50 protein-coding genes and 1 tRNA gene (2 of these 51 only partly in view) are annotated in these 56,930 nt (G+C 70.6%); 24 read left to right on the top strand and 27 right to left on the bottom strand.

Annotation, left to right across the window (positions count from 1 at the left end):
* Together ACOKM3_RS24260 and ACOKM3_RS24255 are read left to right on the top strand one after the other, a co-directional pair.
* On the top strand, positions 1-2,530 hold the 3' portion of the coding sequence (locus ACOKM3_RS24260) for a S41 family peptidase (RefSeq protein ID WP_426903139.1). The gene continues 818 nt to the left of window position 1, outside the view; only the last 2,530 of its 3,348 coding nucleotides appear in the window; its start codon lies off the left edge, out of view; the stop codon is at positions 2,528-2,530.
* Between the two features lie 144 nt (positions 2,531-2,674).
* The gene (locus tag ACOKM3_RS24255; RefSeq protein WP_426903138.1) at positions 2,675-3,721 is read left to right on the top strand and encodes a DUF6528 family protein; all 1,047 of its coding nucleotides are present in this window, start codon (positions 2,675-2,677) and stop codon (positions 3,719-3,721) included.
* Between the two features lie 12 nt (positions 3,722-3,733).
* On the opposite strand, the gene ACOKM3_RS24250 is transcribed toward ACOKM3_RS24255, so the two are convergent.
* Positions 3,734-4,354, bottom strand: a complete 621-nt coding sequence (locus ACOKM3_RS24250; RefSeq protein ID WP_426906886.1) for a MerR family transcriptional regulator — start codon at positions 4,352-4,354, stop codon at positions 3,734-3,736.
* Between the two features lie 177 nt (positions 4,355-4,531).
* On the opposite strand from ACOKM3_RS24250, the gene ACOKM3_RS24245 reads away from it, so the two are divergent.
* The 5 genes from ACOKM3_RS24245 to ACOKM3_RS24225 all read left to right on the top strand — a co-directional run bounded on the left by ACOKM3_RS24245 (position 4,532) and on the right by ACOKM3_RS24225 (position 9,771).
* Positions 4,532-6,067 (top strand): flavin-containing monooxygenase, encoded by a 1,536-nt coding sequence (locus ACOKM3_RS24245; RefSeq protein WP_426903137.1) that lies wholly within the window; start codon positions 4,532-4,534, stop codon positions 6,065-6,067.
* Positions 6,064-7,038 (top strand): alpha/beta fold hydrolase, encoded by a 975-nt coding sequence (locus ACOKM3_RS24240; protein ID WP_426903136.1) that lies wholly within the window; start codon positions 6,064-6,066, stop codon positions 7,036-7,038. Before ACOKM3_RS24245 ends, ACOKM3_RS24240 begins: the two co-directional genes overlap by 4 nt.
* Positions 7,035-7,910 (top strand): SDR family oxidoreductase, encoded by an 876-nt coding sequence (locus ACOKM3_RS24235; RefSeq protein ID WP_426903135.1) that lies wholly within the window; start codon positions 7,035-7,037, stop codon positions 7,908-7,910. Before ACOKM3_RS24240 ends, ACOKM3_RS24235 begins: the two co-directional genes overlap by 4 nt.
* Positions 7,911-8,033: 123 nt before the next feature.
* Positions 8,034-8,216, top strand: coding sequence for a hypothetical protein (locus ACOKM3_RS24230; protein WP_426903134.1), 183 nt, complete (start codon positions 8,034-8,036; stop codon positions 8,214-8,216).
* A 226-nt stretch (positions 8,217-8,442) separates the two neighbouring features.
* On the top strand, positions 8,443-9,771 hold the full coding sequence (locus ACOKM3_RS24225; protein ID WP_426903133.1) for a recombinase family protein: 1,329 nt from the start codon (positions 8,443-8,445) through the stop codon (positions 9,769-9,771).
* 46 nt (positions 9,772-9,817) lie between these two features.
* On the opposite strand, the gene ACOKM3_RS24220 is transcribed toward ACOKM3_RS24225, so the two are convergent.
* On the bottom strand, positions 9,818-10,621 hold the full coding sequence (locus ACOKM3_RS24220) for an exodeoxyribonuclease III (RefSeq protein WP_426903132.1): 804 nt from the start codon (positions 10,619-10,621) through the stop codon (positions 9,818-9,820).
* 68 nt (positions 10,622-10,689) lie between these two features.
* On the opposite strand from ACOKM3_RS24220, the gene ACOKM3_RS24215 reads away from it, so the two are divergent.
* Entirely contained in the window at positions 10,690-11,196 is a 507-nt protein-coding gene (locus ACOKM3_RS24215; RefSeq protein WP_426903131.1) for a GNAT family N-acetyltransferase, read from the top strand.
* A 47-nt stretch (positions 11,197-11,243) separates the two neighbouring features.
* On the opposite strand, the gene ACOKM3_RS24210 is transcribed toward ACOKM3_RS24215, so the two are convergent.
* The 7 genes from ACOKM3_RS24210 to galU all read right to left on the bottom strand — a co-directional run bounded on the left by ACOKM3_RS24210 (position 11,244) and on the right by galU (position 17,043).
* Positions 11,244-11,317: transfer RNA gene (locus ACOKM3_RS24210), tRNA-Ala, on the bottom strand.
* 91 nt (positions 11,318-11,408) lie between these two features.
* Positions 11,409-12,695 carry a divisome protein SepX/GlpR gene (gene sepX / locus ACOKM3_RS24205; RefSeq protein ID WP_426903130.1) on the bottom strand — a complete coding sequence of 429 codons (1,287 nt, stop codon included), beginning with the start codon at positions 12,693-12,695 and terminating at the stop codon, positions 11,409-11,411.
* Positions 12,696-12,866: 171 nt separating this feature from the next.
* On the bottom strand, positions 12,867-13,511 hold the full coding sequence (locus ACOKM3_RS24200) for a GNAT family N-acetyltransferase (protein ID WP_426903129.1): 645 nt from the start codon (positions 13,509-13,511) through the stop codon (positions 12,867-12,869).
* 20 nt (positions 13,512-13,531) lie between these two features.
* Positions 13,532-14,059: a MogA/MoaB family molybdenum cofactor biosynthesis protein gene (locus ACOKM3_RS24195; protein WP_426903128.1), complete on the bottom strand. Its 528-nt coding sequence runs from the start codon at positions 14,057-14,059 to the stop codon at positions 13,532-13,534.
* On the bottom strand, positions 14,056-14,574 hold the full coding sequence (gene moaC / locus ACOKM3_RS24190) for a cyclic pyranopterin monophosphate synthase MoaC (protein WP_426903127.1): 519 nt from the start codon (positions 14,572-14,574) through the stop codon (positions 14,056-14,058). The genes ACOKM3_RS24195 and moaC overlap by 4 nt, the downstream gene beginning before the upstream one ends.
* A gap of 96 nt (positions 14,575-14,670) precedes the next feature.
* Positions 14,671-16,017, bottom strand: coding sequence for a molybdotransferase-like divisome protein Glp (glp, locus tag ACOKM3_RS24185; RefSeq protein ID WP_426903126.1), 1,347 nt, complete (start codon positions 16,015-16,017; stop codon positions 14,671-14,673).
* A 123-nt stretch (positions 16,018-16,140) separates the two neighbouring features.
* Positions 16,141-17,043, bottom strand: a complete 903-nt coding sequence (gene galU, locus ACOKM3_RS24180; RefSeq protein WP_426903125.1) for a UTP--glucose-1-phosphate uridylyltransferase GalU — start codon at positions 17,041-17,043, stop codon at positions 16,141-16,143.
* A gap of 94 nt (positions 17,044-17,137) precedes the next feature.
* On the opposite strand from galU, the gene ACOKM3_RS24175 reads away from it, so the two are divergent.
* Positions 17,138-17,770, top strand: a complete 633-nt coding sequence (locus ACOKM3_RS24175; protein WP_426903124.1) for a 5-formyltetrahydrofolate cyclo-ligase — start codon at positions 17,138-17,140, stop codon at positions 17,768-17,770.
* An 80-nt stretch (positions 17,771-17,850) separates the two neighbouring features.
* Here the strand turns inward: ACOKM3_RS24175 and ACOKM3_RS24170 are convergent, their stop codons facing one another.
* The gene (locus ACOKM3_RS24170; protein ID WP_426903123.1) at positions 17,851-20,604 is read right to left on the bottom strand and encodes a penicillin acylase family protein; all 2,754 of its coding nucleotides are present in this window, start codon (positions 20,602-20,604) and stop codon (positions 17,851-17,853) included.
* A gap of 197 nt (positions 20,605-20,801) precedes the next feature.
* Between ACOKM3_RS24170 and ACOKM3_RS24165 the strand changes: the two genes are divergently transcribed.
* The 6 genes from ACOKM3_RS24165 to mscL all read left to right on the top strand — a co-directional run bounded on the left by ACOKM3_RS24165 (position 20,802) and on the right by mscL (position 26,475).
* A complete protein-coding gene (locus ACOKM3_RS24165; protein WP_426906885.1) occupies positions 20,802-22,304 on the top strand; it encodes a potassium/proton antiporter in 1,503 nt (500 codons plus the stop codon).
* A gap of 233 nt (positions 22,305-22,537) precedes the next feature.
* Complete coding sequence (locus ACOKM3_RS24160; protein WP_426903122.1) at positions 22,538-23,830, top strand: MFS transporter; 1,293 nt, start codon at positions 22,538-22,540, stop codon at positions 23,828-23,830.
* Positions 23,831-23,899: 69 nt separating this feature from the next.
* Positions 23,900-24,223, top strand: coding sequence for an FmdB family zinc ribbon protein (locus ACOKM3_RS24155; RefSeq protein ID WP_426903121.1), 324 nt, complete (start codon positions 23,900-23,902; stop codon positions 24,221-24,223).
* An 80-nt stretch (positions 24,224-24,303) separates the two neighbouring features.
* Positions 24,304-25,167, top strand: a complete 864-nt coding sequence (locus ACOKM3_RS24150; RefSeq protein WP_426903120.1) for an S-methyl-5'-thioadenosine phosphorylase — start codon at positions 24,304-24,306, stop codon at positions 25,165-25,167.
* 171 nt (positions 25,168-25,338) lie between these two features.
* A complete protein-coding gene (locus tag ACOKM3_RS24145; RefSeq protein WP_426903119.1) occupies positions 25,339-25,893 on the top strand; it encodes a hypothetical protein in 555 nt (184 codons plus the stop codon).
* A 117-nt stretch (positions 25,894-26,010) separates the two neighbouring features.
* On the top strand, positions 26,011-26,475 hold the full coding sequence (mscL, locus tag ACOKM3_RS24140; protein WP_426903118.1) for a large conductance mechanosensitive channel protein MscL: 465 nt from the start codon (positions 26,011-26,013) through the stop codon (positions 26,473-26,475).
* A 19-nt stretch (positions 26,476-26,494) separates the two neighbouring features.
* Here mscL and ACOKM3_RS24135 read toward each other — a convergent pair whose 3' ends face one another.
* The 3 genes from ACOKM3_RS24135 to pflB are packed head-to-tail and all read right to left on the bottom strand — an operon-like array spanning position 26,495 to position 29,834.
* Complete coding sequence (locus tag ACOKM3_RS24135) at positions 26,495-26,680, bottom strand: hypothetical protein (RefSeq protein ID WP_426903117.1); 186 nt, start codon at positions 26,678-26,680, stop codon at positions 26,495-26,497.
* Between the two features lie 22 nt (positions 26,681-26,702).
* A complete protein-coding gene (pflA, locus tag ACOKM3_RS24130) occupies positions 26,703-27,515 on the bottom strand; it encodes a pyruvate formate-lyase-activating protein (protein ID WP_426903116.1) in 813 nt (270 codons plus the stop codon).
* 48 nt (positions 27,516-27,563) lie between these two features.
* On the bottom strand, positions 27,564-29,834 hold the full coding sequence (pflB, locus tag ACOKM3_RS24125) for a formate C-acetyltransferase (protein WP_426903115.1): 2,271 nt from the start codon (positions 29,832-29,834) through the stop codon (positions 27,564-27,566).
* Positions 29,835-30,135: 301 nt separating this feature from the next.
* Here pflB and ACOKM3_RS24120 point away from each other — a divergent pair, with 301 nt between their 5' ends.
* The 4 genes from ACOKM3_RS24120 (at position 30,136) to ACOKM3_RS24105 (ending at position 34,872) form a co-directional block, all read left to right on the top strand.
* The gene (locus ACOKM3_RS24120; RefSeq protein ID WP_426903114.1) at positions 30,136-31,320 is read left to right on the top strand and encodes a low temperature requirement protein A; all 1,185 of its coding nucleotides are present in this window, start codon (positions 30,136-30,138) and stop codon (positions 31,318-31,320) included.
* A 51-nt stretch (positions 31,321-31,371) separates the two neighbouring features.
* Positions 31,372-32,520, top strand: a complete 1,149-nt coding sequence (locus tag ACOKM3_RS24115) for a P1 family peptidase (protein ID WP_426903113.1) — start codon at positions 31,372-31,374, stop codon at positions 32,518-32,520.
* Between the two features lie 204 nt (positions 32,521-32,724).
* On the top strand, positions 32,725-33,897 hold the full coding sequence (locus tag ACOKM3_RS24110; RefSeq protein ID WP_426903112.1) for a L,D-transpeptidase: 1,173 nt from the start codon (positions 32,725-32,727) through the stop codon (positions 33,895-33,897).
* Between the two features lie 195 nt (positions 33,898-34,092).
* Positions 34,093-34,872, top strand: a complete 780-nt coding sequence (locus tag ACOKM3_RS24105) for a DUF6227 family protein (RefSeq protein WP_426903111.1) — start codon at positions 34,093-34,095, stop codon at positions 34,870-34,872.
* A gap of 36 nt (positions 34,873-34,908) precedes the next feature.
* Here ACOKM3_RS24105 and ACOKM3_RS24100 read toward each other — a convergent pair whose 3' ends face one another.
* The 6 genes from ACOKM3_RS24100 to ACOKM3_RS24075 form a co-directional block, all read right to left on the bottom strand.
* A complete protein-coding gene (locus ACOKM3_RS24100; protein ID WP_426903110.1) occupies positions 34,909-35,157 on the bottom strand; it encodes a hypothetical protein in 249 nt (82 codons plus the stop codon).
* Between the two features lie 118 nt (positions 35,158-35,275).
* Positions 35,276-37,318, bottom strand: coding sequence for a PTS fructose transporter subunit IIABC (locus tag ACOKM3_RS24095; protein WP_426903109.1), 2,043 nt, complete (start codon positions 37,316-37,318; stop codon positions 35,276-35,278).
* 100 nt (positions 37,319-37,418) lie between these two features.
* Positions 37,419-38,366 (bottom strand): 1-phosphofructokinase, encoded by a 948-nt coding sequence (pfkB, locus tag ACOKM3_RS24090; protein ID WP_426903108.1) that lies wholly within the window; start codon positions 38,364-38,366, stop codon positions 37,419-37,421.
* 91 nt (positions 38,367-38,457) lie between these two features.
* On the bottom strand, positions 38,458-39,219 hold the full coding sequence (locus ACOKM3_RS24085) for a DeoR/GlpR family DNA-binding transcription regulator (protein WP_426903107.1): 762 nt from the start codon (positions 39,217-39,219) through the stop codon (positions 38,458-38,460).
* Between the two features lie 193 nt (positions 39,220-39,412).
* A complete protein-coding gene (locus ACOKM3_RS24080; protein WP_426903106.1) occupies positions 39,413-40,177 on the bottom strand; it encodes a glucose 1-dehydrogenase in 765 nt (254 codons plus the stop codon).
* Positions 40,178-40,245: 68 nt separating this feature from the next.
* Entirely contained in the window at positions 40,246-40,953 is a 708-nt protein-coding gene (locus ACOKM3_RS24075; protein WP_426906884.1) for a TetR family transcriptional regulator, read from the bottom strand.
* Positions 40,954-41,013: 60 nt separating this feature from the next.
* Between ACOKM3_RS24075 and ACOKM3_RS24070 the strand changes: the two genes are divergently transcribed.
* Entirely contained in the window at positions 41,014-42,339 is a 1,326-nt protein-coding gene (locus ACOKM3_RS24070) for an extracellular solute-binding protein (RefSeq protein ID WP_426903105.1), read from the top strand.
* A 31-nt stretch (positions 42,340-42,370) separates the two neighbouring features.
* On the opposite strand, the gene ACOKM3_RS24065 is transcribed toward ACOKM3_RS24070, so the two are convergent.
* Positions 42,371-43,894 carry an MFS transporter gene (locus tag ACOKM3_RS24065; protein WP_426903104.1) on the bottom strand — a complete coding sequence of 508 codons (1,524 nt, stop codon included), beginning with the start codon at positions 43,892-43,894 and terminating at the stop codon, positions 42,371-42,373.
* A gap of 70 nt (positions 43,895-43,964) precedes the next feature.
* Here ACOKM3_RS24065 and ACOKM3_RS24060 point away from each other — a divergent pair, with 70 nt between their 5' ends.
* Positions 43,965-44,951, top strand: coding sequence for a helix-turn-helix transcriptional regulator (locus tag ACOKM3_RS24060; RefSeq protein WP_426906883.1), 987 nt, complete (start codon positions 43,965-43,967; stop codon positions 44,949-44,951).
* A gap of 62 nt (positions 44,952-45,013) precedes the next feature.
* On the opposite strand, the gene ACOKM3_RS24055 is transcribed toward ACOKM3_RS24060, so the two are convergent.
* Positions 45,014-46,021, bottom strand: coding sequence for a sigma-70 family RNA polymerase sigma factor (locus ACOKM3_RS24055; protein WP_426903103.1), 1,008 nt, complete (start codon positions 46,019-46,021; stop codon positions 45,014-45,016).
* 172 nt (positions 46,022-46,193) lie between these two features.
* Here ACOKM3_RS24055 and ACOKM3_RS24050 point away from each other — a divergent pair, with 172 nt between their 5' ends.
* Positions 46,194-46,712 (top strand): GNAT family N-acetyltransferase, encoded by a 519-nt coding sequence (locus ACOKM3_RS24050; RefSeq protein ID WP_426903102.1) that lies wholly within the window; start codon positions 46,194-46,196, stop codon positions 46,710-46,712.
* Here ACOKM3_RS24050 and ACOKM3_RS24045 read toward each other — a convergent pair.
* Positions 46,709-47,479: a dioxygenase family protein gene (locus ACOKM3_RS24045; RefSeq protein WP_426906882.1), complete on the bottom strand. Its 771-nt coding sequence runs from the start codon at positions 47,477-47,479 to the stop codon at positions 46,709-46,711. The genes ACOKM3_RS24050 and ACOKM3_RS24045 overlap by 4 nt on opposite strands.
* A gap of 90 nt (positions 47,480-47,569) precedes the next feature.
* On the opposite strand from ACOKM3_RS24045, the gene ACOKM3_RS24040 reads away from it, so the two are divergent.
* On the top strand, positions 47,570-48,103 hold the full coding sequence (locus ACOKM3_RS24040; RefSeq protein WP_426903101.1) for a MarR family winged helix-turn-helix transcriptional regulator: 534 nt from the start codon (positions 47,570-47,572) through the stop codon (positions 48,101-48,103).
* Positions 48,104-48,128: 25 nt separating this feature from the next.
* Here the strand turns inward: ACOKM3_RS24040 and ACOKM3_RS24035 are convergent, their stop codons facing one another.
* Both ACOKM3_RS24035 and ACOKM3_RS24030 read right to left on the bottom strand, forming a co-directional pair.
* Positions 48,129-49,649, bottom strand: a complete 1,521-nt coding sequence (locus tag ACOKM3_RS24035) for an MFS transporter (protein ID WP_426903100.1) — start codon at positions 49,647-49,649, stop codon at positions 48,129-48,131.
* 142 nt (positions 49,650-49,791) lie between these two features.
* Entirely contained in the window at positions 49,792-50,451 is a 660-nt protein-coding gene (locus tag ACOKM3_RS24030) for a TetR/AcrR family transcriptional regulator (protein WP_426903099.1), read from the bottom strand.
* Positions 50,452-50,703: 252 nt separating this feature from the next.
* Between ACOKM3_RS24030 and ACOKM3_RS24025 the strand changes: the two genes are divergently transcribed.
* Positions 50,704-51,984: a M6 family metalloprotease domain-containing protein gene (locus tag ACOKM3_RS24025; RefSeq protein ID WP_426903098.1), complete on the top strand. Its 1,281-nt coding sequence runs from the start codon at positions 50,704-50,706 to the stop codon at positions 51,982-51,984.
* Between the two features lie 65 nt (positions 51,985-52,049).
* Here the strand turns inward: ACOKM3_RS24025 and ACOKM3_RS24020 are convergent, their stop codons facing one another.
* From ACOKM3_RS24020 to ACOKM3_RS24010, 3 genes are all read right to left on the bottom strand, one after another.
* Positions 52,050-53,750, bottom strand: coding sequence for a class I adenylate-forming enzyme family protein (locus ACOKM3_RS24020; RefSeq protein ID WP_426903097.1), 1,701 nt, complete (start codon positions 53,748-53,750; stop codon positions 52,050-52,052).
* Positions 53,751-53,878: 128 nt separating this feature from the next.
* Positions 53,879-55,372, bottom strand: a complete 1,494-nt coding sequence (locus ACOKM3_RS24015) for an amino acid permease (RefSeq protein ID WP_426903096.1) — start codon at positions 55,370-55,372, stop codon at positions 53,879-53,881.
* Between the two features lie 217 nt (positions 55,373-55,589).
* Positions 55,590-56,930, bottom strand: the 3' portion of a protein-coding gene (locus ACOKM3_RS24010; protein ID WP_426903095.1) for a type III PLP-dependent enzyme domain-containing protein. It continues 18 nt past the right edge of the window; the window shows 1,341 of its 1,359 coding nt (coding positions 19-1,359); its start codon lies off the right edge, out of view; the stop codon is at positions 55,590-55,592.

The following is a 56,930-nucleotide window of genomic DNA, read 5'->3' as shown; positions in this document are numbered from 1 at the left end:
CCCCGACTCGGTGCCGCGCAAGCTGAAGGTCCGGCTCGGCGGCCCCCGCGCCGGGCGCCGCAGCTACCAGGTCCCCGCCGCCCAGCACGTCGACTCGCTCTCCGTCGACGAGACGGGCCGGGCCAGCGCCGTCGTCGTCCGCGGCAGCCTGTACTGGCTCACGCACCGCGACGGCCCCGCCCGCACCATCGCCGACACCCCGGGCGTGCGCGTACGCCTGCCCGAGATGCTGGGCTCGGGCGGCCAGGTCGCCTACATCACCGACGCCGACGGCGAGGACGCCGTCGAGATCGCCTACCTGCCGCGGGCCAGCGGCGACCGGGCGCCGCGCCGGATCGCCTCCGGCCGGCTGGGCCGCGTACAGGAGCTGGTCTCGGACCCGGACGGGGAGCGGCTCGCGATCGCCTCGAACGACGGGCGGCTGCTCCTCGTCGACGTGGGCGAGGACGAGGGCGGCGAGGCACCGCTGGAGGAACCGACCGTCACCGAGCTGATCCGCTCCACGAACGGCCCCGTCCGCGACCTCGCCTTCTCCCCCGACGGCGCCTGGCTGACCTGGTCGCACCCGGGCATCGGCCGCTCGCTGCGGCAGATCAAGATGGCCCGGATCAACCGGGGCGGCGGCTCCACCGCGATCGGCGCGGTCCCGCCGGGAAAGGGCGAGTCGGCGACGATCGTCGACGTCACCAACGGCCGCTTCGAGGACGAGAACCCGGTGTTCACGCGGGACGGCCGCTATCTCGCCTTCCTCTCCTGGCGCGGCTTCGACCCCGTCTACGACGTGCACACCGGCGACCTGTCGTTCCCGCTGGGCTGCCGCCCCTACCTCGTACCGCTGTCGTCCGCGACGCCGTCCCCGTTCGCCCTCTCCCCCGACGGGCGGACGGCGGCGGGCGGCCTCGACCCGGTCGAGGACGCGGGCGGCGACGGCACGCCGACCGTGGAGATCGAGGGCCTCGCCAACCGTGTCGTGCCGTTCCCCGTCTCGGCGTCCAAGTACTCGTCGCTGCACGCGGTCGCAGGCGGCGGCCTGGTGTGGCTGCGCTGGCCGATCTCGGGCGCGCTCGGCGAGACCTTCGCCAACCCGGCCGACCCCTCGGCCCAGCCCACCCTCGAACACTTCGACCTGGTCAAGGGGAAGAAGTCCCAACTCGTCGCCCACATGGACTGGTTCGCGGTCAGCGGCGACGGCTCCCGGCTCGTCGTCGTCGACGAGGGCGAACTGGAGGCCGTGCCCGCCACGGAGGCGGGCGACAACGACACCACCGTCTGGATCGACCTGCGCCGCATCCTGCACGAGGTCGACCCGGCTGCCGAGTGGCGGCAGGCCTACGACGAGGCGGGCCGCATCATCCGCGCCTACTTCTGGGAGCCGCACATGTGCGGCATCGACTGGGACGCGGTGCTCGACCAGTACCGTCCGCTGGTCGAACGGGTCGCGTCCCCCGACGAGTTCGCGGATCTCCTGCGAGAGGTCCTCGGCGAACTCGGCACGTCCCACGCCTACGTGGCCGCCGCCCGCCGCAACGAGGGCCCGCCGCACTACCAGCGCGCACAGGGCCTCCTCGGCGCCAACTTCGTCTGCCGCGAAGGCAATTGGACACTCCAGCGGATCCTGCCCGGCGACTCCTCCGACTCCAAGGCCCGCTCCCCGCTCGCCGGCACCGGCATCCGCGACGGCGCCGTCCTCACCCACGTCGACGGCCGCCCGGTCGACCCGGTCACGGGCCCGTACCCGCTGCTCGCGGGCGCCGGCGGCACGACCGTCGAGCTGACCTTCACACCCGCGGAGGGCGGCGGCCGACCCCGCCGCGTCGCCATCGTCCCGCTCGTCGACGAACGACCGCTGCGCTACCAGGACTGGGTGGCCAAACGCCGCGCCGTCGTACGGGAGTTGAGCGGCGGCAAGTGCGGCTATCTGCACATCCCCGACATGGGCGGATCCGGCTGGGCCCAGTTCAACCGCGACCTGCGCATGGAGGTCTCCCGGCCCGCGCTCATCGTCGACGTACGCGGCAACGCGGGCGGCCACATCAGCGAACTGGTCGTCGAGAAACTCACCCGGAAGATCATCGGCTGGGACCTGACGCGCAACGCGCAGGCCGTCTCGTACGCCTCGAACGCGCCGCGCGGCCCCGTCGTCGCGCTCGCCGACGAGGCGACCTCGTCGGACGGCGACATGATCGCCGCCGCGTTCAAGCTGCTCGCGCTCGGCCCGGTCGTGGGCCAGCGCACCTGGGGCGGCGTCGTCGGCATGACGGGACGCCACAAGCTCGGCGACGGCACGGTGATCACGGTGCCGATGAACGCGGCCTGGTTCCCCCAGTACGGCTGGTCCATCGAGAACCGGGGCGTGGAACCGGACATCGAGGCCCTGCGCACCCCCCTCGACTGGGCGGAGGGCCGGCACGCCCAGCTCGACGACGCGGTGGAGCTGGCGCTCGACCTGTTGAAGGAACAGGGCGCGACGACGCCGCCGGACTACTCGGACGTCCCCGACCGGAGGCGGCCGAGACTGCCGCCGCGCTGACCGGCGCCTCCGCAGGACCAACACCGGACCAGTGCCGGACCAATGTCCTGCGGAGGGCCTACCCCTTCCCCCCCCTGGCATGACAGATTCTGGGCGCGTACCTGGCGATGACGCGGTCAACTACCTGCCACCCAGGGGGATTTCATGTCGCACGGTTCATCGCACAGCTCGTCGCGCGGTTCGTCGTACGGTTCGCGAAGAGAGGTACTGCTCGGCGCCGTGGGGATCGGGGCGGGGCTGGCAATCGGCGGTACGGGAAGAGCCGAGGCCGCGACTCCCGGACTGCCACCCGTTCTCATCACCGAGCAGGCGAGCAAACGGCTGCTGGTGATGGATTCGCGGGTGGGCGTGTGGGATCCGGCGGTGGATCCCGCTGTCGTGCGCTGGGCGTTCTCACCCCTGGGCGACCCCCGGTACCGCGACGTCGAGCCCGACATCAGCTGGGTGTACCCGAGCGAGGCGAAGGTACGCAGGCATCGCGGGCGTACGTTCGTGCTGACCACGGCCTCGTTCGGGTTCGCGGGAGTGGTGGAGTGGCCGAGCGGGCGCCGCTACTGGGCCGGGGCGCTCGGCCCCGGGGACGATCTGGTCAACCCGCACACCGCCGAGATCCTGCCGGACGGGAACGTCGCCGTCGCGTGCAGCACGGGCGCGCGGGTGCGCCTGTACGCGGCATCCCTCGGTCCGCACTCCACGCGGTACACCGAGGCCGAGCTGAAGGGGGCGCACGGGCTGCACTGGGATCGGGCGCGCGAGGTGCTGTGGGCCATGGGCGACGACGAGTTGGTGGCCTACGGGGTGGAGGGGTCGCGCGTACGACCCTCGCTGGTGCGGCGGTTCGGCGTGCCCCTGCCGGTCGCGACTCCCGGGAAGTCCGCCGGCGGGCACGACCTGTTCCCCGTGGCCGGGGTGCCGGGGCGGATGTGGGTGACGACGTCCGCGTCGGTGTTCCAGTACGACATCGCGAGCCGGAGCTTCGTACAGGACTTCGCGGGGGCGTCGGAGATCGTCCGGAAGTCCGTGAAGTGCGTGGGGGACGATCCGCGCACCGGGCGAGTGGTCACCACCGTGCCGGAACGCGGGCTCGGGGAGACCTGGTGGACGACGACCGTGAGCCTGCACCGGCCCGCCGGGTCCTTCAGGTACGTCAACGGCGGTATCTACAAGGCCCGTTGGTGGCTACCCAGGTGACCCGTCGGACGACTACCCGTCGGACGCGTCCAGCCTGCGGTCGATCGCGAGGGACAGCTCCGCCTCCACGACCCCCTTCGCCAGCGGGCGCAGGCGGTCGATGTCCTTGTCGGAGGCGTGCTCGGCGACGAGGTCGGTGAAGAGGGAGGCCAGGGCGTCGGCGTGTTCGCGCACGCGCCTGGCCGCCGCCAGGACGTCGGCCAGCGGGATGCCCTCGCGGACCAGGGCCGCCGAGATGTCGAGCAGCCGGCGGCTGATGTGCACGATCTCCTCGCCGTCGATGCCCAAGTATCCGAGATCCAGGGCCGCTTGGAGGTTCTCGGGCGTCACATCGTCGGCGAAGTAGTCGGCGAGTTCCGTGGCCGAGAGGCGGACGGGGACCTCCTCCGTGGGCTGCATGCCGAGGAGTTCGCCGACGTCGCGGCCCCGGTCGAAGGCCTCGGAGAGCTCGCTGATCCCGTTGAGGGTGTGGCCGCGGTCCAGGAGCGAGGCGATGGTGCGCAGCCGGTCCAGGTGCGTCTCGTCGTACCAGGCGATGCGGCCCTCGCGGCGGGGCGGCTTGATGAGCCCGCGTTCACGGTAGAAGCGCACGGTGCGGACCGTGATGCCGGCCGCCTTCGCCAGCTCCTCCATGCGGTACTCGCGCTTGGTTCCGGGTCCCGTCTCATCTTGTGCCACGCCGGAGACCTTATGCCGTACCGGCAGTAACTTTCCTTGGCCCGACCCCTACCCATGAGTACGCGGAGCCTCTACTCTCCGAATTACGCCAGTGTTCACTGGCAGAGTCGCTGCGGCAAAGGAGGCGCCGGCATGGCCGAGCAGGAGCACGAGCACGTACGAGTGGCGGTGATCGGATCCGGCTTCGGCGGCCTCGGCGCGGCGGTCAGGCTGCGGCGCGAGGGGATCACCGACTTCGTGGTCCTGGAGCGGGCCGACGCGGTCGGCGGGACCTGGCGCGACAACAGCTACCCGGGATGCGCCTGCGACGTCCCGTCCCACCTGTACTCCTTCTCGTTCGCGCCCAACCCCGACTGGCCGCGGACGTTCTCCGGGCAGGAGCACATCCGGGAGTACCTGGAACACGTCGCCGACACCTTCCGGCTTCGACCGCACATTCGCCTCAACTCCGAGGTGAACCAGCTGCGTTGGGACAACGACAAGCTGTGGTGGGAGATCGACACGGCGAAGGGGACACTCACCGCCGACGTCGTCGTGTCCGCCACCGGACCGCTGTCCGACCCGAAGACGCCGGACATCGCCGGGCTCGACACCTTCCCCGGCAAGGTCTTCCACTCCGCGCGGTGGGACCACGACTACGACCTGCGGGGCAAGCGCGTCGCCATGATCGGCACGGGCGCCTCCGCCATCCAGATCGTTCCGGCCATCCAGAAGGAGGTCGGGCACCTCACCCTCTTCCAGCGCACGCCGCCGTGGGTGATGCCGCGCGCCGACCGGGCCATCTCGCCCGCCGAACGCTGGCTGCACCGGCAGCTGCCCTTCACCACCCAGGCGCGCCGCGGACTCCTGTGGGGCATCCGGGAGTTGCAGGTCCAGGCGTTCACCAAGCACCCGAACGAACTGGGCATGGTCGAGCAGCTCGCCAAGCGCAACATGCACCGGGCGATCAAGGACCCGGGGCTGCGCGCCAAGCTCACCCCGGACTACCGCATCGGCTGCAAGCGGATCCTGCTCTCCAACACGTACTACCCGGCGCTCGCCCAGCCCAACGTCGACGTCGTCGCCTCCGGACTGAGCGAGATCCGCGGGAACACCCTCGTCGCCTCCGACGGCAGCGAGGCCGAGGTCGACGCGATCGTCTTCGGCACCGGCTTCCACGTCACCGACATGCCGATCGCGGACCGGGTGATCGGCGCCGACGGCGACACGCTCATGCAGTCGTGGAAGAACGGCATGAAGGCACTGCGCGGCGCCACGGCCGCCGGATTCCCGAACTTCATGACCGTCATCGGCCCGAACACCGGCCTCGGGAACTCCTCGATGATCCTCATGATCGAGGCCCAGCTGAACTACCTGGCCGACTACATGCGGCAGCTGCACGTCCTCGGCGGCCGGGTCGCCCTCAACCCGCGCGAGACCGCCGTCAACGGCTGGAACAACCGCGTGCAGGACCGCATGAAGCGCACCGTGTGGAACACCGGCGGCTGCAACAGCTGGTACCTCGACGAGAACGGGGTCAACACGACGGTGTGGCCGGGCACGACCACCGAATTCCGGCACGCCACCCGGCATGTCGACGTAGGCGAGTACGAGGTGGTGCGCGCTCCCGCGGAGCCGGCCGCGCCCACGACGCGTACCAAGAAGAAGGCCGAGGTGAACGCCGCATGAGCCGTCTGATGCGCCATGTGACGACGGGACCGTACGCACCGCCCGTCGCCGCCCGCGAGCTGACCGTCACCTCCGCGGACGGGGCACGGCTCCACGTCGAGGTGCACGGACCCGACGGTGCCCCCGCCGTGCTGCTCTCGCACGGCTGGACCTGCTCCACGGCGTTCTGGGCCGCACAGGTGCGCGCCCTCGCCACCGACCACCGGGTGATCGTGTACGACCAGCGGGGCCACGGCCGCAGCCCGGCCGCCACCCAACTCCCGTACACCACCGACATGTTGGCCGACGACCTGGAGGCCGTGCTCGGCGCGACGCTGGAGCCGGGCGAGCAGGCGGTGCTCGCCGGGCACTCCATGGGCGGCATGACGATGATGGCCGCCGCCGGGCGCCCCAAGTTCCAGGAGCACGCGGCCGCCGTCCTGCTGTGCAGCACCGGAAGCTCGCAGCTCGTGGCCGAGGCGACCGTGGTTCCGCTGATGCGCGCGAGCGGCCTCCGTACCCGCGTCACCCGCGCGATCCTCGGCTCGAAGGCGCCGCTCGGTCCCGTCACACCGATCGGCAAGCGGGTCCTCAAGTACGCGACGATGGGCCCCGGTTCGGCCGCCGACAAGGTCGAGGCCTGCGCACGGATCGTGCACGCCTGCCCGCGCGACGTCCGCTACGGCTGGTCGCACGTACTCGAACACCTCCAACTGGACGCCGGTGTCGAGGGGTTGACCATGCCGGTCGCCGTCATCGCCGGCACCGCCGACCGCCTCACCCCGGTCGCGCACGCCCGCCGGATCGCCGCCGCACTGCCCAACTCCGAAGGCCTGACCGAACTGGCGGGCCTCGGCCACATGACACCCGTCGAGGCCCCCGAGGCCATCACGGCAAAGATCCGCGACCTCTCCCAGAAGTACGCACAGTCGCAGCCGGAAAAGCCGTCACAGTCACAGTCTCAGTCGCAGAAGGGGGCCGATGCCGCATGAGCAGGGTCAGTCTCGAAGGTCAGGTCGCGGTCGTCACGGGAGCCGCGCGCGGCGTGGGCGAACTGCTCGCACGCAAGCTGTCGGCACGCGGCGCGAAGATCGCGCTCGTCGGGCTCGAACCGGACGAGCTGAAGCAGGTGGCCGGACGGCTGCACTCCGACGCCGACTGGTGGCACGCGGACGTCACGGACCACGTGGCGATGGCGCAGGTCGCCCAGGAGGTCAAGGACCGCTTCGGCAAGGTCGACATCGTCATCGCCAACGCGGGCGTCGCGACCGGCGGCCCCTTCACCGACTCCGACCCGGTGGCATGGCGCCGCGTCATCGAGGTCAACCTCATCGGCTCCGCCGTGACGGCCCGCGCCTTCCTCCCCGTACTGGCCGAGTCCCGCGGCTACCTGCTGCAGATCGCCTCCCTCGCCGCGATCACGCCCGCCCCGATGATGACCGCCTACTGCGCGTCCAAGTCGGGCGTGGAGGCGTACGCGCACAGCCTGCGCGCCGAGGTCGGCCACAAGGGCGTACGCGTCGGCGTCGGCTACCTGTCGTGGACCGACACCGACATGGTGCGCGGTGCCGACCAGGACGACGTGATGCGCGAGCTGCGCCAGCAGCTGCCGTGGCCGTCGAACAAGACGTACCCGCTGGGCCCGGCGGTCGACCGCCTCGTGGCGGGCATCGAGCGCCGCTCTCCCCACGTGTACGCACAGTGGTGGCTCCGCGGCATGCAGGGCATACGCGGCTACCTGCCGGCGGCGATCGGAGTCATCGGCCAGCAGCGGATGCGCCGCTTCGAGGGCCGCCTCGACACCGTCTCCAAGGGCCTCGTGGGCGCGGGCGGCGCCGCCGACGAAGCCGCACGAGGCCACTGACCTGCACTTTCCTAGCCCCACCCGCTGTCCCGAACACAGCCCGTCATTGATCAAAATGCGGCGATCGGGTCGTCATGTAAGTCTGGTCGAGGCCCACCCCCCACCCTTCATGGAGTGCATCAAATGGGTATCTCTGACCAGTTCAAGGACAAGGCCGAGCAGCTGCAGGACAAGGCCAAGGACGCCATGGGCGGCTCCGAGGGCAAGTCCGAGGAAGGCCAGGACCGCGCCAAGGAAGGCATGGACCAGGCCAAGGACAAGGCGCAGGACGCCGCCCAGGAGGCCAAGGACCGCTTCCAGCAGTGACGCCACCTGAACACACGTGACTGGGCCCCGTCCGGAGATCCGGACGGGGCCCAGTCATGTGAGCACTTCGGACCGCGTGCGGCCTTTCGCCCACCTTCACCCCTTCGAGGGGCTTCTCTTCGATCCGGAGCGAATCCCCGTTCGGCACCCGAGAGTTGAGCCGAAAAGACCCCGGCGGCTGTCCTACCAGCCCCGGGGCGTGGCCGACACTTCTGGGAGTGCCAACATGTCCGACCCTAGCCATCAACCGCCCCCGCCCGCACTGACAGTCGAGCACCGACGGGCACTCGGCGCCGTACGGCTCAGTTACGTCACCAAGGTGACGACATCCCCCGCCAGGCAGCGCGCGACCGTCCGGCACCACGCCGATCAGCTGGGGTTCACCTTGATCGGCGAAGCCGCCGACCTCGGCGTCTCCGCACGCAGGGTCTCTCCCTTCGAACGTCCATCCCTCGGGCCATGGCTCCAGCGCCCCGAGAGCTTCGACGCCGTCATCTGGTCCCATGTCGACCGCGCCGTGCGGTCCGTGGGGCACATGTCCCAATTGATCGCCTGGGGATGCGAGCACGCCATCACCCTCATCTTCGGGGATCCCGAGGAGACGCTGCCGCTGACCGTCACTCCCCAAGCGGACGGCGACACGGTCCGCCGCGCCATGGAGTTGGCCTATGCCGCCGAACAGGAGTCCCGCGCGATCTCCTCCCGCCTCACCGGCGCCCACGACGCTCTGCGCGCAGCGGGTCGGTACGGCGGCGGTCTTGTCCCCTTCGGGTACCGCAAGGCACCGCATCCCTCCGGCACGGGATGGTGTCTGACGCCCGACACGGAGGTCTCCGGACTCGTGCGCATCATCGTGGACCAAGTCCGGGCCGGGCAGTCCCTGTCGGCGATCGCCCGACGGCTCAACGACGAGCGGGTGCTCGTCCCCCGCGATCGGCACGCACAGCTTCAGGGGCGCGCCACCGGCGGCGTTCGGCACGGGCACTCGTTCGACAGATTCCGCTGGACGTCGGGAACGCTGTCGAAGGTGCTGCGTTCCCCCTCCTTGATGGGGCACCGCGTCCACCGCGGCCAAACCGTTCTCAGCGAGGACGGACGCCCGATCCTCATCGGTGAACCCGTACTGAGCGAAAGCGAGTTCCAGACCCTTCAGAACGTCCTGAAGGCCCGGTCCAACGGCACAAGGGGCGAGCGCCGCCCGACTTTCGCCCTCCTCACCCGTGTCGCACACTGCGCCGCCTGCGGTGGCCGCATGTACTACCGCGCCCGCAAGCCCTACCCGTACGGCGACTACGTCTGCGCCGCCCCAGCGAGCGGGCTGAGGTGCCCCGCAGCGGCCGCCATGCGGTCGGACTGGCTGGAGGACTACGTACTCGGCTGCTACCGCGCGGCGACAGACGCCTCCGGGCCGGTGAGCCGCACAGACCTACTGGCCGCCGGCGCCCGCGTCGTCGTCTCCAAGGGCCGCTGCGGAGGCGGCGCCGAGCGCCTCGCAGGTCCGGACACATCACGACTGACGTTCACGATGGGAGAGACGCCGCACATTCCCGCGTGACGCCGGGATCCACGCGGGGCGCGGCAGGGCGCCCCGCGTGGCACCGCTAGCGGTCGAAGACGACCGTGACGGGTGCGTGATCCGACCACCGCTCGTCGTGCGTGGCGGCCCGCTCGACGTATGCCTTCAGGGCACGGTCGGCCAGTCCAGGAGTTGACACGGCCAGGTCAATTCTCCATCCGCTGTCATTGTCGAAAGCCCGCCCCCGGTACGACCACCACGAGTACGGGCCCTCGACGTCCGGGTGCAGGGAGCGGACCACGTCGACGTAGCCGCCGTCCGTGGGCTCGAAGACGGACGACAGCCATGCGCGCTCCTCCGGCAGGAAGCCGGAGTTCTTCTTGTTGCCCTTCCAGTTCTTGAGGTCGGCCTCCTGGTGGGCGATGTTCCAGTCGCCGCAGACCACGACCTCGCGGCCGTCGGCGGCGGCCCGCTCGCGCAGGGACTTCAGGTAGGGCAGGAACTCCCCCATGAAGCGGATCTTCTCGTCCTGGCGCTCCGTGCCGACCTCGCCGGAGGGCAGGTAGAGGCTGGCGACGGTGACGCCCGGCAGGTCCACCTCGACGTAGCGGCCGCTGTCCGCGAACTCGGCCGAGCCGAATCCGATCTGCACCCGCTCCGGCTCGCGCCGCGTATAGAGGGAGACGCCCGCCCGGCCCTTGGCGGCGGCCGGCGCGTGGACGACGTGCCAGCCCTCGGGCTCGCGCACGTTCTCCGGCAGCTGGTGCGGCTCGGCGCGCACCTCCTGGAGGCAGACGGCGTCGGCGGAGGTCTCGGCGAGCCACTCCACGAAGCCCTTCTTGGCGGCGGCCCGGAGCCCGTTCACATTCACAGAGGTCACAGTCAGCACCCCGGCACGATACCGGCAGACTGGACGATCCGGCCGCAAGCGCCCCGCATAGAGTTACGATGGTGCGTATGAGTATTCAGCTTTCTGGTGTCGAGGACCCGGTCCTGCGCCCCACCTCCTTCGGCCACCGCGACGCGATCGCGCTGAACGACCGCGTCCAGCTCGAGTACGCGGAGCGCTACGGCGACGAGGGCGATGTCACGCCGCTGGACCCGACGATGTTCGAGCCGCCGCGCGGCCTCTACCTGATCGCGTACGACGCCTCGGGCACTCCGCTCGCGACCGGCGGCTGGCGCGGCCAGGAGGAGAACGACGAGGGGTACGCGGACGGCGACGCCGAGCTGAAGCGCATGTACGTCACTCCGGAGGCGCGCGGCCTGGGCCTGGCCCGGCAGATTCTCGCGGCGCTGGAGGAGGACGCCCGGACGGCGGGGCGCACCCGCATGGTTCTGGAGACGGGCCTCAAGCAGCCGGAGGCGATAGCCCTGTACACGTCGAGCGGTTACGAGCCGTGTGCCAAGTTCGGCCACTATCGGTTCGACGAGTTGAGCCGGTGCTTCGCGAAGAAGCTCTGAACATGCGAAAACCCCCGGCGGTTTCCCGCCGGGGGTTTTCGTTGCTGTGGACGTGAGGGGATTCGAACCCCTGGCCCCCTCGATGCGAACGAGGTGCGCTACCGGACTGCGCCACACGCCCTTGCAACGAGTGAAACTCTAGCACCCCGATCCGGGTGCTTGGAAATCCGTTCCCTGGCTGGTCAGCCGGGCGGGTTCCGAAGTGGTCCGGCTCACTCGTTGGCGGCGCGCGGCCTGCCGTCGGCGTCGTCGTCGAACTGGTCGAAGAGCGGCGTGCGGCCGCGCTCGCGGGAGCGGCGTGCGGAGGCGGCGCGGCGGGCGTCGCTGCGGCCGTCGTCGGTCACCGGCTCGGCGGATTCCGAGGCGGACTCCGAGGTGCGCTCCTCCTGCGCCTGCTGCGGCTCATGCTGCTGCGCAGCCTGTTCCGCGGCGGAGGAGCGGGCGGAGCTCCACGTCTCGGGTGCGTTGTAGTCAATGCCGCCGGTGGCGCGCGGGGCGACGGGGGCGGTGACGTACGTGGGCAGGGGCACGGGGACCGGGTCCCAGCTGTCGCCGGGGCCCGGGTGGCGCTGCCGCTCGCGCTGCTGGTCGACCCACTCCTGATGGTCGGTCTGCTCGACGAGGGCCCGCCGGTCGGCGGCGAGGGCCTCGAGGCCGGGGTCGGTGGCGGTCTCGTCCACCGATGGTCCTTCCTCCTGGTCCTCGGCCGCGGCGCGTGCCGCGGCCGGCTGCCGCCTGCGCGGCTGGCGCTCCCGCAGTCGCTGGGCGGCGACCTCGGCGCGGCGGCGGTCCATGACGTAGGCGTAGCGGCGTCGTTCCTGGGTGCGCAGGTAGACGATGTACGCGCTGAGGAGCAGGGCGGGGGCCGCGGGCGCCCACAGGAACGCGACGCCGCCGACGGCGGCCACGACGGCGCCGATCGTGAAGGCGGCGAAGAGCAGCACGGTGGTGCGGCGGCGGCGCGCGAGCACCTTGGTGCGCCGGGCGCGCGCGGCCTGTGCCTCGGCGGACGCGGAGGCGGAAGCGGCGCGGGCGGCGCGGGACTTGGCGGGTGCCGTGGCCTCGGCCGCCGGTTCGGGTTCGCGGGCGGCGGGTTCCCCGCGCTCCCGGGAGGGTTCCGCCCGCTCGTGGTGCGGTTCCGCGAACTCCCGGGCGGAATCGTGATGTTCACGGCTTTCGCGACGTTCGCGCCCCGCGTGCGGGGCGCGCCGCTCCCCGGACGGAGACATGCCGACGTCCCGGACGTCCACCCCTTCGGTGGGTGCGTCCGGGTCGACCGGGTCGCCGCGCCGCTCGTCCGACTCGGGCGAGCGCGCCTGCAGGTCCTTGGCGTACCGGCGCTCCATGCCCGCCCGGCCGGAGAGAAGCCGGATGGCGGTGCTGAAGCGTTCCGTCGGACGAGCTTCGTTCAACTCGTCCTGCCTACGGAGCCACATCGGCACCAAGTAGGCGGCCCAGGCCCCGACGATGACTGCGTAGATGAGGCCGCTGCTGCTCACGGACACACCGTAGAGGGGTTTGCGGGGGGCCATCCGCCAATTGAGCCGGTGTGTCGCACGATCTGGCTGATAATCCGAGCTTTTTTGCGATCGATGTGATCAACAGGACGACCTTCTGAGGAATTCAATGACCCCTGACGGTGCCTCATCGATCAATTTCGAACATTTATTTCATTTCGAGGGGGTGCCCGGATCGGCCGTATTGGGGGCGCTCGGACCTGCGGCGTTCCCACGCCGCTCGCGACGGCGACGCTTCAGGAGACCTTCCGGGACCTCTTCGGCGGTGAGCGCGAAGACAAGATGATCGCGCCAGGCCCCGTCGATGTGAAGATACCGTGGACGGATCCCCTCCTCGCGGAATCCGAGTTTCTCCACGACCCTGCGGCTCGGCCCGTTCTCCGGCCGAATACAGACCTCGATGCGGTGCAGCCCCACGGTGCGGAAGCAGTGGTCGACCGCGAGTGCGACGGCCGTCGGCATCACGCCCCGGCCCGCCACCGACTGGTCCACCCAGTACCCGACATGGCCTGAGCACATCGATCCCCAGGTGATCCCGGCGACGGTCAACTGCCCGACGAGGCGGCCCTGGTACTCGACGACGAAGGGCAGCATCCGGCCCGCGTTCGCCTCCGAGCGCAGGTGGCGCACCATTTGACGGTATGTCGGGCGATGGGTGATCGGGCCGCTCGGGGTGGGCGGCGGGATGGTCGCCTCCCAGGGGCGCAGCCAGTCGCGGTTGCGCCGGTTCACTTCGCGCCAGGCACGCTGGTCGCGCAGCTTTATGGGGCGGAGGACCACATCGCCCTCCACCAGCACGACGGGCCACGACGGGCTGTTCAGTGCGCACCCCCGGGTGCCTGGACATCGGGTCTGGGATCGCTTCTGGGGTGGTCGCCGCCGTGGATCTGGTCGACGGCGTGGGTCAGCAGCGGCCCGAGAACGGCGAGCCCGTCCTTCACGCCCCCGCTGGAACCCGGCAGGTTCACGATCAGTGTGCGCCCGGCGACCCCCGCGAGGCCACGCGAGAGCGCCGCGGTGGGCACTTTCTCCCGGCCGTACGCGCGGATCGCCTCCGGGATGCCCGGTACCTCGCGGTCGAGAACGCGGGCCGTCGCCTCGGGGGTGCGGTCGGTGGGCGAGATGCCGGTGCCGCCGGTGGTGATCACGACGTCGTACGCCGCCTCGACAGCGGCCCGCAGGGCGGCCTCCACGGGGTCGCCGTCCGGCACCACCTGGGGGCCCTCGACGGCGAAGCCCAGCTCCCTCAGGCCCTCCGCGATCAGGGGGCCGCCCTTGTCCTCGTAGACCCCGGCGGCGGCCCGGTTGGAGGCCGTGACGACGAGCGCCCGGTAGGCGCCGGTCATGACCGGGCCTCCCGGTTCCAGACCCCGGACTTGCCCCCGGTCTTCTCCTCGACCCGTACGTCCGAGATGACCGCTCCCTTGTCGACCGCCTTGACCATGTCGACGACCGTGAGAGCGGCGACCGAGACCGCCGTGAGCGCCTCCATCTCGACGCCCGTGCGGTCCGTGGTCTTCACGGTGGCGAGGATCTCCACGGCGTCGTCCGCCACGGACAGGTCGAGCTTCACTCCGGACACGGCCAGCGGGTGGCAGAGCGGGATCAGGTCGGGGGTGCGCTTGGCGCCCATGATTCCCGCGATGCGCGCCGTGGCGAGCGCGTCCCCCTTGGGCACGCCCTCGCCGCGCAGCAGCTCCACCACGCGCGGCGAGACGAGGACGCGGCCGCTGGCGCGGGCGGTGCGCGCGGTGACGTCCTTCTCCGATACGTCGACCATGCGGGCGGCGCCCGCTTCGTCGATGTGCGTGAGCCGGCCGGTCCCGTCCTGCTGGTCCTGTTGGTCTGGCGAAGTACTCATGCTGCTGTGGCGCTCCCGATCCGAGCCGTGCGCGGTGCGGCGCGCCGGACGATTTGTGCGCGACACGCTATCGCGAGCCTCCGACAACCGCCGCTGTCAGCCCAGCAGGACGACGTCCACCTCGGTGCCCGGCTCCACCGACGTCGTGTCCTCGGGGACCACGATCAGTGAGTCCGCCTGCGCGAGCGCCGCGATGAGGTGCGAACCGGCGCCGCCGACGGGAGCGACCTCGCCGGCCTCGGCGTCGTACACGCCGCGCAGGAACTGACGTCGGCCGGAAGGCGAGGTCAGCGCCTTGTCGGCGGTGAGCGTCGCGCGGGCCTTCGGGCGGTGCACAGCGTCGTCGGGCAGGCCCATGAGGGTGCGGATCGCGGGGCGTACGAACAGTTCGAAGGAGACGTACGACGACACGGGGTTGCCCGGCAGCGCGAGCAGCGGCGTGTGGTCGGGGCCGATGGAGCCGAAGCCCTGCGGCTTGCCGGGCTGCATGGCGAGCTTGCGGAACTCGACGCCGCTGCCGGCCCCGATGCCCTCCTCGTCGTCCGGGTCGCCGATGCCGGTGAGGGCCTCCTTGACCACGTCGTACGCGCCGACGCTGACGCCGCCCGTCGTCACGATGAGGTCGGCGCGGATCAGCTGGTCCTCGATGGTGGAGCGCAGCGTCTCCGCGTCGTCGTCGACCGCGCCGACCCGGTAGGCGATGGCTCCGGCGTCCCGGGCGGCGGCGGTGAGGGCGAAGCTGTTGGAGTCGTAGATCTGACCCGGCGCCAACTGCTCGCCGGGCTGCACGAGTTCGGTGCCGGTGGAGACGACGACCACGCGCGGGCGCGGGCGCACGCGTACGGTGCCGCGGCCGATGGCGGCGAGCAGCGCGATCTGCGGCGGGCCGAGGACGGTGCCGACGGAGAGCGCCTTGTCGCCCGCCTGTACGTCGCTGCCCTGCGCGCGTACGTGCGCGCGTGCTTCGGCGGGGCGGTGTACGCGGACCTCTCCTGAGGCGCCCTCAGGGGCAGCGCTGTGGGCGGCCATCGAGGCGACGGGTCCCGCGCCGAGTCCTCCGTCGGTCCACTCCACGGGGACCACGGCCTCGGCCCCTGGCGGCAGCGGGGCGCCCGTCATGATGCGGGCGGCCTCGCCGGGGCCGACGGTGGGCTGTTCGGCCTGGCCGGCGGCGACGTCGCCGATCACCGTGAGGACGGCGGGGAACTCCTCGCTCGCGCCCGCGATGTCCGCGACACGCACCGCGTACCCGTCCATCGAGCTGTTGTCGAACGGTGGCAGCGACAGCGGGACCGTCACCTCTTCGACGAGCACACAGCCCTGTGCGTCGAGGAGTTGGAGCTCGATGGGGTCGAGCGCGGTGACGGTGCCGAGGATGTCCTCCAGATGCTCGTCCACCGACCAGATCTGCGCCCGGTCCGTCGTGGCACTGAAACTGTTCACTGCTGCTCCCTGCTCCTCGTGCCGGTGTTCCTGATACTCCGGTGTTATTACCACGGGCCTTGTGTGATGCCCTGGAGGTGGTGTGCCGTACCGGGGCGCAGGTCCGCCGGGGAGAGCGGGGTGTCAGACCTCCTCGGCGACGTAGCCGCGCAGCCAGGCGCGGAACTCCGGCCCCAGGTCCTCACGTTCGCATGCGAGGCGGACGATCGCCTTGAGGTAGTCGCCGCGGTCGCCGGTGTCGTAGCGGCGGCCCTTGAAGACGACGCCGTGCACGGGGCCGCCGATCTTCTCGTCGGCGGCGAGCTGCTGGAGCGCGTCGGTGAGCTGGATCTCGCCGCCGCGGCCGGGCTCGGTCTTGCGCAGTATGTCGAAGACGGCGGGGTCGAGTACGTAGCGGCCGATGATGGCGTAGTTGGAGGGGGCGTCGGCCGGGTCCGGCTTCTCCACGAGGTCGGTGACCTGGACGACGGCGCCGTCCGCCGTGGCCTGGACCGCGGCACATCCGTAGAGGTGGATCTGGGAGGGCTCCACCTCCATGAGCGCGATGACGCTGCCGCCGTGCTCCTCCTGGACCTCCACCATCTTCTGGAGCAGCGGGTCGCGGGGGTCGATCAGGTCGTCGCCGAGCAGTACCGCGAACGGCTCGTCGCCCACGTGGGGGGCGGCGCACAGGACCGCGTGGCCGAGGCCGCGGGGGTCGCCCTGGCGCACGTAGTGGATCGTGGCGAGGTCGTTGGACTCCTGGACCTTGGCCAGGCGGCCCGCGTCGCCCTTCTTTTGAAGCGCCGCCTCCAGCTCGTGGTTGCGGTCGAAGTGGTCCTCCAGCGGGCGCTTGTTGCGACCTGTGATCATCAGTACGTCGCCGAGTCCCGCGGCCGCGGCCTCTTCGACCACGTACTGGATCGCCGGCTTGTCGACGACCGGGAGCATCTCCTTGGGCGTCGCCTTCGTGGCGGGCAGGAACCGGGTGCCGAGGCCCGCTGCGGGGATGACAGCCTTGGTGATCCTGGTGTGCGCGTCAGTCATGCGGGTCACCATATCCGGCTGCTATGGGCGGAATCTGTGGGTCCGCTTTGAAGGCACATATATGCGTCGAATAGGAGAGGTTTGTGACCCGGCTATGAGTCCGCACACCGATGAGCCCGCAAAAGACCCGCTCGGCGCCCACCCTGACAAGCGTTCATTGCGCAGGGAGTTCCTCCGGGTGAGGAACGCATTGACGGAGGATGACACACGGGAGACGGAGCGGGCCGTGGCCCGCCGGGCCCTCGAACTCGACGAGTTGGCGAACGCCCGCACGGTGGCGGCGTATGTCTCCGTGGGCGGCGAACCGGGGACGGGCGCACTCCTCGACGCCCTTCGCGCGCGCGGGACGCGCGTACTGCTGCCCGCCCTGCTGCCCGACAACGACCTGGACTGGGGCGCGTACGACGGGCCGGCTTCGCTCACCACGGTGCGACACCCGGGAAAGATGGCCCTGTTGGAGCCCGGCGGCGAACGGCTCGGCCCCGCCGCCGTCCTGGAGGCGGACGTGGTGCTGCTGCCGGGGCTCGCCGTGGACGCGCGCGGCATGCGGCTCGGCCGCGGCGGCGGCTCGTACGACCGGGTGCTCGCGCGCCTGGAGGCGGCCGGCACCCGGCCCGCACTGGTCGTACTGCTCCACGACAGCGAGGTCGTCGCACACCTCCCCCAGGAGGCGCACGACAAGGCCGTGGACGCGGTGGTGACGCCCTCGGGAGTGCGGCGCTTCTGACCCGCCACCGCACACGGAAAGGGGCCTCCACGCGCGCGTGGAGGCCCCTTTCCGTGTCGATCCGGTCGGTGTCGATCCGGCTACGGCTTCAGGACCAGCGAGTCCTCGGTGCTGTCACCGACGGCCTTCTCGGAGAAGTGCCACGGCAGCAGGTCACCCTTGATCCACTTCTCGGTCTGGTCCGTGTAGTGGTCGCTGAAGGTGTGCCCCGAAGCGCCCGTGAGGTTGATCCACTTGGACTTGTCGAGGTCCGCCATGTTGACCACCATCCGCATGGACGGCACCCAGTCGACTCCGTAGCCGCCCGCGGCGTTCCAGCCGGTCGCGTTCACGGCCGCCTCGCCGCCGCCCAGCTTCCAGGGGCCGCGGTTGAGCACGTACTGCAGCCAGCCGGGGCCCTCGGTGCCGAGGGTCTGGTTCTTCAGCTCCAGCTTGTGCAGCCGGCCCCAGCTCCAGGTGTCGATGTCCTTGCCGAGCTTGGCCGTGAGGTCCCAGCGGGCGTCCTCCATGGCGCGCTTGAACAGCTGGTCACGGTTCTCGGTGGGCTCGTTCGTGCGGCTGCCCGGCGTCTTCCACCAGTCGTTCTTCGGATCCTTGATGATCTTCCGGACGACCTCGAACCAGCGGTCACCGCCGTCCGGCTGCGCCGAGTGCGTGTCCCGCTCGCCGCACTCGCGGACCTTGCGGTCCTCGTCGGCGGGGCCCGTCTTGTCGACCGGCTCGACGCTCAGGCACTGGCCCTCGACACGCAGCTCCTTGGGCAGCTTGTTGCCGAAGGCGAGCTTCAGGATGTTGCGCCACACGGAGTTGAAGTACGCCGCGGCCGCCGAGTCCGGGTTCTGGGTGTAGTCCCAGTTGTCCAGGAGCTGCTGCGCGTCCCTGACGTCCTTGTCCTGGACGTCGATCTTCTGCAGGTAGGGCACGAGCAGCTTGGCGATCTCGCTGCTGTTGTCCATCTGCATGGTGCGCATGTCGTCGGTGGAGATCTTCCCGCCGTCCTTGATCTTCGACTCGATCAGGTCGGTGATGCGCTGGCTGCGGGTGCCGTAGCCCCAGTCCTTGGTCAGCGTGTACGGGTAGCTGTCGTCGACCACGGCCTGGTTGGCGGTCACGATGTAGCCGCGCTTCGGGTTGAACTCGTAGGGCAGCTCGTCCTGCTTGATGTAGCCGGTCCAGCGGTACTTGGAGTCCCAGCCGGGGGACGGCAGCGAGCCGTCGCCCTCGCCGCGGGTCGGGATCCGGCCCGGCAGCTGGTAGCCGATGTTGCCCTCGGTGTCGGCGTACGTGAGGTTCTGCGAGGGCACCTGGAAGTCGGCGGAGGCCTTGCGGAACTCGGACCAGTTCGACGCCCTGTCGAGCCCGAAGACGGCGTCCATGGTGTTACCCGGCTGCAGCGCGGTCCAGCGCAGCGCGATGCCGTAGCCGTCGCCGCGGTCGGGGGCCGCCGCGTCCACGCCGGCCTTCTTGCCGACCTTCACGAGTTCGGAGTTGCGGTCGGACAGCAGCGGCCCGTTGTCGGTCTCCCGCACCGTGATCGTCTTGGAGTCGCCGCCCGCGACCTTGATGGTCTCCTTGCGGGTCTTGAAGGGCACCGTCCTGTCGTCGACCAGGTAGCCGTCGCCGCTGAACTTCTCCAGGTAGAGATCGGTGACGTCGACGCCCGAGTTGGTCAGGCCCCAGGAGATGTTCTGGTTGTGGCCGATGACCACGCCCGGCATGCCGGCGAAGGTGTAACCCGACGTGTCGTACTGGCACTTGCTGGAGACGCTCGTGCAGTGCAGTCCCATCTGGTACCAGACGGACGGCAGTTGCGGCGCGAGGTGCGGGTCGTTCGCGAGCAGCGGCTTGCCGGTGATGGTGTGGTCGCCCGAGACCACCCAGGAGTTGGAGCCGATGCCGTTGCCGTTGGGTCCGAGGCCCGCGGAGTCGGGGATCTCGTCCAGGACCTTGGAGAGGCCGCCCAGCTGGCTCTGGAGGCCGCCAGGAGCCGCTGTGTCGCCCGCCAGGCCGGTGCCCGCCGCCCCGGCAGCCTGCGTGCCCGTACCGCCGCCCGAGGACGCGTCGTACGACTTCGTGGCGCTGTTGTAGCCGCCCTCCTGCACGATCGGCTTGTGCCGCGAGTACGGGTAGTCGGGGTACAGGTCGGCGATCTGCTTCGGGCCGAGCCGGCTCGTCATCAGCGAGCGGTCGATCTCCTCCTGCATATTGCCGCGCAGGTCCCAGGCCATCGCCTTGAGCCAGGCCACCGAGTCCACCGGCGACCACTTCTGCGGCTTGTAGTCGTTCTCGAAGCCGAGCGCCACGTATTCCGCGGAGATGTCCTTGCCGCTCTTGCCGCCCAGATAGGAGTTGACCCCCTTGGAGTACGCCTGGAGGTACTTCTTGGTCGAGGGCGACAGCTTGGAGTCGTATTCCTTCTGTGCCACCCGGCGCCAGCCCATGGTGCGCAGGAACTCATCGTTCTTGACCTGGCCCTTGCCGAACATCTCGGAGAGCCGACCGGAGGTCGTATGGCGCCGCACGTCCATCTCGTAGAAGCGGTCCTGCGCCTGCACGTAGCCCTGCGCCATGAACAGGTCGTGATCCGTGGACGCGTAGATCTGCGGGATCCCGTAGCTGTCCCGCTTGACCTGCACCGGCCCGTCGAGCCCGTCCAGTTGGATGGACCCCGTCGTCTGCGGCATGGACGCGCGGACGCTGTCGACGCTCCAGTAGGCACCGAATCCGATGCCCGCGAGGACGGCCAACACGAGGACGATCACGATCAGTCGGGCTCGGCGCCCCTTCTTCTTACCGGGCGGGCTGCCGGCAGAGGCGTTCGTAGTGGAGGGCATCGGGATCCTTGCTGTCCTTCGCTGGCTGCGGGCGAGAGCAACCTTACGAGCACTGCGGTACGGCTCCGGACGCGGAGTCGGGAAGCAGGGTTCTACGTAGAGCGGCGTGACCAATTCGGCATCAAGAAAGCGTTAACGATTAGGTAAGGTAACGAAGTAACTTCCCTGTCGCGTGTCCCTCCTGAAAGGAACAGCCCCTGACTGTCCACCAGCTCAACCAGCTCCTGCTCGTCGGCGCACTCGTGCTGCTCGTGGCGGTCGCCGCCGTGCGCATCTCCTCGCGCAGCGGACTGCCGAGCCTCCTGCTCTACCTCGGCATCGGCGTCGTGATGGGCCAGGACGGGATCGGCCACGTCGACTTCAGCAATGCCGAACTGACTCAGGTCATCGGCTACGCGGCACTCGTCGTGATCCTCGCCGAAGGCGGTCTGGGCACGAAGTGGAAGCAGATCAAACCCGCACTCCCGGCGGCCGCCGCCCTGTCACTCGTGGGCGTCGCGGTGAGCGTGGGGGTGACGGCAGCCGGAGCGCACTACCTGGTGGGCCTCGAATGGCGACAGGCACTCATCATCGGCGCGGTGGTCTCCTCCACGGACGCGGCGGCGGTTTTCTCCGTTCTACGTAGGGTGCCGCTTCCGGCGCGCGTGACCGGCGTACTGGAGGCGGAGTCCGGCTTCAACGACGCCCCTGTCGTCATCCTCGTCGTCGCGTTCTCCGCAGCAGGCCCCATAGAGCACTGGTACGTCCTCATCGGCGAGATCGCCCTGGAGCTCGCGATCGGCGCCGCCATCGGGCTCGCGGTCGGCTGGCTCGGCTCCTTCGGCCTGCGGCACGTGGCCCTGCCCGCCTCCGGCCTCTACCCGATCGCCGTCCTGGCCATCGCCACGTCCGCGTACGCCGCGGGCGCCATGGCCCACGGCAGCGGATTCCTCGCCGTCTACCTGGCCGCGATGGTGATGGGCAACGCCAAGCTGCCGCACTGGCCGGCCACCCGCGGCTTCGCCGAAGGGCTCGGCTGGATCGCGCAGATCGGCATGTTCGTCCTGCTCGGCCTGCTGGTGACCCCGCACGAACTGGCCGACGACATCGTGCCCGCGCTCCTCATCGGCCTGGTCCTCACGATGGTCGCGCGCCCCCTGTCGGTCGTCGTCAGCCTGGTGCCCTTCCGCATACCGTGGGCGGAGAAGGCCCTCATGTCGTGGGCCGGGCTGCGCGGCGCCGTGCCCATCATCCTGGCGACCATCCCGATGGTGACGGGCGTCGCCGACAGCCAGCGGATCTTCAACGTCGTCTTCGTCCTGGTCGTCGTCTACACCCTCATCCAGGGCCCCACGCTGCCGTGGCTCGCCGGGAAGCTGCGCCTGGCCGGGTCCTCCGACGCCGCCGACCTCGGCATCGAATCGGCGCCCCTGGAGCGGCTGCGCGGGCACCTGCTGTCCGTCTCCATCCCGCAGAACTCGCGGATGCACGGCGTGGAGGTCGGCGAACTGCGGCTGCCCAAGGGCGCCGCCGTCACGCTCGTCGTCCGCGACGGCACCTCCTCCGTGCCCGCCCCGACCACCGTGCTGCGCCGGGGCGACGAACTCCTGGTCGTCGCCACGGACCCGGTGCGGGACGCCGCGGAGGCGCGCCTGCGGGCCGTCGCCCTCGGCGGCAAGCTGGCCGGCTGGTTGGGTACCGCGGGCCCGGAAGCCCGTTAGCATGGATGCACAGACCAAGTACGACCGACTCTGCCTGACGTAGAGCCGGCGCGACCGCAAAGCGGCCGCGGTCCCCTTGCAGCATCGTGCTTCACAGCGCCCATCTGCTCGGCCCAGGGCCTCTCCTGGCGCGGACCGTAGGTATCACTCGGTTCCCGGCGCATGAGGACGGCTCTCGGCGCGCGCCCCTCGACCAGGAGCGCGCGCTACCAGGCGGCAGAAAGGCAAGGGCCGTGCCACAGAAGGACACGGTCACCGAACCCGGCAACCAGCGGGCCGAGCGCCCCGGCTACGGGCAGCTCCTGCGCACCCGCGGGGCCTGGACATTCCTGCTCCCCGGCTTCGCGGCGCGCCAGCCGTTCGCGATGCTCACGATCTCCATCGTGCTGCTCGTGCAGCACACCACCGGCTCCTACGGCACCGCGGGCGCGGTCTCCGCGACGACCGGTGTCGCCATGGCGCTCTTCGCGCCCTACAGCGGCAAGCTGGCCGACCGCTTCGGGCAGCGTGCCGTGCTGCTGCCCGGCGTGCTCGTGCACTCCGCGGCCGGGCTCACGCTCACCGTGCTCGCCCTGTCCGGGGCGCCCACATGGGCGCTGTTCCTGGCCACCGTGCCCACGGGTGCCTCGACCCCACAGATCGGGCCCATGGTCCGCTCCCGCTGGGGCGTGAAGCTTCAGGGTTCGCCCCTGATGCAGACGGCCGCCGCCTTCGAGTCGGTCACCGACGAGTTCACGTTCGTGCTCGGCCCACTGTTCGCGACGGCCCTGTGCACCGGCATCGACCCGGCCGCGGGCCTGATCACCGAGGCGGCGCTCACGCTCGTCGGCGGCCTCCTGTTCGCCGCCCAGAAGGGCACCCAGCCGCCCGTGGCCGGCCTGGAGGGGCACGCGCGCGTGCAGCACGCCTCCGCGCTCCGCGTGCCCGGTGTGCGCGTCCTGATCGTCACGTTCCTCGGCATCGGCTCCGTCTTCGGCGGCATGCAGGTCTCGCTCGCCGCGTACACCGAGTCGATCGGCGAGCCCGGCCTCAACGGCGTCCTCTACGGGATCTTCGCCGCCGGCAACATGCTCTCGGGCCTCGTCTGCGGCGCCATCGCGTGGAAGATCTCCCCGCAGCGCCGGCTCCTCGTCGGCTACACGGCCCTCGCCGTCATGGCCTCGGGGCTGTGGGCGGCGCAGTCCGTGGTGCTGCTCGCCGGGCTCGGCCTGCTGGTCGGCGTGTGCATCGCGCCGTCCCTGATCACGGGCTACACGCTGGTCGAGAAGATCGTCCCCGCGGGCTCCCGCACCGAGGCCTTCACCTGGCTGACCGGGGCGGTCGCGCTCGGCCAGGCGGCCGCCGTGACGGTGTCCGGACAGCTGGAGGACCGCTTCTGGGACGGCGCCGGATTCCTCGTCCCGATGGGCGGCACGGTGCTCGCCCTGGTGGTCATGTTCCTGCTGCGCTCGCGGCTCGCGCCGCCCTCGACGGGACGGACCGTGGCACGTGGTGTGGGTCACCGCGAGCCCGTGGCAGTGGACTGATCCCGCGGAATAGGTCACTATGGATCGTCGTTAGCACTCATCGAGTGAGAGTGCCAGGAGGAAGACACAGTGCCGACTTACCAGTACCAGTGCACCGAGTGCGGCGAGGGCCTCGAGGCGGTGCAGAAGTTCACCGATGACGCCCTGACCGAGTGCCCCAGCTGCAACGGCCGCCTCAAGAAGGTGTTCTCGGCCGTCGGCATCGTCTTCAAGGGCTCCGGCTTCTACCGCAACGACAGCCGCGGCTCCTCGTCGAGCAGCAGCCCGGCGTCGTCCTCGAAGTCGTCGACCGAGTCGAAGTCCTCGGACTCGAAGCCCGCGGAGTCGAAGTCGTCCTCGGACTCGAAGTCCTCGACGTCGACCTCGACCTCTTCGACGTCCTCCGCCGCGTAAGCAGCTCAATTCTTACGAGACCCTGTCGTCATCCGACGACGGGGTCTTCGGCGTTCCCGGTGTGACTACTGTGCTGATCCATGGGGACCAACGCGAGCAACGTGAACACAAGCGCCGGTGCCGGGATCGGCGTGATCGGCGGCTCCGGCTTCTACTCCTTCCTGGACGACGTGACCGAGGTCCAGGTGGACACGCCCTACGGACCGCCGAGCGACTCGCTCTTCCTCGGTGAGGTGGCGGGACGCCGGGTCGCCTTCCTGCCCCGGCACGGCCGCGGCCACCATCTGCCGCCGCACCGCATCAACTACCGCGCCAATATGTGGGCGTTGCGCTCCGTGGGGGTGCGCCAGGTCCTCGGCCCGTGCGCGGTGGGCGGCCTGCGGCCCGAGTACGGGCCGGGAACGCTGCTCGTGCCCGACCAGTTCGTGGACCGTACGAAGTCGCGGGCGCAGACCTACTTCGACGGGCATCCGCTCCCGGACGGGACCGTGCCGAACGTCGTGCACGTCTCGCCCGCCGACCCCTACTGCCCCGCGGGGCGCAGGGTCGCGGTGAAGGCGGCGCGCGGCAAGGGCTGGGAACCGGTGGACGGCGGGACGCTCGTGGTGGTCGAGGGACCGCGGTTCTCCACCCGCGCCGAGTCGCGGTGGCATGCCGCCATGGGCTGGTCGGTGGTCGGCATGACCGGGCACCCGGAGGCGATGCTCGCCCGTGAACTGGAGCTCTGCTACACGTCGTTGACCCTCGTCACGGATCTGGACGCGGGCGCGGAGAGCGGCGAGGGCGTCTCGCACGACGAGGTGCTCCAGGTGTTCGCGGCCAACGTGGACCGGCTGCGGACCGTGCTGTTCGACGCGGTGGCGGGGCTGCCGGCGGACGCGGAGCGGGACTGCGCGTGCGCCGGGGCGCTGGGCGGGATGGATCCGGGTTTCCGGCTGCCGTGATCCTGCCGAGAGGGCGCCGGGAGGCCTGAATTCCCCATTCGGGTGAGGGAGTTGTCCACAACCGCTCGGTAGTGCACGGGCTCCGGCGGGATGTGGCGCGGAGGCGGAACGTGGTCGGCGAGACGGGCGCGGTGCCCGTCCGGCCCGACCGATCCGCAGGCGGTGGCGACTGTGTCCGCATCTGTTCCCCTCCCGTACCAGCTCAGCATTCCCCCGACGTCCGAGGTGCCGCCCTTCCCTCCCGTGCACGTACGCGGCGCGCGGTGGCGGCCGGGGCGCGCGGGCAGGCGCCGACACCGGCCGGCCGTGGCGGCGGGGCTCGTCCTGACCGCGGCGGCGCTGGCGGTCGCGGTGCCGTCGTCCGGGGCGGGAGGCGGGCCCGAGCCCCCGCACGCGGAACCGGGTGGGCGGGCGGCCTCGTCCGCCGCGCCGGTGTCGGCGCCTGTGCGGATCGCGGACGCGGGGGCGGTGCGACTGCTGCGACCGGGCGACCGGGTCGACGTGGTGGCGGCGCGGGCGGACGGCGGGCCGGGGGTGCGGGTGCTCGCGTCCGGCGCGCGCGTGGCGTCCGTGCCGAAGCCGAGGCCAACTCTCGGTCAAGGCGGCGATATCGGCGAAACCTCGACGACGGGCGGGGCGTTGGTGGTGCTGACGGTGGAACGCGCGACCGCGGTGCGGCTCGCGGGCGCCGGAGCCGCCTCTAGGTTGGCGGTGACGGTGTGGTGACGTATATCTCCTCAAGTCCCCCGATCGAGCTACCGAATTGGACAAGTCTGACCCGAACTGTCGTAGGTTGCGGAAGCGTTTGCTCCACTACCTGGACATGTGAAGAGAGGCCTTCTGGTGAGCGAGAACAACGGGCCGAGCCTGTGGGAAGGCTTCAAGGCCTTCCTCATGCGCGGGAATGTGATCGACCTCGCGGTCGCCGTGGTCATCGGCGCCGCATTCACCAACATCGTGAACGCGGTGGTGGAAGGGGTCATCAACCCGATCGTCGGAGCGTTCGGGACGCAGGACCTGAACAAGTACGCGTACTGCCTGAAGGGCACGTGCGAAGCCGGCAGCGACGACAGCATTCAGATCATGTGGGGCACTGTCCTCAGTGCCGCCATCAGCTTCCTGATCACGGCCGCCGTCGTGTACTTCCTGATGGTGCTGCCGATGGCCAAGTACCTCGCCCGGCAGGCCGCGAAGAAGGCCGAGAAGGAAGGCACCCAGGAGGTGCTGGAGGTCTCCGAGCTGGAGGTGCTCAAGGAGATCCGCGACGCGCTCGTGGCGCAGCGCGGCTCGGGGCACACCGAGCCCTAGCAGGGCTCGCCGCGGCCCTTCAGATGTGGTGGGGCGGCTTCTCGTCGAGGAAGCGGGCCAGGTCGGCGGCGCTGTTGTCGCCGGCTGTCGGCCGCTCGCCCCAGCCGCGGTCCGTGTCGTCGGAGGACTGCACCGTCAGCGGATCGTCGAAGATCAGCGCGGCCTTGGGGGCGCGCTTCTTGGGGTCGGGGGCGGGGGTGCTCATGGCTCCAGGGTACGTCGCCGGGTCAGACGGCCGTGAGGCCGTGGGACTCGAAGATCGCCTTCGCGGAGGCGACCTGCTCGGGGGTGGGCGAGGGAGTGTCGTGCAGCGTGAAGGTCTTGCCGAGCGCCTGCCACTTCGCCTCGCCGAGCTTGTGGAAGGGCAGCACGTCGACCCGGGAGACGTTGCCGAGGGAGCCCGCGAAGGCGGCGACGCCCTCGATGTTGCCGGGGTCGTCGGTCAGCCCCGGGACGAGCACGAAGCGCACCCACACGTTCTTGCCGAGGTCGGCGAGACGGTGCGCGAAGTCGAGGGTGGGCTGAAGCGGGCGCCCGGTGACGTGCTTGTAGGTGGCGCGATCCCAGGACTTGATGTCGAGCAGCACGAGGTCCACGTCGCGCAGCAGGGCGTCGGTGGCGCGTACGCCGAGGAAGCCCGAGGTGTCGAGGGCGGTGTGCAGGCCCAGCTCGTGCTTGAAGCGGTGCAGCAGCTCACCGGCGAAGACCGGCTGGAGCAGCGGTTCGCCGCCGCTGATGGTGGCGCCGCCGCCCGCGGCCTCGATGAACCGGGTGTACTTGGCGGCTTCGGCGACGATCGCGTCGGCCGCGGTGCGCTTGCCGCCCCGCATCTTCCAGGTGTCGGGGTTGTGGCAGTACAGGCAGGTCAGCGGGCAGCCGGAGAGGAACGTCACGAAGCGGCTGCCCGGCCCGTCGACGCCGGTCGACAGGTCCCAGGAGTGCACCGAGCCCTCGATGGGGCGGTGGGTCGCGGCGGCGGCCGGGGTGGCGGCCTCGTTCGCGCCGAGGTCACTCGCGGTCCGGGGGAGCAGCACGGTCATGGCGTTCCTCCTCGTGTCCTTCGGGGTGTCTCGGTCGCAAGGACCGGCTCAGAGGGAGCCGTGGAAGGTGCGGTTGATGACGTCCAGCTGCTGCTCGCGCGTCAGGCGGACGAAGTTCACCGCGTACCCGGAGACCCGGATGGTCAGCTGCGGGTAGTTCTCCGGGTGCTCCATGGCGTCCTTGAGCGTCGCCTTGTCGAGGACGTTGACGTTCATGTGGAAGCCGTCGCTGGCCATGAAGCCGTCGAGCACGCCGGACAGGTTGCCGATCCGCTCTCCGGGGGTGCGGCCCAGGGCGTCCGGGGTGATCGTGTTGGTCAGCGAGATGCCGTCCTCGGCGTCGTCGTAGGGCAGCTTCGCGACCGACAGGGCGGAGGCGATGTAGCCGTGCTCGTCGCGCCCGTTCATCGGGTTGGCGCCGGGGGCGAAGGGGGTGCCGGCGCGGCGGCCGTCCGGGGTGTTGCCGGTCTTCTTGCCGTAGACGACGTTCGAGGTGATCGTGAGCACCGACTGGGTGTGCACGGCGTTCCGGTAGGTCGGGTGCTTGCGGACCTTCTCCATGAAGCCGTGGACGATGCGCTGGGCGATCTCGTCGGCGCGGTCGTCGTTGTTGCCGTAGGCCGGGTAGTCGCCCTCGATCTCGTAGTCGACGGCGAGGCCGGTCTCATCACGGATGACCTTGACGTTCGCGTGCTTGATGGCCGAGAGGGAGTCCGCGGCGACCGAGAGACCGGCGATGCCGCAGGCCATGGTGCGCAGGATCTCCTGGTCGTGCAGGGCCATCTCGATGCGCTCGTAGGCGTACTTGTCGTGCATGTAGTGGATGACGTTGAGCGCGTGGACGTACGTCTTCGCCAGCCAGTCGAGCATCGCGTCGTACTGCCGGGCGACCGTCTCGTAGTCGAGGTACTCGCCCTCGATGGGTTCGAAGCCCTCGACGACCTGCTTGCCGGACTTCTCGTCGCGGCCGCCGTTGATCGCGTAGAGGAGCGCCTTGGCGACGTTCACGCGGGCGCCGAAGAACTGCATCTGCTTGCCGACGGCCATCGCGGAGACGCAGCAGGCGATCGCGGTGTCGTCGCCGTACTTGGGGCGCATCAGTTCGTCGGACTCGAACTGGATGGCCGAGGTGTCGATGGCGACCTGGGAGGCGAAGTCCTTGAAGCCGCGCGGCAGTTCACGCGACCAGAAGACCGTCAGGTTCGGCTCGGGGGCCGGGCCGAGGTTGTAGAGGGTCTGAAGCGCGCGGAAGGTGGTGCGCGAGACGAGCGGTCGGCCGTCCTCGCCGATGCCGGCCATCGACCAGGTGACCCAGGTGGGGTCGCCGGAGTAGAGGTCGTTGTACTCGGGGGTGCGCAGGAAGCGGACGATGCGGAGCTTGATGACGAAGTCGTCGATGAACTCCTGGGCCTCGGACTCGGTGATCCGGCCGGCCTCGATGTCGCGCTGGAGGTAGATGTCGAGGAAGTTGTCGATGCGGCCGATCGACATGGCCGCGCCGTTCTGCTCCTTCACGGCGGCGAGGTAGGCGAAGTACAGCCACTGGACGGCCTCGCGGCCGGTGCGGGCCGGGCCCGAGATGTCGTAGCCGTACGACATGGCCATGGCCTTGAGCTCGTTCAGCGCCTTGATCTGCTCGGAGATCTCCTCGCGGTCGCGGATGACGTGCTCGGTGGGCCACTCGGCGGCCAGCTTGTCCTTGTCGGCCTGCTTGGCGGCGATGAGGCGGTCGACGCCGTAGAGGGCGACGCGACGGTAGTCGCCGATGATGCGGCCGCGGCCGTAGGCGTCCGGGAGGCCGGTGATGATGCCGGAGGAGCGGCAGGCGCGGATCTCGGGGGTGTAGGCGTCGAAGACCCCCTCGTTGTGGGTCTTGCGCAGGTGGGTGTAGATCTCGCGGACCTCGGGGTCGGCCTCGTAGCCGTACGCGTTGAGGGCGCCCTCGACCATCCGCCAGCCGCCGTTGGGCATGATCGCGCGCTTCAGCGGGGCATCGGTCTGGAGGCCCACGATGAGGTCGGTGTGATCGGCGGGCGTGCCGTCTATGTAGCCGGGCCGGAAGGCGTCGATACGGGACGGGGTCTGCACGTCGACGTCGTGGACGCCGCGCTCGATCTCCGCCGGGAACATCCCAAGGAGCTTGTCCCACACGGCGGTTGTACGTTCGGTCGGTCCCGTGAGGAAGGAGCCGTCACCCTCGTAGGGGGTGTAGTTCTGCTGGACGAAGTCGCGGACGTCGACGGCGTCCCGCCACAGCCCTCCCTTGAAGCCGTCCCAGGCCTCGCCGTGCGTCGTCTTTTCCGCGGGAGTGGCAGTCATCTGCGGCACCTTCCCCATCTCTTCGACCAGTGGGTTGCTACGTGTTCATTGCACTCCTGCGGGGCTCGCCGGAGGGGCGGCAATGGTCCTGAGTTCAGGACCGTAGGGCCCTACTTCGGGCCGAAATCCGCTGGCACACCCTGGGTGACCTGGGGTTTCTTCCGGGACTTTCGCCCCATGTTCGCTTGTGAACACATTCACAAGAAATGTGCCGGATTTCCGTGGTACCGAAGGCCGCCGCGCACGTGTGGACTGCGTGCCGATTCCCCCACGGCGCGGCCCGATCTGCTGGGGTGGGCGCATGACGTCCACGCCAGACAAGCGCTCCCCCATCCGCCGCATGGTCGAGAGGGGGCGCGACGAGGAACATCGGGCCGCTTCACCACTGGAGCTGTTCTTCGACCTGTGCTTCGTCGTCGCCGTCGCGCAGGGCGGGGCGGAGCTGGTGCACGCGGTCGCGGAGGGGCACTCGGGCGCCGGCGTGATCGACTACGCGCGCGTCTTCTTCGCGATCTGGTGGGCGTGGATGAACTTCACCTGGTTCGCCTCCGCCTACGACAACGACGACGCGCTCTACCGACTGATCACACTCGTCCAGATCGCGGGCGTGCTGGTGCTCGCGGCCGGGGTCTCGCAGGCGTTCGCGCACGACAACTACATGGTGGTCTGGCTCGGCTACCTGATCATGCGGGTCGCCATGGCCACGCACTGGCTGCGCGCCGCCGCCTCCACCACGGGGGCCGAGCGCCGGGTGGCACTGCGGTACGCGGGCGGGGTGCTCGCCTGTCAGGTCGGCTGGCTGGCGCTGCTGTTCACGCCCAAGGCGGCGCAGGGCTGGGTGTTCCTGGCGATGGCGATCCTGGAGATGTGCGTACCGGTGTACGCGGAGCGGGACCGGCAGACGTCCTGGCACCCGCACCACATCGCCGAGCGCTACGGCCTGTTCACGATCATCGTGCTCGGCGAGTCGATCGCCGCGGCGACGGTCGCCGTGAAGTCGGGCATCGAGGAGAACGACGCGCTCGGCGAGCTCCTGCCGATCGCGGCCGGCGGCCTCCTCGTGGTCTTCGCCGCCTGGTGGATCTACTTCGCGGTGCCGATCCACGACCGGCTGCGCAGCAACCGGCAGGCGTTCGTGTGGGGCTACGGCCACTTCTTCATCCTCGCCTCGGCGGCGTCGATCGGCGCGGGCATCGAGGTCGCCGTCGAGCAGGCGGTGGGCGAGGCACACATCTCCACGACCGCGGCCTCCGCCGCCGTGACGGTCCCGTCCGCGGTGTTCCTGCTGCTGGTGTGGGCGCTGCACTCGCGGTACTTCAAGGTGGGCGCCGCGCAGCAACTGGCGTTGCCGGTCAGTGCGTTGCTGGTGCTCCTGTGCACGTTCGCGGGGCACTGGGCGGTGCTTTCGGCGGGGATCGTCGCGGCGCTCACGGTGGTGGTCGGGGTGACGCTGTCCTCGCGGACGGCCGAGGCGCAGCCCGCCTGACGGGGACCGGCCGCCCCGGGCGGGCGCCAACTCCCGTGGTAGGCATGGCACATGACGACACGCAACGATGCCCTCACCGACGTCCCCGGCCTGCGCGTCGGACACGCCACCCGTGTCGGGGACGGATTCCTGACCGGTACGACGGTCGTGCTCGCCCCGGAAGGCGGCGCGGTCACCGCCGTGGACGTGCGCGGAGGTGGCCCCGGCACCCGGGAGACCGACGCGCTGGACCCGCGCAACCTCGTGCAGCGGATCGAGGCGGTCGTGCTCACGGGCGGCAGCGCGTTCGGGCTCGACTCGGCGTCGGGCGTGATGGCGTGGCTGGAGGACCAGGGGCGCGGGGTCCCGGCCGGCGCCCGCCCCGGGGAGGTCGTGCCGGTGGTGCCGGCGGCGTGCGTGTTCGACCTCGGCCGGGGCGGCGACTGGCGGGCCCGGCCGGACGCGGCGTTGGGCCGCGCCGCGGTCGAGGCCGCCGCGGCGACGGAGCCCGGCTCCCCCGTCCAGGAGGGCAACATCGGCGCGGGCACCGGCACGCTCGTCGGGAAGCTGCGCGGCGGCATCGGCACCGCGTCCACGGTCCTCGACTCCGGGATCACGGTCGCCGCCCTGGTCGTCGCGAACGCCGCGGGCTCCGCCGTGGACCCGGCCACCGGGGCGCTGTACGGCGAGTTCTTCACGGGGCGCGGACCGGTGACGTACCCGACGCCGGAGGCGCACGAGGCGGCGGGGAAGCGGTTGGCGGAGGCGGCCGCGGCGAACGGGGCGGGACCGCTGGAGGGCGCGGGGTCGCCGGACGGGGCGCGGGGCGGTACGCGGGACGGTGCGCGGGGCGATACAGGGGCCGACGCGCGGGGCGGCGCCGCGGCTCCCGCCGACCCGGCGCCCCTCAACACCACCCTCGCCCTCGTCGCCACCGACGCCGACCTCACCCGCGCCCAGGCGCAGAAGGTCGCCGGTACCGCGCACGACGGAATCGCGCGGGCCGTACGCCCCGTGCATCTGCTCAACGACGGGGACACGGTGTTCGCGCTCGCCACCGGGGAGCGCCCGCTCGACGCCGCGAACCCCCTTGCCCTCAACGAGATCCTCGCGGCGGGCGCGGACCTCGTGACGCGGGCGATCGTGCGGGCCGTGCGCACGGCGGAGTCCGTATCGGCCGGCGGCCGCACCCACCTCTCGTACAGCGACCTCTACTCGTAGAGCGACCTCTACCGGCCCCCGTAGAGCGACCTCTGCGGGGGCCGGCCCGACGCCGTGTAACAGAGATCCACCGCCGCGTAACAGAACTGTCCCTGTGGCTGCGTTCACAACAAGCGGACGGAACCCCTCCGGCTGCCTCGCGCTCTTCCCTCACATCGGTAGAGAAGCAGCGGAACAGCAGAATCCACGAAAAAGGAGCAGACCGTGAGCAGGCAGAACATAGCCGTCGTGTGCGCGGCCATCGCCGTCGGCGCACTGACCCTCACGGCCTGCGGCGGCGACGCCACCGCCGACAACAAGAACAACGACGCCCCGAAGATCACCATCTCCGCCAAGGACGGTTCGACCGGCGCGTCGATCAACGCGACGGGCGTGAAGGTCAGCGACGGCAAGCTGACCACCGTGAAGATGACCGAGTCGGCGAGCGGCAAGACCGTGCCCGGCACGATCGTGAAGAACGGCGCGGCGTGGAAGCCGAAGGAGCAGCTGGAGCGCGGCACGAAGTACCGGATCTCCGCGTCCGCCAAGGACGACAGCGGACAGAAGGCCGCCGCCAACTCCATCTTCACGACGGTCTCCAGCGCCAACAGCTTCATCGGCACGTACACGCCGGACGACGGGTCGACGGTCGGGGTCGGGATGCCGGTCTCGTTCACGTTCGACAAGGCGATCACCAACAAGAAGGACGTGCAGTCGCACATCACGGTGACGTCCAGCGGCGGCCAGAAGGTCGTCGGCCACTGGTTCGGCGCGCAGCGCCTGGACTTCAGGCCCCAGGAGTACTGGAAGGCCGGCTCCAAGGTCACCATGAAGATCGACCTCGACGGCGTCGAAGGGGCGAACGGGGTGCACGGCGTGCAGGACAAGACCGTGACGTTCACCGTCGGCCGCTCGCAGGTCTCCACGGTCGACGCGAACACGCAGGAGATGACGGTCGTCCGCGACGGCAAGACGATCAAGACGGTCCCCGTCTCGACCGGAAGCAACGCACACCCGACGTACAACGGGCAGATGGTGATCTCGGAGAAGTTCGTGCAGACGCGCATGAACGGCGACACGGTCGGCTTCGGCGGCGAGTACGACATCGCGGACGTGCCGCACGCGATGCGCCTGTCCCAGTCCGGGACGTTCATCCACGGCAACTACTGGAGCTCGCCGGGCATCTTCGGCTCCCAGGGCACCAGCCACGGCTGCGTCGGCATGCGGGACGTGAAGGGCGCGGGCGGCGACACGACCGCCAAGTGGTTCTTCGACAACTCACTGGTCGGCGACGTCGTGGTCATGAAGAACTCGCACGACGAGACGATCGCCCCCGACAACGGCCTCAACGGCTGGAACATGGCGTGGAGCCAGTGGACGGCCGGCAGCGCCGCCTGACACACAGGCACTCCCACCGACACACACGCACTCTCACCGACACGGGCCGCGCGGGAACCCGCCGCGCGGCCCACGCGTTGTCCAGGCACGTTGCTCAAATCCCGCCCCCCGTTTGTCATTTCACGGACATGATGTCCGAGCGAAGGACTACGGTATGCACCCACGAGGTGACACGAAGCAATACTGGGAGGTGCCTTGAGCGTTCCGCATGATTCCGAGCCCAACGTCGGGTTCGGCACCGAGCCGGACGCGTCACCCGAAGCGCAGCTCGGGCGACTCCTCGGGCGCGCGCTCAACTCCTTCGACCTGCCCGACGAGACGCTGGAGCGGCTCGACGGCGCGCTCGCGTACGCGGGCTCCCTGCACTCGGCGCACCACAGCGGCGGCCGCCACCGCGAGACGTACCGGCACAACTGGCTGCTGGTCGACGGCGGCTCGCTCACCCTCTGGGAACTCGTGCACAACACGGGGCGGGACGGCACACCGCAGCACGAGGTCTACGTGTCCGAGGACGAGCTGCACCTGGCGACGGGACGGCTCCCGCTCCCCCAGGAGGCCGAGCCGGAGTTCGACCTCCACGTCCCCATGACCCCCGTCAAGCTCCCCCCGGCCCCGCCGATGCGCCACGCCTTCGGCGCCGGCGACCCGGAGCGCTCCGTCGACCACGCGCGCCGTCTGTTACGCCGCGCGGAGAACCCGGACGTCACGACGCGACCGGGCCCCGGCACGGCGCGACTGCTGCGGGAGGCGTGCGCGCACCAGATCACGCAGGCCTTCGGCTGCCGCGTCAGCCACGGATTCGCGCTGTACGAGCACGCGTTCCTGCTGCACGACGGCTGCGAACTCAGCCTCTGGGAGGTCGAGCACACGGCGACGCCGGACGGCCGGCACATGTGCGAGGTCTACGCGACGCAGGAGGCGGCGCGGGCCGCAATGGACCACCGAGCGGCATCGTCCCCACGGGCCCGGCGGTAACCCTCCCCGGGACTCCCGGAGAGGGCGCCCCCCGGCCTACCGGCGGCTGAACTCCCGTACAAGGCCTGCGAACGCGTCCTGCTCGTCGGCCGTCAGCGGCACCGACTCCAGCGCGGGCGCCCGCGACTGCGTCGGCAGCGCGCCCATCGGCAGCTGCGTCCGCGGCCGCGGCGGACCGAAAGCGACGGCGCGCGCCAGGCGGGCCAGTCCGATCACCCATGCCACGGCCGCGAGAGCGACCAGCGCCAGGCCCAGCTGCTGAAGGATCGACACGTGCTCAGGCATGCGTTCCAGTGAACACCACAGTCCGGGACTTTGGTCCCGGACCGTGACGTATCTCGCAAGGCTCCTAACGCCCCGCCAACCATGCCAACCGCACCAATCTCACCAACCGCGGCAAGCCTCACACCTTCGCGGGCTGCACCGCCTCGGGCTCGGCGACGGTCACCGTCTGCGACGGAGCCTGCACGGCCTCCGGCTGCCCGGCGGCGGCCGGCTGCTTGCGCATCGACTTGAGCAGGACGGTCAGCGCCGCGGTGACGCACGTACCGGCAGCGATCGCCACCAGGTACAGCCAGGCGTTGCCGATGAGCGGGACCACGAAGATGCCGCCGTGCGGGGCGCGCAGCGTGGCGTCGAAGGCCATCGACAGGGCGCCGGTCACCGCGCCGCCCGCCATGGAGGCGGGAATCACTCGCAGCGGGTCGGCCGCGGCGAACGGGATGGCGCCCTCGGTGATGAAGGAGGCGCCGAGGACCCAGGCCGCCTTGCCGTTCTCCCTCTCGGTCTTGGTGAAGAGCTTGCCGCGCACGGTGGTGGCGAGCGCCATCGCCAGCGGGGGCACCATGCCGGCGGCCATCACCGCGGCCATCACCTTGAGCGAGCCGTCAGTGGGGTTGGCGAGACCGCCGACCGCGAAGGCGTAGGCAACTTTATTGAGCGGGCCGCCCAGGTCGAAGCACATCATCAGGCCGAGGATGACGCCGAGGACGATCGCGTTGGCACCGGACAGGGAGTTCAGCCAGTCCGTCAGAGCGCTCTGCAGCGAGGCGATCGGCTTGCCGATCACCACGAACATCAGGAAGCCGACGACGATCGAGGAGAGCAGCGGGATCACGACCACCGGCATGATGCCGCGCAGCACCGCCGGGACGTTCACCTTCTGGATCGCCATGACCACGGCGCCCGCGATGAGACCGCCGATCAGGCCGCCGAGGAAGCCCGCGTTGGTGGTCACCGCGATCGAACCGGCGACGAAGCCGGGCACGAGTCCCGGCCGGTCCGCCATGCCGTACGCGATGTAGCCGGCGAGGACCGGGACCAGGAAGGCGAAGGCGGCCTGGCCGGTGTAGAAGAGGAGCGCGGCCCAGCTGGTCGTCGAGCCCCAGTCGAAGCTGTTGAGCAGCGTCTGGACCTTGACGTCGGCGACCTCGTAGCCACCGATCGCGAAGCCGAGCGCGATCAGCAGACCCCCCGCCGCCACGAACGGCACCATGTAACTGACGCCCGACATCAGCCACTTGCGGAGCTTTGTGCCGTAACCGTCCGTGGAGTCGCCGGAGTTGTCCACAGGTGTGGATGACGCGTCGGCGTGGCCCGTGGTCTCGCCGCGAGCCGCCTTCTCCCGGACCTCGGTGATGAGTTCGGCGGGGCGGTTGATGCCGGCCTTCACGCCGACGTCGACCGTAGGCTTTCCGGCGAAGCGTTCCTTCTCGCGTACGGGGACGTCGTGGGCGAAGATCACGCCGTCGGCGGCCGCGATGACGGCCGGGTCGAGGCGCGTGAAGCCGGAGGAGCCCTGCGTTTCGACGACGAGTTCGACGCCGTCGGTGTCACGGCCGGTGTTCTCCAGGGACTCGGCCGCCATGTAGGTGTGGGCGATGCCGGTGGGGCAGGAGGTGACCGCGACGATCTTGAACGTTTCTGCCGCCGCGGGCTGCTCCGGCTCCACGGGCTCCGGAGCCGGGGACTCGGCCTCTTCTGCCGCTACGGGTTCCGGGGCCGGCTCGTCGCCGCGTATCAGCGCCGCCGCTGCCCCGGCGTCGGTCGCCGCGCGCAGGGCCGACTTGAAGTCCTCGTCCATCAGCTGGCGGGCCAGCGAGGAGAGGATCGTGAGGTGGGCGTCGTCCGCGCCCGCCGGGGCCGCGATCAGGAAGATCAGGTCGGCGGGGCCGTCCGGGGCGCCGAAGTCGATGCCCTCGGCGCTGCGGCCGAAGGCGAGCGTCGGCTCGGTGACGTGCTCGCTGCGGCAGTGCGGGATGCCGATGCCGCCGTCCAGGCCGGTCGGCATCTGGGCCTCGCGGGCCGCGACGTCGGCGAGGAAGCCGTCGAGGTCGGTGACCCTGCCGAGGGCCACCATGCGTTCGGCCAGCGACCTGGCCGCCGCTTCCTTCGTTCCGGCGGACAGGTCGAGGTCGACCAGGTCCGCGGTGATCATCTCCGTCATCGCGGGCTCCTTTGCCTACGCATGGGTGGGGTGGGTGGTGGGGCGACCACACCGGTGGCTACTGGGGTGGTTTTTCGGTGGTGTGCGGGTGTGGACGGCGTCATCGCGTGGGCTCCTTCAAGGGGCGGTCCACCGGGACCTCTGCCGTCAGTTCCACCGCGTCCGGGCGGAGGTCCCGCGGCGTCGGCATCGCGCTGCCCGGCAGCTGGACCGCCGCCGCGCCGTGGGCGACCGCCGAGGCCAGTGCCTTCGGGCCCTCGCCGCCCGCGATCAGGAAGCCGGCGAGGGAGGAGTCGCCGGCCCCGACGTTGCTGCGCACCGCGTCGACGGGGGCCGAGGCGAACCAGGCGCCGCTCGCGTCGACCAGGATCTGGCCGTCCGCGCCGAGCGAGGCGAGCACGGCGACCGCGCCCAACTCCCGTAGTTCCTCCGCCGCCTTGACCGCGTCGCCGACCGTGGCGAGCGGGCGGCCGACAGCCTCCGCGAGCTCCTCGGCGTTGGGCTTCACGACGTCCGGGCGTTCACGGAGCGCCGCGAGGAGCGCGGGACCCGAGGTGTCGAGCGCGATGCGGGCGCCCGCGGCGTGCGCGCGGGCCACCAACGCCGCGTACCAGGACGGCTCCAGGCCGCGCGGCAGGCTGCCGCAGCAGGCGATCCAGTCGGCGCCCGCCGACCGCTCCCCTACGACCGTCAGGAGCAACTCGGCTTCTGCCGCGGTCAGTTCGGGGCCCGGGGCGTTGATCTTCGTGAGGGTGCCGTCCGCTTCCGCGAGTGCGATGTTCGAGCGGGTGTGGCCCTCGACCGGGACCGGGGCGACCTTGATGCCCTGTCCGTCGAGGAGTTCGGCGACCAGGGCGCCCGGTGCGCCGCCCAGCGGGAGGACGGCCAGCGTGGGGGCTCCGGCGGCGGCCACGGCCCGTGACACGTTGACTCCCTTGCCGCCCGGATCCATGCGCTCGCCGCTCGCGCGGACGACCTCGCCGCGGTCGAGGCCGGGGACCTCGTAGGTGCGGTCGAGGGAGGGGTTGGGGGTGACGGTGAGGATCATGCCGGGGTCGCCGCTTCCGTTGCTTGCACTGCTTGCGTACGAATGGTGCTGGTGGGGCCGGTACTGACGGGGTCGGTGCTGGTTCTTGGGGTCATACGCGGAGCACCTCCGTGCCGCCCGCCTCGATCGCCGCCGCGTCCTCGGGGGCGAGGCCGGTGTCCGTGATCAGCAGGTCAACGTCCGCGAGGTCGCCGAACCGGGCGAAGTGCTCCTGGCCCCACTTGCCGGAGTCGGCGAGCAGCACGACGCGACGGGCCGCGGCGACGGTCGCCCGCTTCACGGACGCCTCTGCGAGGTCGGGCGTGGTGAGTCCGGCCTCGGCGGAGAAGCCGTTGGCCGCGAGGAAGAGGACGTCCGCGCGGATCTCCCCGTACGCGCGCAGCGACCAGGCGTCGACGGCGGCGCGGGTGCGGTGCCGGATGCGGCCGCCGACGAGGTGGAGCTGGATGCCGGGGTGGTCGGCGAGCCGGGCCGCGGTGGGCAACGAGTGGGTGACCACGGTCAGTTCGGACTCCAGCGGCAACGCGGTCGCCAGCCGCGAAACCGTCGATCCGGCGTCCAGGATCACGCTGCCCTCGGCCGGCAGCTCGGCGAGCGCGGCGTGGGCGATGCGGTCCTTCTCGTCGGCCGCGGTGCCCTCGCGCTCGGCGAGGTCGGGTTCGAAGTCGAGGCGGCCGGCCGGGATGGCGCCGCCGTGCACGCGCCGGACGAGGCCCGCACGGTCGAGGGCCTTCAGGTCGCGCCGGATAGTCTCGGCGGTGACCTGGAACTCCTCGGCCAGCGACAGCACGTCGACCCGTCCGCCGTCGCGGGCGAGGCGGAGGATCTCCTGCTGGCGCTCGGGTGCGTACATGTCCGGTTACCTGTGTCCTCTTCTGCGAGCGTGCCCGAATCTGTGGCTCTGATGTGAGGCTACGGCCGCATTTCCAGAAAGTAAACAGGTTCGGGCATCCGGCAGACACAAACGGGCATCCGTTCCGATGCGTACACACCACAGGGCCCGGCCCTCCAGCGAGGAGGGCCGGGCCCTGTGCGGACTGCGGGGGCTACTGCCCCATCACGTACTTCACCGTCGGACCCGTGGTCCAGCCGCCGTCCACGGCCAGCTCCGCGCCCGTCACGTACGAGGAGTCGTCCGACAGCAGGAACACCACCGCCTTCGCGATCTCGCCGGCCTCGCCGACGCGGCCCATCGGGGTGTTCGGGTAGTTCCCCTCGCCCTGCTGGATGCCGACCTGCGCGGTCATCGGGGTGTACGTCATGCCGGGGTGTACGGAGTTCACGCGGATCCGCGCGGTGCCCTGCTCGACCGCCGCGATCTTGGTGAGCCCGCGCACGCCCCACTTCGAGGCGCCGTACGAGGAGGTGAGCGCGAGGCCCATCAGTCCGGCCGCGGAGGAGATGTTGACGATGGAGCCGCCGCCGGCCTCCTTCATCGCGGGGACGACGGTCTTCATGCCCGCGAAGACTCCGACGAGGTTGACGTCGAGGACCTGGCGGAAGCGTTCCACGCTCTCCGTCTCGAAGGGCATGCCGGTGGAGATCCCGGCGTTGTTGACCAGGCCGTCGATGCCGCCGAACTCGGCGGTGGCGTAGGCGAGCGCGGCCTGCCACTCGTCCTCCGACGTGACGTCGAGGTGGGTGTAGCGGGCCTTGGCGCCGAGTTCGGTGGCGAGGGCCTCGCCTTCGTCGTCGAGTACGTCGCCGATGACGATGGCGGCGCCGGCGGTGATGGCGAGGCGGGCGATGTCGGCGCCTATGCCGCGGGCTCCGCCGGTGACCAGGATCGTCTTGCCGGTGAGGTTGTTCATGTTCGGCTCCCTTTTTGGTTGCGGCCCCCGTGGCCTACGACTCGGGGCTCCGCCCCGGACCCCGCGCCTCAATCGCCGGCGGGGCTGGAAAGATCGGGGCTCCGCCCCGGACCCCGCGGGCTCTCGTCCAAGAGCGGGGCTTGAAGTGCCCCCGCCTCTATCGCCGGAAGGCCCGACCGGGTCAGGCACTCCAGTGCCAGTGCTGCCGGGCCCCCCGGGCCCGTGGGCGGGGCGTCCGAGCGCGCCCACGTCTCCACTGCCACCCGTACCGCCGTGGTCGCCAGCCCGGCGAGCAGGCGCAGGCGCAGGTCCGGGGCGCCCGTTTCGCCCGTGCGGTCCGCCAGCACCGTGAGCAGGGTCGACTCCGAGACGCGGCAGGTGTCGGCCCACACCGCGCGCAGCGCCGGGCTCTCGTCGGTGAGGCGGAGCAGGGCGCGGACCCAGAGGAGCGTGGCCTCGTCGTCCCCGGAGAGCGCGCGCTCGACCGCGTGCCGCAGCGCGGCGGGGACCGGCAGGTCGGCGGGCGCCACGCGGACCGCTTCCGCCCACTGGTGGGCCCCGGCGTCGAGGAGCGGTGCGACCGACTCTTCCTTGGTCGCGAAGTAGCGGTAGAAGGTGCGCGGCGCGACGCCCGCCGCCCGCGCGATGTCCTCGGCGCGCGTGGCCCGCAGGCCGTCCCGCGTGAACAGTTCGGCCGCGGCACGGGCGATGTCCAGGCGCGTGGCGGCCTTGCGTCGCTCCGTGAGGGTCGGGCTCGTCATCACAGCACCTGCCATACCTGCCATGCGTGCATGGTATGTCTCTGTGGCACAATCTGCCACCACCGAGTAATGATCATGCCAAGCAGGGGTCATGGCGAGCGGAGCGAGGCGAGAGCAGTGCGGCGGCGGCACTTTCTGAGGACGACGGGCCTGGCCGGAGCAGGGGCGGCGGGCGCCCTGGCCCTGACCGGCTGCGGTTCGGGCGACGGGAGCGCCGACGGCGGCAAGGTCACGCTCGGCCTCCTCGTGGCCAGCTACGACAAGAGCGTCGGCGCCTCCATCGGCGACCAGTGGGACGACGTCGTGCGGGCCTTCGAGAAGAAGCACCCGGACATCCACGTCGAGGTGGAGCGCGTCCCGTTCCTGAAGATCGACGCCGTCCTCGCCCGCCGCGTCAAGGACGGCCGCGCCCCCGACGTCGCGCAGGGCCACCTCTTCGCCCCGTACGCCGAGGACCACCTGCTCTACCCGGCGGAGCGCCTCTTCGACGTACCGACGCAGGCGAACTTCATCCGCTCGTTCGCCGACGCGGGCCGGGTCGACTCCGGGCAGTACGGCATTCCGATCCTCGCCAGCACCCCGCGCCTCTTCTACAACACGGGCCTCTTCGAGCGGGCCGGGCTCGCGGGCCCGCCCCGCTCCTGGGCCGAACTCCGCGCCGCAGCACAGGCGTTGAAGGCCATCGGGATCCCCACCCCGTACGCCCTGCAGTTCGGCCCCGAGGCCGCGGAGGACGAACTGCTCGCGTGGCTGCTCTCGGGCGGCGGCGGTTACGCGGATCTCGGCGGGTACGACTTCGGCTCCGCCGAGAACAAGGCGACGCTGACCTGGCTGCGCGACGAACTGGTCGGACCCGGCCTCGCGGGCGCCGCCCCGGGCGAGCTCACCAGGACGCAGGCGTACGCCCAGTTCCTCCGTGGGAGGGTCGGCATGCTCATCGCCCACCCGGTGCTGCTCGGCGCCGCGGACAAGGCCCGACTGCCGTACGCGCACGCCCCGTTCCCGCTCAAGGAGGGGAACGAGGCGGCGCCCCCGGTGGGGCTCAACGACTGGATGATGGCGTTCAGGAGCGGCGGCCATGTGGAGGAGGCCGGGAAGTTCCTGACGTTCCTGTTCGGCACCGGCTCCGCGAAGACGTACGGCGGCGCGCAGGCCACGCTGCCGGTGACCGTGACGGCCTCCGACGAGCTGCGGGCCGACCGTTCGCAGCGGAAGCTGTGGAAGTTCGTCGACCAGATGCCGGACGCGGAGTTCCACCCGGTGGGCCTGCGCTCCTGGCCCAAGGTGCGCTCAGCGGTCCGCGAGCGGATCGGCGGGGCGGTTGCTCCCGGCGGCAACCCGGCACAGGTCCTGGAGGCCCTGGACCAGGTCAGCCCTTATATAAGCCCCGCCGGCGATTGAGGCGCGGGGTCCGGGGCAGAGACCCGCGGCGTCACACCAACTCGCGCGCCGGCTCCGGCTCCCGCTCCACCGCCGCGTCCTCCACGTCCCCCGAAACGACCTCACCGGTACCGCCCGAGGCCTTCGGAAGCGCGAACATCAGCACGAAGATCCCCGCCAGGATCCCCGCCACCCACACCAGCGCACCCCGGAACCCGTCCACGAACGCCAGGTTCCCCACCCCCGCCGCGAGCTTGTCCTCCACCACGTTGAAGAAGACGACGGAGACCAGGCTGAGGCCGAGCGCGTTGCCCATCTGCATCACCGTGTTGATGAGCCCGGACGCCGAACCCGCGTGCTCGCGCGGCACCTCGGAGAGCACCGCGTCGGTCAGCGGCGCGACGATCAGGCCCATGCCGAGCCCCATCACGACCAGCGGCAGCGCCATCTGCCAGGAGGCGATGCCGAGCCCGTAGTGCCCGGACTCGTATACGTAGATCAGGACGCCGACGGCCATCGTGAGCGCGCCGGCCTGCAACACCTTCCGCCCGAACCGCGGTACCAGCTTCTGCACGGAGATCCCGGCCGCGACCGAGACCGCGATCGAGAACGGCACCCCGGTCAGGCCCGCCCGCAACGCGCTCCAGCCGAGGCCGAGTTGCATGTAGAGCGTCCAGGTCAGGAAGAAGATGCCCATGACGAGGCCGAAGACGGTCTGCACGGCGATGCCGGCCGCGAAGCTCTTCACCTTGAACAGCGACAGCTCGATCAGCGGTGAACCGTCGCGCCGCGTCTTCGCCCGCTCGTACGCGACGAGTACGCCGACGAGTCCGACGGACGCCGCCATCATCACGTAGCCCCACAGCGGCCAGCCGTTCTCGCGGCCCTGGGTGAGCGGGTAGACGAGCGCCAGCATGGCGAGCGTGACGAGGACGACGCCGACGAGGTCCAGCTTCAGCGCCTTGGGGGCCTTGGACTCGCTGATGACGCGCGAGCCGAGGATCAGGGCGGCGATGCCGACGGGCAGGTTGATGAGGAAGATCGGGCGCCATTCGAGCCCGAAGATGTTCCACTCGGTCAGCAGCGCGCCCAGCAGTGGCCCGGTCACGGCGCCCATGCCGACGATCGCGCCGAACAGGCCGAAGACCTTTCCGCGTTCGTGCGCGGGGAACGTCGCGTGCACGATCGAGAGGACCTGCGGCACCATCAGTGCCGCCATGCCGCCCTGGAGGATCCGCGAGGCGACCAGCATCTCGGGGTTCGCGGCGAAGCCGCACAGCGCGGAGGCGAGGGTGAATCCGCCGACCCCGAGCAGGAAGAGCCGCTTGCGGCCGAAGATGTCGCCGAGCCGGCCGCCCGTGATCAGCAGGGCGGCGAAGGCGAGCGCGTAACCGGCGGTGATCCACTGGATCTGCCCGGTCGAGGCGCCCTCGTCGTGCTGGATGGTCGGCAGGGCGACATTGACGATCGTGACGTCGACGAGGTCCATGAAGGCCGCCGTCATCACGATGGCGAGGGCGAACCAGCGCCGGCGGTCGGTGGTGTGTTCCGCGGTTGAGGTCGTCGTTGAGGTCATGCCGGAAAGTTAGAAGCCATCTAGGTCAGTTCGTGTCCTAGATGGGCGGCATTCTGAAACCATGGAGAACATGACGCCGTCCCCGACGGACACCCCGGCCCGGCTCCTCCAACTTCTGTCGCTCCTCCAGACCCCGCGCGAGTGGCCGGGCGGCGAACTCGCCGACCGGCTCGGCGTCTCGCGCCGCACCGTGCGCAGGGACATCGACCGGCTGCGCGACCTCGGCTATCCCGTGCAGGCCACACTCGGTACGGACGGCGGCTACCGGCTCGTCGCGGGCAAGGCGCTGCCGCCGCTCGTGCTCGACGACGAGGAGGCGGTGGCGATCGCGGTGGGCCTGCGGGCCGGGGCGGGGCACGCGGTCGAGGGCGTCGAGGAGGCCTCGGTACGGGCCCTCGCCAAGCTCGAACAGGTGCTGCCCTCGCGGCTGCGCCACCGGGTGGCCACGCTCCAGACGGCCACCATCCCCCTGACCTCGGGAGACGGCGCGACGATCGCGCCGGAGACGCTCACGGTGATCGCTTCCGCGGCCGCGGGCAGCGAGCGTCTGCGCTTCAGCTACCGGGCCCGCGACACCGCGGAATCGCGCCGCTTGGTGGAGCCGCACCGGCTGGTGTCGACGGGCCGCCGCTGGTATCTCGTCGCGTACGACATCGATCGCGAGGACTGGCGCACGTTCCGCGTCGACCGCATCGCGGACCCGTTCGCCACGGGCGCGCGGTTCGCTCCGCGGGAGGTGCCGGAGGGGGACGCGGCGGAGTACGTACGCCGCTCGGTGTCGTCGTGGGGTGCGGGCGCGGCGTACGAACTGGACGTGGAGTTCGACGCCCCCGCGGAATCGATCGCGGAGCGCATCCCGGCAGCGGTCGGCGTCCCGGAACCCCTCCCGGACGGCCGGTGCCGCCTCCGCACGACCTCGACGGACCCGCTCCACTGGACGGCGATCCGCCTGGCGATGACGGGCTACGACTTCAGGGTGCGGGGACCGGAGGAACTGAAAACAGCGGTACGCGAGCTGGGAGCACGACTGGCCAACTCAAGCCCCGCCGGCGATTGAGGCGCGGGGCCCGGGGCAGAGCCCCGAGACCGCAACACCGCTACGGCGCAACGAAAACCCGGTCACGCCGCCGCGTCGAACCCCGTGTCACGCGCCAACTTCTTCAGCTCAAGAAGCGCATGCTTCTCGATCTGACGGATCCGCTCACGCGTAAGACCGTGCTCCTTGCCGACCTCCGTGAGCGTCCGCTCGCGCCCGTCCTCGATCCCGTACCGCATCTTGATGATGGACGCGGTGCGCTGGTCGAGCCGGCCGATGAGGTCGTCGAGCTCCTCGCTGCGCAGCAGCGTGAGCACGGACTGCTCGGGCGACACGGCCGACGTGTCCTCGAGCAGGTCGCCGAACTGGGTCTCGCCCTCGTCGTCCACCGACATGTTCAGCGAGACCGGGTCGCGGGCCCAGTCCAGGACGTCGACGACGCGCTCCGGCTTCGCGCCGAGCTCGGCGGCGATCTCCGTGGGCTCCGGCTCGCGGCCGTGCTCGCGGTTGAACTCGCGCTGCACGCGGCGGATCCGGCCCAGCTCCTCGACCAGGTGGACGGGGAGGCGGATGGTGCGGGACTGGTCGGCTATCGAGCGCGTGATGGCCTGGCGGATCCACCACGTCGCGTACGTGGAGAACTTGAAGCCCTTGCGGTAGTCGAACTTCTCGACCGCGCGCACCAGGCCCGCGTTCCCCTCCTGGATCAGGTCGAGCAGGGGCAGGCCGGACCGCGGGTAGCGACGGGCGACCGCCACGACGAGCCGCAGGTTCGACTTGATGAAGATGTCCTTCGCGTCCTCCGAAGCCGCGACCAGAGCTTCCAGCTCCTCGCGGGACGCCTCGACGGCGGCCTTGCTGTCGGAGACCGTGCCGTCGAGGATCTGCTGGGCGTAGACGCCCGCCTCGATGGTCTGGGACAGCTCGACTTCCTTGGCGGCGTCGAGCAGCGGTGTGCGCGCGATCTCGTCGAGGTACATGCCGACCAGGTCGCGGTCGGCGATCTCCCCGCCTACGGCGCGAACACTGCGTGCCGCATCAGTCTCGCCGGACGCGGCGGACTTACGACGGGCTACGGCACGGGTTGCCATGCGTGCTCCCTTGCGGTGGTAGGTCGGCTGTACGCCCCCTGAGGGGCCTTACGGGTGCCCTGCATCCGATGGAATCAACGACTGGAATCCGGACAGAATTCCCAAGCCGCCCATCTTTTTTCTGATCATGCAGTACCCTGTCGCGCCACAACGCGCGAAGAGGGGAGTCAGGATGGTGTCCGAGTCCACAGAGGTGCAGGTCAGGCCGGGAGTCGAGGGCGACCTCAAGGCCCTCACGGACCTCTACAACCACTATGTACGTGAGACGCCGATCACATTCGACACCGCCGTCTTCACTCCCGAAGAGCGACGTCCTTGGCTGCTCTCCCACCTTGAAGACGAACGACATCCGCTACTGGTTGCCACTGAGACGACCTCGAAACGGATCCTCGGCTACGCCACCGCCAGCAGTTTCCGCCCGAAAGCCGCGTACGACACCTCGGTGGAGGTCACGATCTACCTCGCGCCCGACGCGGGCGGCCGCGGCGTCGGCACGCAGCTCTACAAGGCCCTCTTCGAGGCCCTCGCCGCGCAGGACATCCACCGCGCGTACGCGGGCATCGCGCAGCCGAACGAGGCGTCGGCCCGGCTGCACGCCCGCTTCGGCGTCCGCCATGTGGGGACGTACGAGGAGGTGGGGCGGAAGTTCGGGGAGTACTGGGACGTGGCCTGGTACGAGAAGGCCCTCTAGCCGCCGAACTGAACCGACCGCTTCGCCAGCCCCATCCAGAACCCGTCGATCACGCTCCGCTGCCCCGCCCCCTCAAGATCGCCGAAGGCATCCGCCGCGCCCATCGCCACGAACAGCGGGGCGAAGTGCTCGGTACGCGGATGCGCCAGCGTGCCCGCCGGGGACTTCCGCGTGAAGTCGAGCAGCGCGTCCACGTCGCCCGCCTCGAGCGCCCGGTGCCCCCAGTCGTCGAACTCCGACGACCATGCCGGGATCCCGCCCTGCCGCAGCGCCGCGAGGTTGTGCGTGAAGAAGCCGGAGCCGACGATCAGCACGCCCTCGTCGCGCAGCGGCGCGAGGCGGCGGCCGATGTCCATGAGCCGGGCCGGGTCGAGCGTCGGCATCGAGATCTGGAGGATGGGGATGTCGGCGTCCGGGTACATCTCGACGAGCGGGACGTACGCGCCGTGGTCGAGCCCGCGGTCCGGCACGTCCTGGACCGGGATGCCGGGGCCGCTCAGCAACTTCCGTACGGAATCCGCGAGTTCGGGCGCGCCCGGCGCCGCGTACGTCACCTCGTAGTAGTGCTCGGGGAAGCCCCAGAAGTCGTACACGAGCGGCATGGTCTCGGTGGCGCCGAGGGCCAGCGGCGCGTTCTCCCAGTGCGCGGAGATCATCAGGATCGCCCTGGGGCGCGGGAGATCGGCCGACCACTCGGCGAGCTGGCCCGGCCACAGGGCGTCGTCGGCGAGCGGCGGCGCACCGTGGGAGAGGTAGAGCGCAGGCATCCGGTTCACGACGACCTCCTTGAAGTTTCAAGCTTTGGCTACCCACAAAAGTAAGCCTTCTTTGTTTAATCTTCAAGAAGGAGGACTACGATGGGAACCATGGAGCAGCAGCACACGGGCACAGGCAGCAATGACGCGGAGGCCACCACCTGGCTCAGCGAGGACGAGCAGCGCACCTGGCGCGCGTACCTCCATGCCACCACGCTCCTGGAGGACCACCTCGACCGGCAACTCCAGCGCGACGCGAAGATGCCGCACGTCTACTTCGGACTCCTGGTGAAGCTGAGCGAGGCGCCCCGGCGCCGGCTGCGGATGACCGAGCTGGCGCGGGAAACGAAGATCACCCGCTCCCGGCTCTCGCACGCGATCGCGCGGCTGGAGAAGAGCGGGTGGGTGCGGCGCGAGGACTGCCCCTCCGACAAGCGCGGGCAGTTCGCGATCCTCACGGACGACGGCCTGAAGGTCCTGGAGAGGACCGCGCCGGGGCACGTCGAGACCGTCCGCCAGGCCCTCTTCGCGCGGCTCACCCCCGAACAGCAGAAGTCCCTCGGCGAGATCATGATGATCGTCGCCGAGGGACTTCAGCCGAAGGAGGCCGGGGCGGACCTCCCCTGGCTCCGCTAGCCCCCCTTTTTGGGGTTCTACGAGGTCAGTGCGCGACCACCGGCACCAGCACCTCGTCCTCCGCACCCTCCGTGTCACCGGAGGCCGAGGCCGAACCCGCGCCCGGGGCGCCGGTGTTGACGAGCGTGAAGGCGATCAGGGACGCGACGGCCAGGATGCCGACGGCCCACCAGATGGCGTGGGTGTAGCCGCTCACCATGGCCTGCGCCTGAAGCAGCCGCTGGTTGGTCGCACCGGCCGCGTGGTCCGCGATGTACGCGGTGGTGGCCGAGGCCGCGATCGTGTTCAGCAGGGCCGTGCCGATGGCGCCGCCGACCTGCTGCGAGGTGTTGACCATCGCGGAGGCGACACCCGCGTCCCGGGGCTCGACGCCGATCGTGGCGAGCGACATGGCGGGCATGAACGCCGTACCCATGCCGAGGCCGAGCAGGAGCTGGGCCGGGAGGATCAGGCCGACGTACGAGGAGTCGACGGACAGCTGCGTCAGGATCAGCATGCCGAGCGCCGCCAGCAGGAAGCCGGGGCCCATCAGCAGGCGCGGGCGGACCCGCGTCATCAGGCGGGCGCCGATCTGCGTGGAGCCCGTGATCATGCCCGCGATCATCGGCAGGAACGCGAAGCCGGTCTTGACCGGCGAGAAGCCCTTCACGACCTGGAGGTAGTAGGTCAGGAAGAGGAACAGGCCGAACATCGCGATGATCGCGAGGCCGAGCGAGGCGTAGACACCGCCGCGGTTGCGGTCGGCGACGACGCGCAGCGGCAGCAGCGGGTGCTTCACGCGGGCCTCGACGGCGACGAAGGCGAGCAGCAGCACGGCCGCGGCGACGAACATGCCGACGGTGGTCGCGTCGGACCAGCCGTTGGTCTCGGCGCGCGTGAAGCCGTAGACGAGCGAGACCAGGCCGAGCGTGGACAGCAGCACGCCGGGGATGTCGAGCGGCGAGCGGTTGCGTGTGCCGGCCGGCTCACGGATGACGAAGTACGCGCCGAGCGCGGCGATGATCGCGAACGGGATGTTCACGAAGAACGTCCAGCGCCAGTTCAGGTACTCGGTGAGGAAGCCGCCGAGGATCAGGCCGACGGCGCCACCGCCACCGGCGATCGCACCGTAGATGCCGAACGCCTTGGCGCGCTCCTTGGCGTCGGTGAACATGACGGCGAGCAGGGACAGGGCGGCGGGCGCGAGCAGTGCGCCGAACAGGCCCTGAAGTGCGCGGGCGCCGAACATCATGGCCTCGCCGCCGGCCGCTCCGCCGAGCGCCGAGGCGAGGGCGAAGCCGATCAGGCCGGTGACGAAGGTGCGCTTGCGGCCCCACAGGTCCGCGATGCGCCCGCCGAACAGGAGCAGGCCTCCAAAGGCGAGCGCGTAGGCGGTGATGACCCACTGCTTGTTGCCGTCGGAGATGCCGAGGTCCTGCTGCGCGGCGGGCAGGGCGATGTTCACGATGGTGGCGTCGAGGACCACCATCAACTGGGCGAGCGCGATGAAGGCGAGTGCCTTCCAGCGGCGCGAATCGGGTGCCGTTTCCGGCAAGGGGGTACCCACAGCGGGACTCCAAGTCGTGAATAAGCGTGAGAAATCGGGTTGGTACGAAGCTGGGTGTCGCGTGGCGACTGTGGTTCTGCGAAGAGACTGGGGCTCTACGAAGAGACCAGGTTCTACGAAGAGGTGGAGAGGCGCGCGGACGTCAGTCCTGGCGGAGGTCCTCCAAGGTCGCGGGCTCGCCCGGGAGTTCCGAGCGGGCGGGTGCCATCAGGCCGTCGAGAAACAGCTGCAGATGACGGTGGACGTACCGGTCGAAGCCCAGACAGCCGGTGCCGGGCAGCGGTCGGGTGAGCTGGGAGAGGGCGACCATCAGGTCTCCGACGCCGACGTCGGAGCGCAGGTCACCGGATGTACGGGCCCGTTCGATGAGCTGCTCGACGGCGCCCGTGAGGCGGTCGCCGGCGGCGGTCAGATCCGGGTGGTCCTTGTCGAAGGTGGCATTGAGCATCGGGCACAGGGCGCCGATCCGCTCCTCTGCGGCGGCGTGCACGAACGTCCGCAGTGCGCCGAACGCGGTCGTCTCGCCGGCTTCCTCGGCGGCGAGCCCCCGCTCCGCGTGCTCGGTGATGGTGTCGGTGACCGTGATGACCACGTGGTGCATCAGCTCGCCGCGGTCCTTGAAGTTCCGGTACAGCGTGGCGTTGCCGACGCCGGCACGGCGCGCGACCTCGTCGAGCGGCAGGACGGGACCGTGCTCCACGAGCAGTTCGCGCGCGGCGTCGACGATCCGCTCCCTGTTGCGTACCGCGTCGGCCCGCGGGCGGGGGGCGCGGCGCTGCGGCTTCTCGGTCGCGGTGGTCACGGCGGCCTCCTTCACGGGTCTTCGTCTTCACGGGTCTGAGTGCACGGGCTTCGGGTGAAGTGGGGAGCTGGTCCCCGGTTCGTGCGGACACGGGTCTAAACGGGGAGAGCGTCCCCGGTTATTTCCCGCGCCTCATGTGACCTGCCTCACACACCTCTGACCTCGGAAACCCACGATCGGCGCACCCAGCGAGCGGCCCGCCACGCCCCGACCCAGGGTGATCGAAAGGGACCCGAGCGTGAGGCGGTGCGGATGCGAGCAGTGCGTCGGATACGCAGGGGCCGCCGTGGGGCGCTGCTCGCCGCGAGCACGGCGGTGGCGCTCGCCGTGACGATGACCGCGAGCACCGGCAGGCTCCTCGACGACTCGACGACCGCGGCGGGTCCCGTCGCCGTCTCGCGCACGACCTCCCTCGCCCCCTGCATGATCCGCGGCTCGTTCGGCGTCCAGATGTCGGAGGGCCTGCCCACCGCCGCCGGCTACGCCCGCTCCACCGGGACCGTGCGGGCCCTCAACCTCATGGTCGACTTCCCCGACGCGCCGGGGCAGGGCTCCGCGAAGGACCGGCTCGGCGAGTTCTTCCCTCAGACCCAGGACTGGTTCGCCACCGGCTCGTACGGAAAGCTCGACTACGTTCCCGAGGCCCCGGTCGACCACTGGCTGCGGATGCCCAAGCCGTTCACCGCGTACGGGATAGACCGCGGCGCCCCCTTCGACCCCGGCTACCGCGAGCTCGCCGACGACATCGCGGCGGCGGCCGACCCCGAGGTGGACTTCCGCCGGTACGACCTGGTGAACATCCTGGTCACGCCGAACGCGGGGCCCTCCGCGCTGGACACCGTGCTGTCGGTGACGTTCGCGGGCAACCACGAGGCGCCGGTCGCCGACGGGGTGCCGCTGTCCAACGCGTCGTTCGTGTACTCCCGTCAGGACGACGGGTCGGGCTCGTACGCCGAGACCGGGTACCGGGTGCTGCCGCACGAGAACGGGCACGTGTTCGGGCTGCCCGACCTCTACACGCAGGACGGCGGCGGGGCCGCCGGGCACTGGGACATCATGAGCGAGGACTGGGGGGCCGGGAACGATCTGCTCGGCTGGCACAAGTGGAAGCTCGGGTGGCTCGACGACAGCCAGGTCGGCTGCGCCGCGCAGCCCGGCACGACCGAGTACCGGCTGTCGCCGCTGGCCCGCGACGACGGCAGGTCGAAGCTGGTGTTCGTGCCGCTGACCCGGAAGACGGGGTACGCGATCGAGGTCCGTACGCAGGGGGGCAACGACGAGGCGGTGTGCCGGTCCGGGGTCCTCGTCTACAAGGTCGACGCGGACGTGGACACGGGCCAGGGCCCGGTCAAGGTCGAGGACGCGACACCGGACAGCGGCGGGTGCACGCGACAGCCCAACGTGCACGCGGAGTTGTCCGACGCGGCGTACCAGTCCGGCGAGGTCTTCCGCGACAAGTCCGCGGGCGTGCGGGTGACCGTGGGCGGGATCACGTCCGCCGGCGACTACCAGGTGTACGTGACGCGTAGTTAGACCCCGGGTGGCTTGAGGGGCCGTCGCCGCGCAGCCGGAAACGGGCGGTCCCGCCCCGGCACACGTCAGCCGGACGCCAACGACTCCCGCAGCTCGCGCTTGAGGATCTTGCCTGTCGCGTTGCGGGGGAGTTCGGAGGACTGGAGGACCACGTGGCTCGGGACCTTGAACGCCGCGAGGGACTTCGCCGCGAAGGCGCGGATGTCGTCCGGGGTCGCCGTCGAGCCGGGGCGGGTCCGGAGGACCGCCGCCACCTCCTCGCCCAGGACCGGATGCGGGATGCCCACGACGGCCGCCTCCAGGACGTCCGGGTGGTCGTGAAGGGTCGCCTCCACCTCCACGCAGTGGACGTTCTCGCCGCCCCTGATCACCAGGTCCTTGATCCGGTCGACGACACTGACCCGGCCCTCCGAGAGCACCGCCAGGTCCCCCGTACGGAACCACCCGTCCTCCGTGAACGCCGCCCCGGTGGCGTCCGGAGCGTTCCAGTAGCCGCGGATCAGTGGCTGGCCGCGGAGGCAGAGCTCGCCCACCTCGCCGTCCGGCAGCGGTTCGCCGAGGGGGTCCGCGATCCGTACCTCCACGGCCGGCGCCGGACGGCCCACGCTGCCCGGCCAACTCCGGTACTCCTCACCGGCGTTGGAGAGGACGCCGCCGAGCGTCTCGGTGAGGCCATAGCCGTTGCGCGGCTCGATGCGCTCGCCGTAGCGGTCGGTGAGGCGGGCCACGATGCCGGGCGGGGCCGCGGCGCCGCCCGTGCTGAACCCCGTAAGGGAGGGGAGTTCGTCGCCCAACTCCTTGGCGCGCTCCAGGAGTTGAAGGGCCGTGGCGGGGACGCCGCCGAAGCTGGTGATGCCGTGTTCGCGGATCATGGCGAGCGCCGTGTCCGGGTCCCACTTGCGCAGCACCACGATCGTGCCGCCCACCCCCATCGCCGCGTAGAAGCCGGTGAACGCCGCCACGTGGAAGAAGGGGAAGGTGAGCAGGCCGACGGGGCTCGGGCCCTGGCCGGGCACGATGCCGCGCGCCAGCGCCGTGCGGGCCGCGGCGTAGCGGGGACCCGTGACGGCGCCCATGTGGGCGTGGTGGGTGGCGACGGCTCCCTTGGGGCGACCCGTCGTACCCGAGGTGTAGAGGATCGTGGCGTCCGCGGACGGGTCGATGTCCACGTCGGGCGGGCCGAGTTGGGGGTCGGGGGTGGGCAGATCCGCCCACCGTTCGGTCCGCTCGCCGGCCACCTCCCGCCCCTCCTCGTGGCAGACCAGCGTCCACGGGCGGGGCCCCGCCGGGCCGTCGAGCCACGGACGAACCCGTTCGTAGCGTTCCCCGTCGACGACCAGCACCGCGGGCCCGCAGTCGTCGAGGGCGTACGCGCACTCCTCCGCGGTCCACCACGCGTTCAGCGGCACCGCCACGAGCCCCGCCAACTGCGCGGCCCAGAAGGCGACCTGCCACTCCGGATGGTTGCGCATCGCGATGACGGCGCGGTCGCCCGGCCGCAGCCCGTACCCGCCCGCGCTCTCGTCGTCGAGGAAGCGGCGGGCCAGCGCGCACGCCGCCGCGAAGAACTCCCCGTAGGTCATGCGCCCGTTCTCGGAGATGACGAACGGGGTGTCGCCGAACGCCCACGTCGTCTCGGCGAACTCCCGCAACGTACGGGGCCCGTCGGCATAGGAAAGGCGCCCGTCCTCGCCACGTACGACGGCGAAGGGGGCGCCCGGAGCGGTCAGCAGCGCTTCCACGGAATCCACGGCATCAGCGTCCATGGTCGGACGGTACGTCCGGCGGCCCGACCCACGTCAAGATACGTGCACCGGCCAACGGGCCCGTACAGCACGGCGGGCGGCGCGCGTGGTCCTCCACGCACACCGCCCGCCGACAGCCTTGAGGGCTCCTACGAAGCCGAGTCCGCTGCCGAAGCGGACACCGAAGCCGAAGCGGAAGCCGAAGCGGCCTCCGCATGCTCCGCCACCCGCTTGCGCGTCAGGAACCAGCCGATCACCAGGCCCACCACGATCAGCGGCGAGCAGTACACCGACATCGCCGAGTCGCCGCCGCCGACGACCATCAGGACCACGACCGCGACCAGGAAGACGATGGTCAGCCAGCTCGTGAAGGGCGCGCCCGGCAGCCGGAACGACGGGCGCTCCAGCTCGCCGCGCAGGGACTTACGGCGCAGCACCATCTGGCAGATCATGATCATGACCCAGGTGCCGATCATCGTGATCGCCGAGAAGTTGATGACGATCGAGAACGCCCGCTCGGGCACGATGTAGTTGAGGATGATGCCCGCGATGTAGCAGGTGGCTGTCAGCAGCACGCCACCGTAGGGCACGCCCTTCTTGCTCATCTTCGTGGTGAACCCGGGCGCGGAACCCGCGAGTCCCATGGAGCGCAGCACGCGGCCGGTCGAGTAGAGGCCGGAGTTGCAGCTGGAGAGGGCCGCCGTGAGGATCACGAAGTTCATGATGCCGCTGATGCCGGGCACGCCCAGCTTGCCGAGCAGCGTCACGAACGGCGACTCGCCGGCCTTGTACGCGCTCCACGGCAGCAGCAGGACGAGCAGCAGCACGGACCCGACGTAGAACAGCACGATGCGCCACGACACGGAGTTGATGGCGCGCGGGATGACCTTGCGCGGGTTCTCCGTCTCGCCGGAGGCGATGCCGACCATCTCGATGGCCGCGTACGCGAAGACGACGCCCTGGATCAGGACGATGGCCGGGAGCAGGCCGTTCGGCAGCATGCCGCCGTTGTCGGTGATCAGCTGCGGGCCCGTGGCGTGGCCGTCGACGGGGTGACGGCTCGCCAGCAGCCAGCAGCCGATGGCGAGGAACGCCAGGATCGCGGCGACCTTGATGATCGAGAACCAGAACTCGAACTCGCCGAACCAGCGCACCGAGATCAGGTTCGCGCCGAGCACCACGAGCAGCGCCACCAGGGCGAGCGTCCACTGGGGGATGTCGCGGAAGGCGGCCCAGTACTGCAGATACATCGCCACCGCGGTGATCTCCGCGATGCCGCTGCATATCCAGTGCAGGAAGTAGACCCAGCCGGTCGTGTACGCGGCCTTCTCGCCGAGGAACTCGCGCGAGTACGACACGAACGAGCCGGACGACGGCCGGTGCATGACCAGCTCGCCCATCGCGCGCGTGATGAAGAAGGCGAACAGGCCGGTGATGGCGAAGATGATCACCAAGGACGGGCCCGCCACGTTCAGCCGCTCTCCCGCGCCGAGGAAGAGGCCGGTGCCGATGGCGCCGCCGAAAGCGATCATCTGGACCTGACGATTGCGCAGGCCGGCCGCGTAACCCCCCTCACGGATGGCTCCGGCCGTGGCCTTGCCGCCCGTGGTCACACTGCGTTCGGCTTGTGCTGTGTGCTCCATGGTTCTCCGACGTTCGTGCAAAACGGCATGCCGCACCCACACACGCGAACGTGAGCGCGGACGCAGATGCGAACGCGGGCAGGCGTGTGCGACATACCTGTTGGACAGGATTGATCCGCCGGATTCGGCGAACCTCGAGATCGGAACGGATCTCGGTGGAGTGTGCCGCGGGCGGACCACGCGACGACACGCCACTGTAAACCGTTCACAGGGGCAACTAATCCACGAGCCCGACCGGGAGCCCGAGGAGCGAACCGGCGTACTGGGCACCGGACTCGGCGAGCACCTCGTCGAGAGTCTGCGCGGAACGAATCGGCGCGAAGGTCACCTTGCCCGATTCTGTCCCGTTCTCCGTGCGGACATATCCGTACACAGCTGGGCGCGGAAGGCTGTTGTAGTGGAAGTGGGTCGAGAAGTAGTACGCGCCGGTGTCGTACAGCGCGACGAGATCGCCGGGCTCCAGTTCGGGCAGCTCACGGCCGCGCGCCACGAGGTCGCCGGCGAAGCAGCAGGGCCCGGCCACGTCCTGCACCAGCGGCGCGCTCGTCCGCGGCCTGCCCTCGGCGTCGTACGCGCCGACCCGCAGCGGCCACGACTCGGGCGCGAAGACGGTACGGGTCGCCACCTGCGCGCCCGCGTGCGTCACGGCGATCCGGCGGCCGCCGGAGGTCTTGGTGTACTCGACGTGGGCGGCGATGAACCCCTGCTTGGCGAGGAGCGAGCGGCCGAACTCGGTGACGAGCGTGTACCGCCCGTCGAAGAGCCCGGGGACGGTGCGGCGCAGGAGGCTCGCGTACTCCTCGAAGCCGGGAGTGACCTCGTCCGACGCGAAGTTCACCGGCAGACCGCCGCCGATGTCGAGGGTGTCGATCTGCTGGCGCCCGACATGCGCGTTGACCTTCTCGGCCAGGTCGTACGCGGCCCGTACGCCCTCGGCCATCAGCTCCAGGGCGACGCCCTGGGAGCCGGTGTGGGTGTGCAGGCGCGTCATCCACGGCCGCGCCTTGTACGCGCCGAGAACCCACTGCTCCGCGCCCTCGTCGCGCAGCGCGACACCGAACTTGGAGGTGGCGGTCGCGGTGCTCATCGCGCCGATGGAGCCGCTGCCGACCTGCGGGTTCACGCGCAGCCCGACGGGGGCGCACCCGGCGCCGAACTCCTCGACGAGGGCGTCGATCCGGTCCAGCTCCTGCGGGTTGTCGGCGTTCACGGCGATGCCGCTCGCCAACGCGTCGCGCAGCTCGCCGACGGTCTTGGCGGGCGAGTCGAAGACGATCCGCTCGGCGGGCACCCCTGCCGCCCGCGCGAGCGCCAGCTCACCGGGGCTCGCGACCTCCGCGCCGACGCCCTCCTCGTTCAGGAGCGCGAGCACGGGGACGAGCGAGGCGGCCTTCACCGCGAAGGTGTGCCGCGCCTCGACACCCGCGAACGCCGCTTTCAGCGCACGCGCCGCCTCCCTGACCCCGGCCACGTCGAGCAGCCCGAGCACGGGGGCGTCGGGCCCTACGAGCCCCTGCTCGACGGCGGCGCGCAGGGCGGCGTCGCGGCGGGCGGCGGA

Source organism: Streptomyces nidicola (assembly GCF_050106155.1).
Taxonomy (GTDB): Bacteria; Actinomycetota; Actinomycetes; order Streptomycetales; family Streptomycetaceae; genus Streptomyces.
Note: the sequence above shows the minus strand (reverse complement) of the source record. Positions and strands in the feature narration are given on the sequence as shown.

Bases quoted from the DNA above. Each gene is read 5' to 3' on its own strand.
- ACOKM3_RS24255 (WP_426903138.1), top strand. From the start codon at position 2,675: ATGTCGCACGGTTCATCGCACAGCTCGTCGCGCGGTTCGTCGTACGGT.
- ACOKM3_RS24250 (WP_426906886.1), bottom strand. From the start codon at position 4,354: ATGGAGGAGCTGGCGAAGGCGGCCGGCATCACGGTCCGCACCGTGCGC.
- ACOKM3_RS24245 (WP_426903137.1), top strand. From the start codon at position 4,532: ATGGCCGAGCAGGAGCACGAGCACGTACGAGTGGCGGTGATCGGATCC.
- ACOKM3_RS24240 (WP_426903136.1), top strand. From the start codon at position 6,064: ATGAGCCGTCTGATGCGCCATGTGACGACGGGACCGTACGCACCGCCC.
- ACOKM3_RS24235 (WP_426903135.1), top strand. From the start codon at position 7,035: ATGAGCAGGGTCAGTCTCGAAGGTCAGGTCGCGGTCGTCACGGGAGCC.
- ACOKM3_RS24230 (WP_426903134.1), top strand. From the start codon at position 8,034: ATGGGTATCTCTGACCAGTTCAAGGACAAGGCCGAGCAGCTGCAGGAC.
- ACOKM3_RS24225 (WP_426903133.1), top strand. From the start codon at position 8,443: ATGTCCGACCCTAGCCATCAACCGCCCCCGCCCGCACTGACAGTCGAG.
- ACOKM3_RS24215 (WP_426903131.1), top strand. From the start codon at position 10,690: ATGAGTATTCAGCTTTCTGGTGTCGAGGACCCGGTCCTGCGCCCCACC.
- ACOKM3_RS24195 (WP_426903128.1), bottom strand. From the start codon at position 14,059: ATGACCGGCGCCTACCGGGCGCTCGTCGTCACGGCCTCCAACCGGGCC.
- moaC (WP_426903127.1), bottom strand. From the start codon at position 14,574: ATGAGTACTTCGCCAGACCAACAGGACCAGCAGGACGGGACCGGCCGG.
- galU (WP_426903125.1), bottom strand. From the start codon at position 17,043: ATGACTGACGCGCACACCAGGATCACCAAGGCTGTCATCCCCGCAGCG.
- ACOKM3_RS24175 (WP_426903124.1), top strand. From the start codon at position 17,138: ATGAGTCCGCACACCGATGAGCCCGCAAAAGACCCGCTCGGCGCCCAC.
- ACOKM3_RS24170 (WP_426903123.1), bottom strand. From the start codon at position 20,604: ATGCCCTCCACTACGAACGCCTCTGCCGGCAGCCCGCCCGGTAAGAAG.
- ACOKM3_RS24150 (WP_426903120.1), top strand. From the start codon at position 24,304: ATGGGGACCAACGCGAGCAACGTGAACACAAGCGCCGGTGCCGGGATC.
- ACOKM3_RS24135 (WP_426903117.1), bottom strand. From the start codon at position 26,680: ATGAGCACCCCCGCCCCCGACCCCAAGAAGCGCGCCCCCAAGGCCGCG.
- pflA (WP_426903116.1), bottom strand. From the start codon at position 27,515: ATGACCGTGCTGCTCCCCCGGACCGCGAGTGACCTCGGCGCGAACGAG.
- pflB (WP_426903115.1), bottom strand. From the start codon at position 29,834: ATGACTGCCACTCCCGCGGAAAAGACGACGCACGGCGAGGCCTGGGAC.
- ACOKM3_RS24120 (WP_426903114.1), top strand. From the start codon at position 30,136: ATGACGTCCACGCCAGACAAGCGCTCCCCCATCCGCCGCATGGTCGAG.
- ACOKM3_RS24115 (WP_426903113.1), top strand. From the start codon at position 31,372: ATGACGACACGCAACGATGCCCTCACCGACGTCCCCGGCCTGCGCGTC.
- ACOKM3_RS24100 (WP_426903110.1), bottom strand. From the start codon at position 35,157: ATGCCTGAGCACGTGTCGATCCTTCAGCAGCTGGGCCTGGCGCTGGTC.
- ACOKM3_RS24095 (WP_426903109.1), bottom strand. From the start codon at position 37,318: ATGACGGAGATGATCACCGCGGACCTGGTCGACCTCGACCTGTCCGCC.
- pfkB (WP_426903108.1), bottom strand. From the start codon at position 38,366: ATGATCCTCACCGTCACCCCCAACCCCTCCCTCGACCGCACCTACGAG.
- ACOKM3_RS24085 (WP_426903107.1), bottom strand. From the start codon at position 39,219: ATGTACGCACCCGAGCGCCAGCAGGAGATCCTCCGCCTCGCCCGCGAC.
- ACOKM3_RS24080 (WP_426903106.1), bottom strand. From the start codon at position 40,177: ATGAACAACCTCACCGGCAAGACGATCCTGGTCACCGGCGGAGCCCGC.
- ACOKM3_RS24075 (WP_426906884.1), bottom strand. From the start codon at position 40,953: ATGGCAGGTGCTGTGATGACGAGCCCGACCCTCACGGAGCGACGCAAG.
- ACOKM3_RS24070 (WP_426903105.1), top strand. From the start codon at position 41,014: ATGCCAAGCAGGGGTCATGGCGAGCGGAGCGAGGCGAGAGCAGTGCGG.
- ACOKM3_RS24065 (WP_426903104.1), bottom strand. From the start codon at position 43,894: ATGACCTCAACGACGACCTCAACCGCGGAACACACCACCGACCGCCGG.
- ACOKM3_RS24060 (WP_426906883.1), top strand. From the start codon at position 43,965: ATGACGCCGTCCCCGACGGACACCCCGGCCCGGCTCCTCCAACTTCTG.
- ACOKM3_RS24055 (WP_426903103.1), bottom strand. From the start codon at position 46,021: ATGGCAACCCGTGCCGTAGCCCGTCGTAAGTCCGCCGCGTCCGGCGAG.
- ACOKM3_RS24050 (WP_426903102.1), top strand. From the start codon at position 46,194: ATGGTGTCCGAGTCCACAGAGGTGCAGGTCAGGCCGGGAGTCGAGGGC.
- ACOKM3_RS24045 (WP_426906882.1), bottom strand. From the start codon at position 47,479: ATGCCTGCGCTCTACCTCTCCCACGGTGCGCCGCCGCTCGCCGACGAC.
- ACOKM3_RS24040 (WP_426903101.1), top strand. From the start codon at position 47,570: ATGGGAACCATGGAGCAGCAGCACACGGGCACAGGCAGCAATGACGCG.
- ACOKM3_RS24025 (WP_426903098.1), top strand. From the start codon at position 50,704: ATGCGAGCAGTGCGTCGGATACGCAGGGGCCGCCGTGGGGCGCTGCTC.
- ACOKM3_RS24020 (WP_426903097.1), bottom strand. From the start codon at position 53,750: ATGGACGCTGATGCCGTGGATTCCGTGGAAGCGCTGCTGACCGCTCCG.
- ACOKM3_RS24015 (WP_426903096.1), bottom strand. From the start codon at position 55,372: ATGGAGCACACAGCACAAGCCGAACGCAGTGTGACCACGGGCGGCAAG.